The organism is Streptomyces sp. NPDC003036, assembly GCF_040611175.1.
Lineage (GTDB): Bacteria > Actinomycetota > Actinomycetes > Streptomycetales > Streptomycetaceae > Streptomyces.
The window spans coordinates 1-48,703 of sequence record NZ_JBEXNO010000052.1 but is presented as its reverse complement, the minus strand read 5'-3'; the positions used below and the strand labels follow the sequence as shown (position 1 = coordinate 48,703).

Genomic DNA, 48,703 nt, shown 5'->3' with positions numbered 1-48,703 from the left:
GTGCGTACGGCGGGCTCATATCCCTCACCCTGGTCGCTCCCGGAGCCAATCCCTCGGGTGTCGCATCGGTCGGATACGTCCGCCGTCCGCACCGCGCCCGCCGTCCCCGCCTGCCCGCCTGGACCGCGACGCTGACCTGGAAGGCCGCGGTCTTCATCACCGTCATGTGCTGCGCCCTGGCGGCGCTCCTCGGCGCCCTCGTCCACGTCTCCGTGAGCCGCCAGACCGTCGAGTCGGCCCGCGAGAAGGCCCTCGACCGGCTGGAGGAGGTCACGGCCGCCTACGAGGCGGGCGAGCCGCTCCCCCGGTTCGCGGGGGTGGACCCGCCCGGCCTGCCGCCGTCCCTGCGCGACCTCGCCACCGGCGGCCGCCGGGGCACGGTGGTGGCGGACTACGAGGACCGGCCCACCATGTGGGCGGCCGGGCCCGCCGACGGCCGGGCGCTCGCCGTGCGCGTGGACTACTCGCTGAGCGCGCGCACCATCAGCGGCCTGGACCAGGCGATCGTCGGCTCCTCGGTGCTGGCGATCGGCGCGACGCTGCTGGTGGGCTCCTTCGCGGTCACCCGGGTCACGCGGCGCCTGCACCTGACGGCGCAGGTGGCGCGGCGGATCAGCGCGGGCGACCTGGACGCGCGCGTCCACGATCCCCGTACGAAGGACCCGTCGCGCCCCCAGGACGAGGTCGCGACGGTGTCGGTGGCGCTGGACACGATGGCGTCCAGCCTCCAGGACAAGCTGCTGAGCGAGCAGCGCTTCACGGCGGACGTGGCGCACGAGCTGCGGACGCCGCTGACCGGCCTCTCGGCGGCGGCCGAACTGCTGCCGCCGGGCCGCCCGGCGGAGCTCGTACGGGACAGGGTGCGGGCGATGCGCGCACTGACCGAGGACCTGCTGGAGATCTCGCGGCTGGACGCGCGCTCCGAGCAGGTCGACCTCGACGTCCACGACCTGGGCCCGCTCGCCGAGCGCGCGGCCCGCGCGGCCCGCGCGTCGGGGGGCGCGTCCGACGGCGACACGCGCGTCCGCGTCGTCCGCGACGCGCGCGTGGAGACCGACAAGCGCCGCCTGGAGCGCGTGCTGGGCAACCTCGTCGCCAACGCCCACAAGCACGGCCGCCCGCCCGTCACCCTCACCGTGGACGGCCCGGTCGTGACGGTGCGGGACCACGGCCCGGGCTATCCGCCCTACCTCCTGGAGCACGGCCCGCAGCGCTTCCGCACCGAGAGCGGCACCAAGGGCCACGGCCTCGGCCTGACGATCGCGGTGGGCCAGGCGGCCGCCATCGGCGCGGAGCTGGCCTTCGCGAACGCGCCCGACGGCGGCGCCGAGGCCCGCCTGACCCTCCCGGAGTACGTCGACCTCACGGACGACCCGGACCGCGACACCTCCCGAGGGGAAAAAATGTGACATAACGCCAAATTCCGCCCACCTCTTGCTACGTTGCGGACCATGACCGCACCGAGTGCCCCGCCCCCGAGCAAGCGTCGCGGCGTGGAGCTGTCGCTGCTCGTCGCGGCCGCGCTCATCGCCGTGTACGGCTACGCCGCCGTCGGCCTCGCCCGCGACGGCGCCGTGCCCCCGGACACCGCCACCTACGGCGCCGGGCTCGGCCTCCTCGCGCTCCTCGCGCACCTCGCGGTCCGCCTCCGCGCCCCGTACGCCGACCCGCTGCTCCTGCCCATCGCGGTCCTGCTCAACGGCCTCGGCCTGGTCCTGATCTACCGCCTCGACCTGGAGACCCCGGGCGACCACGCCGCCCCCACGCAGCTCGTCTGGTCGACCCTCGGCGTCGGGCTGTTCATCGTCGCCGTCGTCTTCCTGCGCGACCACCGCCTGCTCCAGCGGTACGCGTACGTCTCGGTCGCCGCCGCGCTGGTGCTGCTCTCCGTGCCGATCTTCTTCCCGGCCGTCAACGGCGCCAAGATCTGGATCCGGATCGGCGGCCTGTCCTTCCAGCCGGGCGAGTTCGCCAAGATCCTGCTCGCCGTCTTCTTCGCCGCGTACCTCGCGGTCAACCACCAGGCCCTGGGGCGTGTCCGCGGCCTGCGGCTGCCCGCCGGGCGGGTCCTCGGCCCGATCGTGGCGATCTGGGTGGTGAGCGTCGGCGTGCTGATCCTGGAACGGGACCTCGGCACCTCGCTCCTCTTCTTCGGCCTCTTCGTGATCATGCTGTACGTGGCGACCGGCCGGATCGGCTGGATCGCCGTCGGCCTGCTGCTCGCCGGGATCGGCGCCTTCGTCGTCGGCAGCCTGGAGCCGCACGTCAACGGGCGGGTCGAGGACTGGCTGGACCCCTTCGCGTCCATCGAGGCGGGCCAGGGCCCCGGGCAGCTCGCCCAGTCGCTGTTCGCGTTCGCCGCCGGCGGCGTGCTCGGCACGGGCCTGGGCCTCGGCAAGTCGACCCTCATCGGCTTCGCCGCCAAGTCCGACTTCATCCTCGCCACCGTCGGCGAGGAGCTGGGCCTCGCGGGCCTCACCGCGCTGTTCATGCTGTACGCGCTCCTCGTCGCGCGCGGCTACCGCACCGGCCTCGCCCTGCGCGACCCCTTCGGCCGGCTGCTGGCGACCGGGCTCGCCTCCATCGTGGCGCTCCAGGTCTTCGTCATCGCGGGCGGCGTGATGGGGCTGATCCCGCTCACCGGGATGGCGATGCCGTTCCTCGCCCAGGGCGGCTCGTCGGTCGTCACCAACTGGATCATCGTGGCGCTGCTGATCCGGGTCAGCGACTCGGCGCGCGCCCCCGAACCGGAGCCCGAGCCCGGGCGGGACCACGAGCGACCGAAGACCACCACCGTCAAGGAGGCCGCCCGGTGATCCGCTACATCCGCCGCGCCGCCGCCCTGAGCTTCGTCCTGCTCGTGGCGCTCCTCGTCAACGCCGCGCGCGTCCAGATCGTCGAAGCCCCCTCGCTCGACAAGAACCCCGCCAACCGCCGCCCCACGATCGCCCGGTACGCCCAGCCGCGCGGCGACATCCTCGTCGGCGGCCAGGCCGTCACCGGCTCGCGCGACACCGGCCAGCCGCTGCGCTACGAGCGCACCTACCGCGACGGCCCCCTCTACGCGCCGGTCACCGGCTACGCCTCGCAGACGTACGGCACCACCCTCCTGGAGAACGCCGAGGACGCCGTCCTGTCCGGGACGAGCCCGCTGCTGGCGCCCTTCCCCTTCTGGAACGACCTCAGCCGCACCCGCCGCCCCGGCGGCCAGGTCGTCACCACCGTCGACCCGGTGCTCCAGCGGGCCGCGTACGAGGGGCTGGACGGCAGGCGCGGCGCGGTCGTGGCCCTGGAGCCGTCCAGCGGGCGGGTCCTGGCGCTGGTGACGAGCCCGTCGTACAACCCGGGTCTGCTCTCCGGCACGGGTGAGGCGGTGACCTCCGCGTGGACGCGGCTGAACGCGGCGCCGGGGCGGCCGCTGCTGAACCGGGCGCTGCGGCAGACGTATCCGCCCGGTTCCACCTTCAAGATCGTGACGGCGGCGGCGGCGCTGGACGCCGGGATCGTCACGGACGTCGACGCCCCGACCGGCGCCCCGGACCCGTACCTGCTGCCCAACACCCGTACGGCGCTGCCCAACGAGGCGACCGGCTGCGCCAACGCCTCGCTCTCGTACGCCATCCGCTGGTCGTGCAACACCGTCATGGCGCACCTCGGGGTGAAGGTGGGGCTGGCCGGGATGCTGGACGCGGTGGCGCGCTTCGGCTTCAACGACGACGCGCTGCGCATCCCGTCGCGGGTGGCGCGGTCGAACTTCGACACCGACATGACGGCGGACCAGCTCGCGCTCTCGGCCATCGGCCAGTACGACACGACGGCCACCCCGCTCCAGATGGCCATGGTCGCGGCGGCCGTCGCCAACGGCGGCGACCTCGCCCAGCCCCACCTGGTGGACCGCACCACCACCTCGGGCGGCAGGACCGTCGGCCAGACCGTGCGCCGCTCCTACCGGCAGGCGATGCAGCCGGTGACGGCGATGCGGCTGCGGCAGCTGATGCTGGACGTGGTGGAGCGCGGATCGGGCGGCAACGCGGCGATCAAGGGCGCCCGGGTCGGCGGCAAGACCGGCACCGCCCAGCACGGCGTGGGCAACACGGGCACGCCGTACGCCTGGTTCATCGGCTGGGCGCAGGCGGCGGACGCGGGCCGTCCGGCGGTGGCGGTGGCGGTGGTCGTGGAGGAAGCCTCCGCCAACCGCGAGGACATCAGCGGCGGCGGCAGCGCGGCACCGATCGCGCGGGCGGTGATGGAGGCGGCGCTGGGGCGCACCGAGGGGCGTCTCGCGCATCGATACGACGTGGTGAAGCCGTCACGGCCGTGATTATGGTGCGCCCATGTCGAACGAACGCGCGTACCAGCTCGCCCAGGTGAACATCTCCCGCCTCAAGTTCCCGCTGGACGCGCCGGAGTTGAAGGACTTCGTCGACGCGCTCGACCCGGTGAACGCGGCGGCCGAGGCGGCGGACGGCTTCGTGTGGCGGCTGCAGAGCGAGGGCGGCGACGCGACGGACGTGCCGGTCTTCGGGGACGACTGGCTGATCATCAACCTGACGGTGTGGCGGGACATCGACGCCCTGACCGCCTTCATGTACCAGGGTCGGCACCGGGAGCTGCTCGGCCGCCGCAACGAGTGGTTCGAGCGGGTCAAGGAGGCGATGACCGCGCTGTGGTGGGTGGAGGAGGGCCACCGCCCCACGGTGGAGGAGGCCGAGAAGCGCCTCCTCCACCTCCGGGAGCACGGCCCGACCGCGCATACCTTCACCCTGCGCACCACCTTCCCGCCGGGGACGGACCTGGGCTGACGCCCGAGTCGGTCAGCGCAGCGGCTTGCGGAGCTCCGCGCGCACCTTCGCGGTCGTCTCGGCGAGCGCGCGCAGGTCGACGTCCTCCGGCTGCTGCGCCGCGATCTCCGGGGTGACCAGGGCGACGAACGAGGCGGTGTTGCCGTCGCCCCAGGCGCACATCGGCAGGGTGCTCGTCGTGCCCATGTCCGTGGAGCGCGTCACCTGGCAGCTGATGGTGACGTCCGCGCCGGCCGACTTGAAGTCCTTCGGCCGTACGACGAGCGTGGTGCCCTGGCCGGTCGCGCCGCCCTCAAGGATCTGGCGCCGCGTCAGGTCCGGGGCTCTGAGCTGTCCGTAGAAGCCGGACACCACCAGCGCGCTGCCCGGCTCACCGGTGTAGGTGGCGACGACGGACTTGGTGACGCGCACGCTGGGGTCCTTCGCGTCCTCCGCCTCGACGTCCTTGCCGTCCTTCTCGGAGGTGTCGCTGGTCAGCTTGTACGTGCCGGACAGGACGGTCACGGGGGCCGTCAGCTTGTACTCGGCGGCCGGGTAGGAACCGCCGGCCTGGGAGACGGCGTCGACGGCCTGCGTGCCGACCCAGGCGAGCAGGCCGAGCACGGCGAGCGACCCGGCGACGATCCCGACGACCAGCCCGGTCCGCTTCTTCGGGGGCGCGGGGGGCGGCGGCGCACCGTAGGGGCCCGGCCCGTAGGACGCGCCGGGCTGCGGCGGGTACGGCTGGTGCGGGTACGGCTGTTGCGGGTACGGCTGCGGCGGCCCGTACGGGCCCGGACCGGGCGGCTGCTGGTGCGGCGGAGGCGGAGGCGGCATGCTCATGCCCGCAGGCTACGACACGGGCAACGGCCTCAGGCCGCGCCCTTGCCCTGGCTCTTGCCCTCGTCCGTACCCTCGCCCGCGCCCTGGGCGATCGCGTCGGCCACCTCGGCCACGCGCTCCGCCTCCTCCACCCCGAAGCGCTCGCGGTCGAGCCGTTCCGCGATCTCCTCGTCCTGGGTCATCAGCAGGTCCAGGTTCGAGTCGCCGAGGTCGAAGACGCCCATGTCGAGGTACGCCTTCTGGAGCCGCTCGCCCCACAGGCCGATGTCCTTGACGCAAGGCACGATCCGGCTGAAGAGCAGCTTGCGGAAGAGGCGCAGCGTCCCGGACTCCTCCGAGACGACCGCCGCCTCCTTCTTCGAGATGCCGAAGTTCTCCAGCACCTCCACCCCGCGCAGCCGGTCGCGCATCAGGTAGCACCCCTCGATGACGAACTCCTCGCGCTCGCGCAGTTCGGCGTCCGTCAGCTGCTTGTAGTAGTCGCGCAGCGCCATGCGCCCGAAGGCCACGTGCCGGGCCTCGTCCTGCATCACGTACGCGAGGATCTGCTTGGGCAGCGGCTTGTTCGTCGTGTCGCGGATCATGCCGAAGGCGGCGAGCGCCAGGCCCTCGATGAGCACCTGCATGCCGAGGTAGGGCATGTCCCAGCGGGAGTCGCGCAAGGTGTCGTTCAGCAGGCCCTGCAGATTGTCGTTGATGGGATAGAGCATCCCGATCTTCTCGTGCAGGAAGCGGCCGTATATCTCGGCGTGCCGTGCCTCGTCCATCGTCTGCGTGGCGGAGAAGAACTTCGCGTCCATGTCCGGGACGGACTCCACGATGCGGGCGGCGCAGATCATCGCGCCCTGCTCGCCGTGGAGGAACTGGCTGAACTGCCAGGAGGCGTAGTGCCTGCGCAGCTCGGCCCTGTCCCGCTCCGTCATCTTGGCCCAGTGGCGCGTGTGGTAGAGGGTGAGCGCCTCGTCCGGCGTGCCGAGGGGGTCGTACGGGTCGACCTCCAGGTCCCAGTCGATGCGCAGCGCGCCGTCCCACTGCTTGTCCTTGCCCTTCTGGTAGAGGGCGAGGAGTCGGTCACGACCATCGTCGTATTCCCAGCTGAAGCGCGCGGCACCGGTGGACGGAACCTCCCATATCGGCTCACCCGGGGGCCCGGCGTAGAGGTCGTGCGTGGACACGGACAGCTCCTTTCTGTGCACAAACGGTGGTTGCAGGCTCACACGGTGGTAGACGCGGGGTCAACAAAGTTCACGCACAGGGGATTGACGGCCTTACTGACAGGCAGTCTTATAAGGGATGACCCCCAGTAACCCCAACTGCGCGAGGTGCCGTCCACCATGACCACCGTGACCGAACGCGACATACGACTCCTCCGCGACGCGCTCGGGCCGCTCCGGGACCGCGAGCAGGTCGCCGAGCGCCTGCTCGAATCCTCCGCCAAGCACTCCTTCGACCCCGACAAGGAGCTCGACTGGGACGCCCCGCTCGAAGAGGGCAAGTGGTTCTGGCCGCCGGAGCTGGTCTCCCTCTACGACACCCCGCTGTGGCGGAAGATGTCGGAGGAGCAGCGCATGGACCTGGCCCGCCACGAGGCCGCCTCGCTCGCCTCCCTCGGCATCTGGTTCGAGATCATCCTGATGCAGCTGCTCGTACGGCACATCTACGACAAGTCCGTCACCAGCAACCACGTCCGGTACGCGCTCACCGAGATAGCCGACGAGTGCCGCCACTCCATGATGTTCGCGCGCATGATCCAGAAGGGCGGCGCGCCGACGTACCCGGTGCCCCGGCTCTACCACAACCTCGCGCGCGTCCTGAAGACCGTCTCCACCACCCCCGGTTCGTTCGCGGCGACGCTGCTCGGCGAGGAGATCCTCGACTGGATGCAGCGCCTGACCTTCCCGGACGAGCGCGTCCAGACGCTGGTGCGCGGCGTCACCCGCATCCACGTCGTCGAGGAGGCGCGCCATGTGCGGTACGCGCGCGAGGAGTTGCGCCGCCAGATGGTGACGGCGCCGCGCTGGGAGCAGGAGTTCACCCGGCTCAGCTGCGGTGAGGCGGCCCGCGTCTTCTCCGTCTGCTTCGTCAACCCGCAGGTGTACGAGAACGTCGGCCTGGACCGCCGCGAGGCCGTCGCCCAGGTCCGCGCGAGCGGCCACCGGCGCGAGGTCATGCAGTCCGGCGCCAAGCGGCTGACGGACTTCCTCGACGACATCGGGGTGCTGCGCGGCCCCGGCCGCAGGCTCTGGAAGAGCTCGGGACTCCTCGCCTGACCGGGGGCACAGCGGGCGTACGCGGCTACGCTGCGGGCATGACGAGTGCCGCCACGCCCGCGTACCGACGCCTCAGCGTCGGGGAGCGCCGCAGCCAGCTCCTCGGCGTCGCCCTCTCCCTCTTCGCGCACCGCGCGCCCGAGGACGTCTCGCTGGACGACGTCGCCGAGGCCGCCGGGGTCTCGCGGCCGCTCGTGTACCGCTACTTCCCCGGCGGCAAGCAGGAGCTGTACGAGGCCGCCCTGCGGTCGGCCGCCGACGAGTTGGAGCTGTGCTTCGCCGAACCGGCCGTGGGCCCGCCGACCGAGCGGCTGGCCCGCGTCCTCGACCGGTACCTCGCCTTCGTCGACCAGCACGACACCGGGTTCAGCGCCCTGCTCCAGGGCGGCAGCGTCGCCGAGACGTCCCGTACGACGGCGATCGTGGACGAGGTGCGGCGCGCCGCCGCCCAGCAGGTCCTGCTCCACCTCGGCGTACCGGAGCCCGGGCCCAGGCTGCGGATGATGGTGCGCACCTGGATAGCGGCGGTCGAGGCGGCGTCGCTGATCTGGCTGGACGAGGGCAAGCAGCCGCCCGCCGCCGAGCTGCGCGCCTGGCTGGTCGACCACCTCGTCGCGCTGCTGACGGTGACGGCGACGACGGACCACGGGACGGCGCGCGCGGTGGAGGCGCTGCTGGCCCGGGAGACGGCGGACGGACCGGTGGGCACGCTGGCGCGCCGCGTGGGCCCCGTGGTCGGCGGGGCCGCGCACCTGCTGTGACACTGGGGGTGTGCGAAGCGAGAACACCCCCTTCTACGGCGGCCCGCTGGACGGCCGGGTCCTGCCGGTGCTGACCGGCCTCACCGGCCATCCGCCCAAGTGGTACGTGGTCCCCGTCCCGGCCGAGGACGGCGGCCCGGCGACGGTCCACGCCTACCGCCGCGTACCGTCCGGGTACACCCGGCGGCTGGGGCTCCAGCGGGGGTGGAAGTACGAGTACGCGCCCGGGGGCCGGGAGCGGCGCGAGCTGAAGTGGCCGTGGTCCAAACCCCCGCGCTGACGCGGCTCCGCGCTGCCTGTCGGGTGAACTCGATGCCCCGAAACGCCCAGTAATCAGTTATTCGCACCATTACCGCCGCAGGATGGCCGCGGAGGTGATGACGTGTCAGGACGACTGCTGCGTACCGTCTGTACGGCGGCGATGACGGTGGCGGTGCTGGTCGCCGCCGGCGCCCCGCCGGTCGCCGCGGAGCCCGGGCCGGAACCCGCGTCCGAGCCCGTGTCCGAGCCGGCATCGGACCCCGTCTCCGAGCCGGCCTCCGGCCCCGAGTCCGAGCCCGTGGACGAGCCCCTGCCCGCCGAGCCGACGGTGGCCGAGCTGCTCACCCGCCTGCGCACGCTCTACCAGCGGGCCGAGGAGGCGACCGAGGCGTACAACGCCACCGAGGAGGCGCTCACGGCGCACACCGCCGAGACCCGGCGGCTGACCGGTGATCTGAGCAAGGCCCGCGACGAGCTGGCGCGCGGCCGGGCGGACGCGGGAAGGCTGGCGCGGGCGCAGTACCAGGGGCGTACGGACTTCTCCGCCTCCCTGCGGCTGCTGCTGGCCCGCGATCCGGACCACGCCCTCGACCAGGCGCACGTGATGCGACGCGCGGCGCGAGAGCAGGCCGCGACGGTGGCACGCCTGGAGCGCGGGGAGCGGCGGGCCGACGCGCTGGCGACCGCGTCGCGCCGGGCGCTGGACCGGGAGCGGACCCTCGCGGAGCGGCAGCGCGAGGCCCGCGACGAGGCCCTCGCCCGGCTGAGGGAGGTCGAGAAGCTGCTGGCCTCGCTCACCGAGGAGCAGGTGGCGGAGGTGACGGCCCTGGAGGACGCCCAGACCGCCGACGCCCAGCGGGAGCTGCTCGCGACGGCCGCACCGGACGCCGCCCTGACCCCGTCGGAGGAGGGCGACGAGGCGCTGGAGTTCGCGGCCGGACAGATCGGCAAGCCGTACGAGTGGGGCGCGGAGGGCCCGGACTCCTTCGACTGCTCGGGCCTCACCTCGCGCGCCTGGGCCTCGGCGGGCCGCACGATCCCGCGCACCAGCCAGGAGCAGTGGCGCACCCTCCCGAAGGTCCCGCTGCGCGCGCTGCGCCCCGGCGACCTGGTGATCTACTTCCCGAAGGCCACGCACGTGGCGCTCTACCTCGGCGACGGCAAGGTGATCCAGGCCCCGCGCCCCGGTGCCCGCGTCAAAATCTCCCCGCTCGCCGCGAACCCCCTGCTGGGCGCGGTCCGCCCGGACCCGGACGCCCGCCCCCTGCGCGCGTACACCCCGCCGAGCCTGCCGACGGACGCGTCGACGGGCTCGGACGAGGGCTACGACGCCACTACGCGGTGACCGAGGCGAGGTACGCGGCCGTCTTCTCCGGCTCGTAGAAGAAGTTCTCGAAGTCGGCCGGGTCGTTGAAGCCGTTGGCGAAGCGGTCCGCCACCGGCGGGAGCTGCCCGGCCGCGCCGATCAGGTTCAGCACGTGCTCCGGCGGGACGCCCAGCATGGCGTTGGTCCACTTGGTGACGTGCTGCGCCGTCTCCCAGTAGCGGTCGAACGTCTGCTGCATCCACGCCTCGTCGAACGGCCGGTCGCCGTGCGACACGATCGAGTCGAGGTACGACGCCGCGCACTTGGACGCCGAGTTGGAGCCCTGGCCCGTGATCGGGTCGTTGGCGACGACGACGTCCGCGACGCCGAGCACCAGGCCGCCGCCGGGCAGACGGCCGATCGGCTTGCGGACGGTCGGGGCGTAGCGGCCGGACAGCGTGCCGTTCGCGTCCGTCAGTTCGACCTTCGTCGCCCGCGCGTACTCCCACGGCAGGAACTTCTCCATCAGCTCCAGCGTGAGCGCGAGGTGCTCGCCGGGGTCCTTGACGCCCTGGAAGACGTCCAGCGGCCCGCCCGGGATGCCCTCCCAGAAGAGGATGTCGGCCCGGCCGGTCGTCGTGAGCGTCGGCATGATGAACATCTCGCCGACGCCCGGCACCAGGTTGCACCGCACGGCCTCGAACTCCGGGTGCTCCGGGCGCGGGCCGAGCCCGTGCACGTACGCGACCGCCAGCGCCCGCTGCGGCTCGGCGTACGGGGAGCGCGAGGCGTCGCGCTCGAACATCGACACCAGCTCGCCCTTGCCGGCCGAGACCAGCACCAGGTCGTACGTGCGCGAGAAGTAGTCCAGGTCGGAGACGGCCGCGCCGTGGATGACCAGCTGGCCGCCGCGCTGGACGAAGGTCTCCATCCAGCCGGCCATCTTCACGCGCTGGTCGACGGACTGCGCGTACCCCTCCAGCTTGCCGACCCAGTCGATCACCCTCTGGGACTCCGGCCCCGCGACGGAGACGCCGAGGCCCTCGATCTTCGGGGCCTGCGACTCCCAGAAGTTGATGCCCAGGTCCCGCTCGTGCTGGAGCGCCGTGTGGAACATGCACTGCGTGGACATGACCCGGCCGGCCCGGATCTCGTCCGCCGTGCGGTTGGACATCAGGGTGACCTCGTACCCCTGCGACTGAAGTCCGAGGGCCAGCTGGAGACCGGACTGACCGGCTCCGACGATGAGTATCTTCCGCATCGGGAGGGGTTCCTTCACTCTTGCTCGGGTTACTCGGGGGTGGTTTCGAGCGCGCGGGCGACGAGCGCCAGCAGCGACTCGACGACCGTGTTCCGCTTCCGGGCGTCCATGATCACGATCGGTACGTCGGGCGGCACGGTCAGCGCCTCCCGTACGTCCTCGACCTCGAACAGCTCCGTCCCCTCGAAGTGGTTCACGGCCACGACGTACGGCAGCCCGCAGCTCTCGAAGTAGTCGAGTGCCGGGAAGCAGTCCGTCAGCCGTCGCGTGTCGGCCATCACGACCGCGCCGATGGCGCCGCGCACGAGGTCGTCCCACATGAACCAGAACCGCTGCTGGCCCGGCGTACCGAAGACGTACAGGACGAGGTCGTCGTCGAGCGTGATGCGGCCGAAGTCCATGGCGACGGTCGTCGTGGTCTTGCCGGGCGTGGCGGCGAGGTCGTCCGTCTCCGCGCTGGCCTGGGTCATCAGCGCTTCGGTCTGGAGCGGCGTGATCTCGGAGACCGACCCGACGAAGGTCGTCTTGCCGACGCCGAAGCCGCCCGCCACGACGACCTTGGTGGCGATGGGAGCGCGGGTCCGGTCGAGCTCCCAGGGCTGGAGCTGGTCCTGCGGTTGCTGTGCGGACTGTGCGGACTGTTCAGAGACGACGGAGGCCACCCAGCACCCTTTCGAGCAGTGCGCGGTCGGGCCGGCCGGTGCCGTGGTTGGTCCCGTACACACGTATCTTTCCCTGGTCGGCCAGGTCGCTGAGCAGCACCCGGACGACCCCCAACGGCATCTTCAGCAGCGCGGAGATCTCCGCGACCGTACGCATCCGGCGGCAGAGCTCGACGATGGCCCGCATCTCCGGCATCACCCGGGACCCCGGGCCGCCGCCGTTCGTCAGCTCCCGGCGCTCCTCCGAGGCTTCGAGCGCGGCGACGAAGGTCTCCACGAGCAGGACGTGACCGAAGCGGGTGCGGCCGCCGGTCAGCGAGTACGGGCGGACGCGGGCGGGGCGCCGGCCCTCGCCGCGTATCGGCAGTTTGCCGGCGGCGGACGCGGCAGCGGCGGACATCACTGGGCGGCCTCCATCGACTTGCGCAGCTCACTGCGGACTTCGGGGGTGAGGACATGTCCGGCGCGGCCCACGAAGAGCGCCATGTGGTACGCGACGACGCTCATGTCGCAGTCGGGCGTGGCGTGCACGCCGAGGAGTGAGCCGTCGCTGATCGACATCACGAAGAGGCTGCCTTCCTCCATGGCGATCATCGTCTGCTTCACCCCGCCGCCGTCCATGAGCTTCGCGGCGCCGATGGTGAGGCTGCCGACGCCGGAGACGATGGTGGCGAGGTCCGCGCTGGAGCCCCGGGGGCCGTCGGAACGGCGCGGGGAGGGGGCGGCGGGGGTGTTCCGCTCCGGGTCGGACGAGAGCAGGAGCAGCCCGTCGGACGAGACGACGGCTACGGAACGGACCCCTGGCACCTCCTCGACGAGGTTCCCCAGCAGCCAGTGCAGATTACGGGCCTCGCTGCTCAGCCCGGGTGAGCCGGTCGTCGCAGTCAACTGCGTGCCTCCTCGACTGTGTCCCCCGTCCGTTCGGTCTGTTCGGTGTCTCCTGTGGGTGCTGACGCGTCGGCGATCTCCGCCTCGGCGTCGCGGCGGCCCTCCAGGGCGCCGCGGTGGAACCCGCCGAGCCGTCGGCGCAGGGCCTCGGCGTCGACGCCGCCCTTGCGCTCGGCGCGCGGCTCGGACGTCGTCACGATCTTGGGTGTGCGCTTGGGCAGGCCCTTGTCGGTGAGGCGCTGCGGCTCCTCGGAGTCGTCGTCCGCCTCGTCGTCCGCCTCGCCGTCCTCCTCGTCGGGCAGGTCGGCGACCGTCTCGTCGGCGTCCGGCGGGCGCGGGGCGCGAACCTGGAGGGTGGCCTCGGCGACCGTGAGGTAGTCCGCCTCTTCCGCCTCCTCGGCCTCCTCAGCCCTCTCGGCCTCCGCAGCCTCTTCCGCCTCTTCCGCCTCGCGGATGGCCGACTCCGCCGCCTCCACCAGCGGATCGACGTCCGGAGCCGGGTCCGCGGCCGGTGCGGGCACGTCGCGGACGGCCCGGCCGCCCGGCAGCGCGTTGGAGTTGGCCTCGGCGACGGAGCCGGGCAGGTTCACCGCGGCCGCGGGCGCCGCGATGCGCTCCGGCTCGGTGGGCAGCAGCGCCTTCGGCAGGACGACGACCGCCGTGACGCCACCCTGCTTCTGCTCGCGCAGCTGTACGCGGACGCCGTGGCGCGCCGCCAGCAGCGCGGCCACCCGCAGCCCGAGGCCCTCGCCCTCCTCGGCCTCCGGGTCCCGGCCGCCGGCCGGGTCGGGGTCGGCGAGGCGGGCGTTGAGCTCGGCGAGCCGGCCCTCCGTCATCCCTATGCCCTCGTCCTGGACGGAGAGCATGATCTCGCCGCTCTCCAGCAGCCAGCCTGAGAGCTGGACCTTGGCGTCCGGCGGGGAGAAGGAGGTGGCGTTCTCCAGCAGTTCGGCCAGCAGGTGGCTGAGGTCGTCGGCGGCGAACCCGGCGACGTACGCGTGCGGCGGCAGCGACTGGATCGTGACCCGCTCGTACCGCTCGATCTCGCTGACGGCGGCGCGCAGCACGTCCACCAGCGGCACCGGGCCCTGGTGGGCGTGGTTGTGCTCGTGCCCGGCGAGGACCAGCAGGTTCTCGCTGTGGCGGCGCATGACCGTGGCGAGGTGGTCGAGCTTGAAGAGGGTGGCGAGCCGCTCCGGGTCCTGCTCGCGCTCCTCCAGCTTCTCGATGACGGCGAGCTGCCGCTCGACGAGGCCGAGCGTGCGCAGCGAGAGGTTCACGAAGGTGTGGTGGACGCTGTGCCGCAGCTGCTCCAGCTCCGCGGTGACCTCGGCGGTCCGCTCCCGCAGCTCGGCGCGCTGCCCGGCCAGTTCGGCGGCGAGCGCCTCACGGGCGGCGACGGCGTCCGCGCGCTCGGCGTCCAGCGCCTCGGCGCGCGAGCCGAGGTCGAGGAGCTTGCCGTGCAGGGTGTTGAGGGACCGTACGACCTGGGCGAACTCGTCGTTGCGGCCGGTGAAGCGGACCGGCTCCTCCACCTCGGGCGCGGCGGCGACGCGCGCGGCGCCGATGCGCAGCACGGCGAGCGGCCGGGTGAGCGTGCGGGCGACGGCGGTGGAGACGCCGATCGCGACGAGCAGGCAGCCGCCGAGGAGCGCGATGCGCAGCTCCAGCGCGGTGACGTCGTCGTCGCGCAGCCGCTCCATGCGGGCGACCTCGCCGGTGGCGAGGGCGGACTCAACACCGCGCATCTGCTCGATGCGGGCGGTGAGCGCGGCGGCGACCTTCTCGTCGTCGGTCTTCCGCTCGGCGCCGGACAGCTTGGGCTGGTCGGTGAGGCGGTCGAGGTAGCCCTCGGCGCTCTTGACCTCGGGGCCGGTGACGGTGCCGGCGAGGCGGTCGCGGGCGGCGGGCGAGGCGTCCCGGCCGAAGTCGGCGAGGGCGGCCTGTTCGCGGACGCGGGCCTGCTGGGCGGCGGCGCTGAGCGCGTCGCGCGTGCGGTCGGCCTCGGCGTCGGCGGGGTCGTCCTGCTGGACGAAGCGCCCGGTGGCGGGGTCGTAGACGGTCGTCCCGCCGTTCTTCTCGCCGGGGACGGCGAGGGCGGCGAGGAGCAGGCCGCGGGTGGCGGAGGCCTGTTCGGTGGCGCGGCCGAGCTCGGCGGCGGCGCGGGTGCCGGCGTCGGCGGCGCGGGCGGGGGTCTTGTCGGCCAGCTCGGCGGCGAGGGCCTGGAGCCGGGCGATGACGTCGCTGTAGGCGCGGTAGGCCTCCATGGCGGAGCCCTTGCCGGTGAGCGCGGCGCTCCGCAGGGCGGGCACGGCGTCGAGCTGCCGGCGCAGGTCGGCGGGCGCGTCGCCCTCGGCGGTGAGCTCGTCGATCTGGCGGTCGACGCGGGCCGTGTGCTCGGCGGCGACGGCCTTGTCGCGGTCCTCACCGCGATCCTCACCGGCGTCGCGCCCTGCGTCGCGCCCGGCGGCGATGTACGCGGTGACGTCGTCGCGCTCGTCGGCGAGCGAGTGGGCGAGGGTGACGGCCTGCCGGTTGAGCTGGGCGAGCGTCACCAGCCGCTGGGAGTCGTTGAGGTCCGCCGAGGCGGTGAGGACGGCGGGGGCGCCGGCCCCGATGACGGTGATGCCGACGAGCGCCACGCCGGCCACGAGCCGGCTGCGGACCCGTACGCCGCGGCCGCCCGGTGCCTGCTGAGGGTCGCCGGGAGTGTCACTGCGCTTCTGCACCGGTGCTCACATTCTTGAACTCGTCCACCCATGAAGCAGAGGTGACGGCCGTTCACCCGCGTCGACGGCCCACCCCCGGTACCTCGGGTACCCCTGGTACGGCTTCCGACCATTCCAGCGCTTTTGGGTAGGCAGCACGCATCGGCCACTCCGCCACCCGAACGAGTGAACAACACTCCGGAGTTGGCGAACAACTCGCCCGGAGGCCCGGCGTCCGGCCGTCCGCACACCGGGCTGGATCTTCGGCGCGGGCTTTGGCAGGATGCGCGCCCGCACCTTCTCGGACTCGGGCATTCCGCCCGTACGCGTCCGCCCGCACCGGCGCCGCCCCACCGGTGCGGGCCACTTCGCACCGCTTGTGGGCGCTGTGAAGGAGTCGTGTGCGGTCCGGCAGACTGGGGGCCATGCACACCGAGATCTCCTCCGTCCCGGGTGACCGGGAACGCCCCAACGAGGACTGGGCTTCCGTGGCCGTACCGGCCTCGGGGCAGGGCGGCGTGGCGGTCGCCCTGGACGGGGTGACGCCCCTGGAGGGCGACGTGGGTTGTGTGCATCCGGTCCCGTGGTTCACGGCCCGCCTCGGTGGCGCGCTGACCGAACTGTCCGCTTCGCGACCGGACATGACCCTGACCGCGATCCTGTCGGAGGCAATCCGGCGCACCGCGGACGCCCACCGCGGCACGTGTGACCTTTCTCACGTCCGTACGCCTCAGGCGACGGTGGTCGTGGCGCGCTGGGACGGGGAGGCCGTGGAGTATCTGGTGCTCTCCGACTCGGTCCTGCTGCTGGAGGGCTGGGACGGGTCGGTGCGGGCGGTGGTCGACGACCGGCTGGCCCTGCTGCCGCCGGGTTCCCTCGCCTCGAACGCGATCGCCGACGCGACCGTGCGCAACCGGGAGGGCGGCTTCTTCACCGCGGCCGCCGATCCGTCGGTGGCGGCCCGGGCGGTGACGGGCCGTACGCCGCGGAGCGAGGTGCGGGCGCTGGCGGCCCTGACGGACGGGGCGACGCGCTGGACGGAGGTGTTCGGCGCGGGCGACTGGGCGGCCTGCTTCGAGGTGCTCCGCAAGGAGGGCCCGCGCGGCCTGATCGCCCGGGTGCGGGAGCTGGAGCGGGCGCAGCCGCCGGGGCGCGGGAAACGGCACGACGACGCGACGGCGGTGTACGTGGAGCTGTGAGAAGCACCCGCCCCTGGGACGGCAAGGGCGGCGGCACCTCACGGATGAGCCCACGGATGGGTCAGGGGCGGCAGAACTCCGAGGCGGCGACGTAACCGCCCTCGTTCTCGTCGTCCGTGGCGACGACCCCCTCGCGGGAGTGCGGCAGGCACGCCAGGGCCTCGATCTTGTGGCCGGGGAAGGTGGCGAGCCGGTGCGGGGAGCGGTGGACGGCCAGGCGGACCCGGTCGTCGCCGCCCGGCGAGGCGGTCACGCGGCCCGCGTCGAAGAGGGCGGAGTCGTACGGGCCGTCGTCGCCCGGGTCGGACGCGGACGAGACCGTGATCCGTCCGGTGGCCGAGACCTTGACGTCCGATATGTGCCGTACGTCGTGCGCCGGGTACGGGACCCGGAACGCGACGGAGGTGGGCGTGCCGAAGGCGTTCCCGGCCGGGTTCCACCGGGCCGCGGAGAGGGTCGCGGGACGCTCGTCCTGCCCCCGGTCGGCCCAGACGGCGATGATCGTCCCGTTCCGGGCAGCGGTGAGGGCGAAGCCCTCGTAGTTGTCGTCCGGGGAGACTCCGGGCACCGGGAACGCCGCCACCACCCGGGCGGAGCCCCCCTCCCAGTGGATGCGGTACGCGGTGCCGCCGCTGGCGAGCGCGACGTACTCGTGCGGACGGCCCGGAACGCCGTCGATGGCCTCCAGGTCCACGGCGGGCTCGCCGCTCCAGTCCACGGCCCGCTGCCGGGGCTCGGCGCCCGGGCGGTAGCTCAGGGCCACGAGCCGGTTCTCGCCCGGCTTCTTGTTGTCGCGCACGGCGAGCAGCTCCGCCGTACCGTCACGGCGAGTGGTGTCGACGGCGATGCCGCTGATGCCCGAGGTGATGTCGTGACCCACGCGCTGCCAGCCGGTGGCGTGGGAGGTGGCGTGAGCGGTGGGGGTGAGGAGCGCGGCGCCCGCGAGGGCCGTGCTCAGTACTTTCTTGATCATCGGTCGATGATGAAGGGGAGGGCCCGCTTCCGGCCACCGTCGGCCGGTTATGGAGTTCGCAAAAAGTCCCGGACCTTCAACAGGCCTTGCGCGCCCGGTCCTCGAACGCCTCTCTCGTCATGGTGCCGTCAAGGGTCAGCACCTCTCCGGGCGGCACCGCTTCGAGTTGTCCGGCGTCGAAGGTCACCGAGGCGCTGTAGGCGTAGGAGTCATCGGGATCGGCGAACGCGAGCTCGTACGCGTAGCCCGGGCGCAGGGTCTGCGGGCCCCGGATCTCGGCCGCCCAGGGGGCGGGCGGCGCGAACAGCGGGAAGTCCGCGGCCTCGTGCAGCCCGGGGGCGTCCCAGCCGACCCACGGCTCCTCCCCCTCGGCACCGGCGCCGGTGCCGCGCAGCCCGGGGCCGCGCACGCGATCGGCGTCGTCGCACGACCGCAGCAGCGCGTAGGCGGTGCCCTGCTGGTCCACGTACACCGCCGCCAGGGGCCGCAGTTCCGGCGAGCACCCCGCCCCGGCCAGCATGATCGCGCCGCTCAGCGCCGCGGCAAGGCCGGCTCGCACCGTCCTGCTCGTCCGGCCCCTCACCACTGCGTGCCTCCCCTCAGCCTCCCCGCGCGTAGTCTCGCACCGGGCAGCGGCCCTTGGCAGGGCGTCGAGCGAGGGCGTCCAGCGGGGCGTCCGGCGGACCTTCGGCCGGCTCACGCATCGAAGCGCGGGGCCGTGCGGCTCAGCAGCGCCGTCCTCGGCGTCGTGTTCCACAGCGCCGTCAGCTCGGCTGCGAGCGTGTCGGCGAGCCGTCGTACGTCCTCGGCGCCCGTCCCGTGCACCGCCTCCGCGATGATCAGGACGCTGCTGGTCTCCTCCCGCACGGCGGAGGCGCCGCTCTGCCGGTTGGTCCAGCGCCGGGAGTGCGCCTGCCCCTCCCGGTCGGCGTAGATCACTTCGCCGGGCGCCGGGTTCTCCTTCTCGCCGCCGAACGTCACGTACGTCTCGTCGCCGTGCGCGTACCGCACCTCCAGCGACGGCGGCGCGAGCGCGGAGACGTCGAAGACGCCGACGGGGATGGCGTACGCGACGGACACGGCGTTGCAGAGGTCGATGAGGGGGTGGATCCGGGGCAGGGATCCCTCCCTGCGCAGGCGCCGCAGCAGCGACTCGGAGGCGCAGCGGTACTGGGTCGGCTTGAGCCCCATGCGGGAGAAGGCGCGCCGCCAGGCCTGGATCTCGGGGAGCTGTCCCTCGGAGCCGGCGGCGGCGAGCCGGTCCGTCGCCCGCGCGGTGTACGCGGCGATCCGGCGGTCCGCCGGGACGTCGGGGGTGATGCCCTCGGCGTGGAGGACGGCGGGTGCGAGCTCGGGGAAGTCCCGCCAGAGCGCGCCGGCGTGCTGGACGTACATGCAGGGCTCCGTTTTTCGGGCCTCAGAGGAAGGTCTCAGAGGGAGGTGTCAGAGGGACGCTCAGAGGAAGGCGAGGCGGGCACCGAGGGCCGCGAACGCGCCCGCGAAGACCCGGCGCAGCCAGGTCAGGACGCGGGGCCGGGTCAGGACGCGGCTGCGCATGGCGGCGGCGAACCGCCCGTACAGGAGGAAGACGACGAAGGTGAGCGCCATGAACACGGCGCTGAGCTGCACCATGCGGGGCAGGGCGCCGGGCTCCCCCGGGGTCGTGAACTGAGGCAGGAAGGCGAAGAAGAAGAGGGTGAGCTTGGGGTTGAGCAGATTGACCAGCACCCCGGAGGCGATGACCCGCGCGGCGGACGGGGGCGCGGCCGCCCGGTCCCGGTCGTCGACCGTGAACGCGTCCTTGTCGCGGAGGGTGCTCCACGCCATGGAGAGGAGGTAGGCGACGCCGAGATAGGTGAGGATCCGGAAGCCCAGGGCGCTGGTGTGCAGCAGCGCGGCGAGGCCGGTGAGCGCGGCGGCCAGGTGCGGCAGGGTCCCCAGCGTGCAGCCCACCGCCGCGACGGCGGCGGCGCGGGTGCCGCGGGAGAGGCCGGCCGCGACCGTGTAGAGGACGCCCGTGCCGGGGGTGGCGACGACGACCAGCGACGTCAGCAGGAACTCGGTGTTCATGGCTCAACCCTCGCGCCACAATGGCCGGGTGCACAGGTCCAATGGTGACGCTTCCGGCCGGTCCATAACCGCCGCCGGTGCGGACTTCCTGCAACTGAACCTCGCCGAGGCCCCGGTGGGCGGGATGTCCGCCTGGCTGGCCGACCGGCTGCGCCGCGCGATAGCGGACGGCAGCCTGCCGGTCGGCAGCCGGCTGCCCGCCACGCGGGTGCTCGCGGCGGAACTGCGGGTATCGCGGGGCGTGGTGACGGAGGCGTACCAGCGGCTGACGGAGGACGGCCATGTGGCGGGCCGCCGGCGGGGCGGCACGATCGTGGTGGCGTCCCCGGTGCTGCCGCTGGACCGGGCGCAGGGGGCCGGCGCCCGGCCCGGGGTCCTCGGCCGCGTACGGGCCGCCGACCGGGCACCGGCACCCGCACCCGCACCCGCACCCGACCGGCTACCGGCCCCCGCCCAGGGGGTGTTCACCACCACCCCCTCCCCCGACGTCTTCGACGCGCTCCGGGCCGCCCCCGCGCGGATCAACCTGGCACCCGGCGTACCGGACCTCGCGGCGTTCCCGCGGGCGGCGTGGCTGCGCGCCGAGCGGGCCGTACTGCACGAGCTGTCCGCGTACGACCTCGGGTACGGCGACCCCCGCGGCGCGCCGGAGCTGCGGCGGGCCGTGGCCGACTGGCTCGCGCGCAACCGGGGGTTCCGGGCGCGTCCGGACGAGGTGGTCATCACCTCCGGCACCGCGCAGGCGTTCGGCCTGATCGCCGAGGTGCTCCGCGAGCGGGACGGCGTCACGGCCATGGCGGTGGAGGACCCGGGGGCGCTCGGCGCCCGCCAGCACCTGGCGGACCGGCGGCTTCGGACGCCGGCCGTGCCGGTCGACGCCGAGGGCGTGCGCGTGGACGCGCTGCGCGCGACCGGCGCCCCCGCGGTCCTGCTGACCCCGGCGCACCAGTTCCCGACGGGCGTGGTGCTCAGCGGGGCGAGGCGCCGGGAGCTGATGGCGTGGGCGACCGGCACGGGAGGCCTGATCGTCGAGGACGACTACGACGCGGAGCACCGCTACGACCGGCCGCCCGTCCCGGCGCTGCGGTCGGTACTGCCGGACCACGTCTGCTACGCCGGCAGCGTCTCCAAGCTCCTCGCCCCCGCGCTGCGGACCGGCTGGATGGTGCCGCCGCCGGCGTACCGGGAGGCGCTCGTGGACGCCAAGCGCTTCGCCGACCTGGGCAACGCCGTGCTGCCCCAGCTGGTGCTGGCGCGCCTGATGGAGTCGGGCGCGATGGAGCGGCACCTGCGCCTGCTGCGCCGCCGGCACCGGCAGCGCCGGGACGCGATGATCGGCGCGATCGGGGCGCACCTGCCGGGTGCGGTGGTCCACGGCGCGGCGGCGGGCCTGCACCTGACAGTCACGTTCGACGGCCGGTTCCCGGACACGGAGCTGGCCGCGGCGGCGCTGGCGCGCGGCGTGAAGACGCAGCCGCTGTCCTGGCACCGCCAGTCGCCCGGGCCGCCGGGCCTGGTCCTCGGGTACGCCGCCGGTGCGCCCACCGCGATCGGCGAGGGCGTGGCGCTCATCGGCGCGGCCCTGCGCGAGGTGGCCTGACGCCCTACGACGCCTCTTCCCCGCCCGCGTTCAGCTGGTGCAGCAGCCGCGCGAGCTCGGCGACCTCGGCGCGGTCCCAGCCGGCGAGCTTGCGGCGGTAGCGCGCGCGGCGGGCGTCGCGTACGTGGCGGAAGCGGGCGCGGCCCTCGTCGGTGAGGCGTACGAGCGAGGCGCGGCCGTCGTCGGGGTCGGGGGCGCGGGCGACGAGCCCGAGGTCCTCCAGGGCGCGCAGCTGACGGCTCATGGTCGCCTTGCCGACGCCGAAGTACGCGGCGAGGTCGGTGGCGCGCTGGCTGCCGGTGGCGTCGAGGCGTACGAGCAGCCCGTACGCGGCGGGCTCCAGCTCGGGGTGGACCTCGCGGGCCATCTCGCCGGACTGGGCGCGGGCGCGGCGCAGGAGGACGGACAACTCCCGTTCGAGGGCCAGGAATTCCTGGTCCGCTGCCGTTCCCGCTTCGCTTCCCGCACCGCTTCTGTGCACGTCACACCCCTCGCACGCTTCCTTTTGAGTCTGAAAGTTTCTCCCGGCGGCAGGGCGTCGCCGCAGCGTGCACAGTATTTCGCAGGAGTAGACCAACGGCGGTCTCCGACCCCTCTTCCGGCCTGTCTTCTACGTGCGTAGCGTGAGAGGCCCCTGACATGTCCACACCATGTCAGCGATCCCCACTTTCGGAGGCACGCCATGTCCGTGCGCAGATCCGGAACCACCAGACCCAGACCCCCCGCCAGAGCCGCCGTCCTCCTCCTCTCCGTACTGGCCCTCCTGCTCACCCTCCCGGGCACGGCGGCCGCCGCCGACCGGCCCGCCCGGGGCACCGCGTACATGGGTATGGGCGTTCCCGCCCACGACGGCGTGGGCGGCCTGCCACCGGCCGGGCGCGCCGTCCAGACGGAGGGCGTGGACGTCTCCAGCCACCAGGGCAACGTGAACTGGCCGGCCCTGTGGACCAGCGGCGTGAAGTGGGCCTATGTGAAGGCCACCGAGGGCACGTACTACGAGAACCCCTACTTCGCGCAGCAGTACAACGGCTCCTACAACGTCGGCATGATCCGGGGCGCGTACCACTTCGCCACCCCCGACACCACGTCCGGCGCCGCCCAGGCCGACTTCTTCGTGAACAACGGCGGCGGCTGGTCCCGCGACGGCAGGACCCTGCCGGGTGTCCTGGACATCGAGTGGAACCCGTACGGCAGCACCTGCTACGGCAAGACCCAGTCGGCGATGGTCACCTGGATCCGCGACTTCCTGAACCGCTACAAGTACCGCACGGGCCGCGACGCGGTGATCTACACCGCCACCACCTGGTGGAAGCAGTGCACCGGCAACTACGGCGGCTTCGGCGCCTCCAACCCCCTGTGGGTGGCGCGCTACAACACGACGGTCGGCGAACTCCCGGCCGGCTGGGCCTACTACACGATGTGGCAGTACACCTCCACGGGCCCGATCGTCGGCGACCACAACAAGTTCAACGGCGCCTACGACCGCCTCCAGGCCCTCGCCTACGGCTGAGCCCACCCCGGCGGTGGAGGTGGGGCTCACGGTGAGGCCCACCTCCACAGATCGCCCTCACCGCAGGGAAGTTGACCGGAACCACGCCGAGTGAACCCAGCCCATCAGCCGCGGCCCAATGGCACACTTGTGCCCTCGGAGTGGTCGAGTTCCCCTGGAGGAGATCGCCTTGGACCCCGCCGTCGCGGCCGTCGCCGCCACCGCCGCGACCACGCTCGTCACAGCGATGACGACGGACGCCTGGGACCACACGAAGCGGGGTTTCGTCCGGCTGCTCGGGCGCGGCCAGGCCGACGAAGCCGCCGCTGCCGAGGCGGAGTTGGAGCAGGCCCGTGAGACCGTCCTCACCGCCTGTGAGGGGGGCGACGAGTCGGCCCTGGGCGCCGCGCACGACGACTGGGCGGCCCGGCTCGGGGCGGCCCTGGAGAGGAACGCCGACCGCTCGGCCGAGAGCGAGGAGCTGCTGCGCGAACTGCTCGCCGGGCAGCCCGGCGCCGACGGCGAGATCCGCGCCCTGGGGGCGGCGCTGCGCGGAACAGGAGCCGGTGGCGTCTACAGCCAGGTGGTCCACAACGGGGGTGCGGGCGCACAGGGCCCGGGGGCCGCCGTCACCATCAACCACCACCATTACGCACCCGGCGGTTCGCCGGCCCAGGCGCCCATCGGTGAGTCTTGACCGAGCCGCGCTACGAACAGCATCTCGCCGCCGGCGCGGTGGCGGCACAGGGCCCGCACGCCACCGCGACCGTCAACCACTACTACGGTACGCGGCTGCCCACGATCGAGGCGTTACCCGCCCCGGCCGCCCCGGACACGGCGTGGCTGATGGCGCAGCCCAGCCGTCTCCTCGACGCGCGCAGCCACGTCGTCCCCTTCGTCGGCCGGAAGGCGGAGCTGGAGCGGCTGCGGCAGTGGCGGGACGCGCCGGACGCACGGCTTTCGGTACTGCTGCTGCACGCTCCCGGCGGGGAGGGCAAGACCCGGCTCGCCCTGGAGTTCGCCGAACAGTCCCGGAGCCCCGGCTTGCCGGCGGCCGAGCGCTGGCAGGTCCTCCAGGGGGGCTTCCGGGGCGGAGGCTCGCCCACGGGTGACGTGGCACCCTCCCCCGCGGAAGGGGCCGGAGTGCTGCTCGTCGTCGACTACGCCGACCGCTGGGCGCACAGTGAGCTGGAACGCCTGCTGTCCGACCCCGTCCTGCACCGGCAGCGGCCCACGCGCGTCCTGCTGATCGGCCGCACGGTCCGCTGGTTCGCGGCCCTCCGCGGGGAGCTCGCCGACCGTCGCGCCGCCACGGGCGACCTGCTTCTCCCCTCCCTGGACGCGGACCGGCCGCGGATGTTCACCGCCGCTCGGGACCGCTTCGCCGCGAGTGACCTGTACGACCTGCCGGACCTCGCAGGCATCGAACCGCCCGCTTCCCTGCACCACCGCGACTTCGGCCTGACGCTGAACCTGCACATGGCCGCCCTGGTCTCCGTCGACGCCCACGCGCGCGGTGAGCGGCCGTCCCTGGCGGAACCGCACGAGCTGTCGGCCTACCTCCTGGACCGCGAGTACCGGGCATGGCAGCGGCTGTTCGACGCGGGCGGACACGGGCAGGACTACCGGACCCGGCCCTCGGTCATGGCCAAGACGGTGTTCACCGCCACCCTCACCGGTGCGGTGAGCCACGACGCCGGGACGCGGGCGCTGCGCGCCCTCGACCTGCCGGGCCACCCGCAGGATCTCCTCCTCGACCACCGGTTCTGCTACCCGCCCTCCGACCGTGAGCTGGTCCTGGAGCCGCTCTACCCCGACCGGCTCGCCGAGGACTTCCTCGGCCTGCTCACCCCCGGGCACGACATCAGCGCGTACGACCCGGACCCGTGGGCGAGCGGGGTCCCGGCCGCCCTGCTGGACGGTGAGCTGAGGCCCACCGTGGCCCCGCGGGCCGTGACGTTCCTCGCGTCCGCCACAGACCGCTGGGCCCACCTCGGCGAACGGGTGCTCTACCCCTTGCTGCGCGCCGAACCCGGCCTCGCGATCGCGGCCGGCAGCCCCGCCCTGACCGCGCTCGCCGCCCTCGCCGACGCGGGCGAGGCGCGCGTCGAGCCCTCTTTGCTCGCGGTCCTGGAGGCCGTCGAAGCGCAGCTGCCCTCGGGGCGCCACGCGGACCTGGACAGCGGAATACTGTCCGTTGCCGAGACCCTGATCGCGCACCGTCTGGCCACGACCACGGACCTCGGCCAACGCGCCTGGCTGTACGGCACGCTGGCGTGGCGCCGGGCCAACGCCGGCCGCCGGGAGCAGGCGGTCGGCCCCGCCGAGAAGGCCGTGCGCCTGCACCGTGAGCTCGCCGGGAGCGACCCCGGCCATCTTCCTCATCTGGCGAACTCCCTCAGTGTCCTCGGCGACCGGCTGTCCGCCGCCGGCCGCTGGGAGGAGGCGCTGTTCGTCGCCGAGGAATCCGTGGCGATCAGCCGCCGCCTGGCCGACGCCGACCCCGACGCTCACCAGGACCGCCTGGCGGACTCGCTGGCGGGGCTCGGCAACCGGCTGTCCCGGCACGGCCGGCCCGAGGAAGCCCTGGCCGCCACGCAGGAGGCGGCCGAGCTCTACCGGCGCCTGGCCCACGCCGACCCCGGGTACCGGCCCGACCTGGCCGGGCTGCTCGACAACCTGGGCCTGCGCCTGATCGACGCGGGCCGCACCGAGGAAGGTCTGGCCGCCGGTGAAGAGGCGGTCGAGCTGTACCGGCGCCTCGCCGACGCCGACCCCGACGCCGAGCGGCATCACTTCGCCATGGCGCTCGCCAACCTCGGGGCCGCCCTGCGCGCCGCGGGCCGCACCGAGGAGGGCCTCGAGCTCACGGAGGTGGCCACCGACCTGTACCGGCAGCTGGCGGACGCCAACCCCGACGCCCACCGACCCGACCTGACGACCGCACTGATCAGCCTCGGGGACTTCCTGGCGGACGTGGGCCGCGGGGAGGAGGCCCTCGCTCCGGCCGAGGAGGCCGTCGTCATCCAGCGTCAGCTGGCCGACACCGACTTCGCCGCCCACTGCCTCGGTCTGGCCAAGGTCCTGAACAACCTCGGCACCCGGCTGCTCGCCCTGGGCCACGAGGAGCGGGCCCTGGCCGTCACACGAGAGGCCGACGACCTCTTCCGGCAGCTGGCGCTCGCCCACCCCACGGTCGACCTCCCCGAGCACGCCGACGTACGCAGCCGGCTGGCCCGCACCCCGAGCAAGGTCCGGGAGGAGGCTCTGGCCGCCACGCGGGAGGCGGCGGAGCTGTACCGGCAGCTGGACGAGACGTTCGCCGGTGTGGAACGCGCCGACCTCGCCGTGTCGTTGGGGAAGGCCGGCCAGAACCTGGCTCGCCTGGGGCGTTACGAGGAGGCCGTCACCGCCGTGGAGCGGGCCGCCGCCGTCCACATCGAAAGGGGTGACCGCCGTCGCGCGGCCGAGCTGCTCCTCGAATCGGGCCACGCCTTGATGGGCATGCGACGCTCCAAGGACGCGGCCGCCCTCTTCGACGGCGCCGCCGGTCATTTCCGCCGGACCGGTGCCCGCGTCCTGGAAGCCACCGCACTGACCAACCTCGGCACCGCCCTGGCCGACGACGGCCGCCCGGACGAGGCCGTCGCCGCCTGCGAACGGGCCGCGGCCGCCTTCCGGGGCGCCAGACCGCGGATCTTCGAGGTCGCGGCGCTCACCAACCTGAGCAATGCGCTGACGGCCGCGAAGCGGCACGCCGAGGCGGCCGAGGTCAGCCGGCGTGCCGCCGCTCTCTCCGACGAGACCGACGAGACCGGCGTCACCGGTGACACCGGCGGCGGCCGCCGTGAGGGCCTGCCGTTCCACAACCTCGGCAACGCCCTCGTCAATCAGGGGCGGTACGAGGAGTCACTCGCCCCCACGCGGCAGGCCGCGGCCATCTACCGCGAGAACGGCGACCGCCCCCGCGAGGCGGACTCCCTCAGCAATCTGGCCGACGCCCTGTACGAGACGGACCGGCTCGACGAGGCGATCACCGCCTACCGGCGTTCGGCCGCGCTCTTCCACGAGACCGGCGCCCGCGGCAAGGAGGCCCGGGTGCTCAGCCGGCTCGGCACCACCCTGCTGCGCACGCGGCGCTACGACGAGGCCGTGACCGCCACGCAGCAGGCCGCGGCGGTCTTCCGCGAGCTCGGCGACCGCACCGGTGAGGCGTCGGCGCTCATCAACCTCGGCAACGCCTGCACGGAGACGAGCCGTTACGCGGAGGCCGCCACCGCCTGCGGGAAGGCCGCCGCCCTCCTGCGCGAGACCGGTGACCACGAGCGCGAGGCCCATGCGCTGGCCAACCGCAGCGAGGCCCTGGCCAGAACGGAGCGGTTCGAGGAGGCCATCACCGCCTGCGAAGAGGCCGCCACCGGTTACCGCAAGGCGGGCAACCGCGAACGCGAGCGCGTGATGCTGCACACCCTCGCCATCCATCTCGTTCAGGTGCACCGGTGCGCCGAGGCGATCACCGCGTACCGGCAGGCGCTGGACATCTGCCGGGAGCTCGGCGACCGCGACGGCGAGCTGGCGGTGTTGCTCAGCCTGTCCCACGTCCTCGCGTACGAGGGCCGGTACGAGGAGGCCGTGCCCGTCTGCGAGCAGGCCGCGTCCGGTTACCGCGAGGCCGGCGACCCGGCGCACGAGGGCGAAGTGCTCGACCGGCTCGGATCCGCGCTGATGGCGCTGGGGCGCGTCGAGGAGTCCGTCACCGCCCGGGAGCGGGCCGTCACCGCGTTCCGCGCCGCGGGTGACGCACGCGGCGAAGGAGCGGCGTACGGCGCACTCGGCGAAGCCCTGCTGAGGTGGGGACGGCACGCGGAGGCCGTCGCCGCCGGCCGGCACGCCGCCGCGACGCACCGGCGGTCCGGTGACCGCGCCCCGGAGGCCCACGCGCTCACCGTCGTCGGGCGGGGCCTGAACGGGCAGGGAAAGCCGAGGAAGGCCATCACCGTCTGTACGGAGGCCGTCGAGCTCCTCCGCGGGACCGGCAACGGCCGCGGCGAGGCCGAAGCGCTGCTCCACCTCGGCGACGCCCTCTCCTCGGCGGGCCGGCAGGCGGAGTCCATGGCCGTCGTACGACAGGCCGTCGGCCGTTACCGGGAGTCGGGCGACCCACGTGGCGAGGGCCTCGCTCTCTACCGCCTGGGCGAGGGACTCATGGCCGAGGCCCGGTACGGCGAGGCCGTCCCCACGTACGAGCGCGCTGCCGCTCTCTTCCGGGAGATCGACCTCGCCGGCATGGAGGGATCCGCGCTCCTCAACCTGTGCCGCGCCCTGCGGGCGCTGGACCGGGACGAGGAAGCCGTCACCGCCTACCGGCGGGCCGCCGCCGTCTACCCCCGGACGGGCGACCGCGAACGGGAGTCCCAGGTCCACTTCCACCTCGCCCACCTGCTGGAGGGGATGGGCCGGTCCGCGGAAGCCGCCCCGGCCTACCGGCGCGCCGCGGAGCTGTTCCGGGCCGGAGAGGACCTCGCCAACGAAGGCCAGGCGCGGTTCCGGCTCGGCATCGTCACCGTGGGGCTCCGGCAGTACGAGGAGTCCGTCCCCGCGTTCGAGCGGTACCTGGAGATCTGCCGGGAGACCGCCGACGGCCAGGGAGAGGGCATGGCGCTGCTCCTCCTCGGCGGCCTGCTGGTGGACGTGGGACGGTACGAGGAGGCTGTCACCGTCAACCAGCAGGCGGCCGACCACTTCCGCCGGTCCGGCAACCCGGACTCGGTGAACCTGGCTCTGAGCCATCGGGGCAAGGCGCTGCGCGCGCTGGGACGCGGTAACGGATAGGGCCTGCGGGCGTGCGCACGACGGCCCGCTCGCCGGCGTACGGGCGAGCGGGCCGTCGGTGTGCCGTGGGGCCAGGCCGGTCAGGCCGCCGTCTGGACCGGGAGCTCCGAGGTCGCCGGGGAGAGGGCGAGCTCCAGCACCTGGCGGACGTCCGTCACCGGGTGGACCTCCAGCTTGTCGAGGATCTCGGCCGGGACGTCGTCCAGGTCCGCTTCGTTCCGCTTGGGGATGATCACGGTCGTGATCCCGGCCCGGTGGGCGGCCAGCAGCTTCTGCTTCACGCCGCCGATGGGCAGGACGCGCCCGGTCAGCGAGACCTCGCCCGTCATGGCGACGTCCGTGCGGACCAGGCGGCCGCTCAGCAGGGAGGCGAGCGCCGTCGTCATGGTGATGCCCGCGCTCGGGCCGTCCTTCGGGACCGCGCCCGCCGGGAAGTGGATGTGCACGCCCCGGTCCTTCAGGCCCGTGACCGGCAGTTCGAGTTCGGCGCCGTGCGAGCGCAGGAAGCTCAGCGCGATCTGCGCGGACTCCTTCATCACCTCGCCGAGCTGGCCGGTCAGGGTCAGGCCCGCCGCGCCCGTCTCCGGGTCGGCCAGGGACGCCTCGACGAAGAGCACGTCGCCGCCCGCTCCGGTGACCGCGAGACCGGTCGCCACGCCCGGCACGGCGGTACGGCGCTCGGCCGGGTCCTGGGCGGACTCGGGCACGTGGTGCGGGCGCCCGATGAGCCCGCGCAGATCGTCCTCGCCGACCGTGAAGGGCAGTTCCCGCTCGCCGAGCTCGTGCTGGGCGGCGACCTTGCGCAGCAACCGGGCGATCGACCGCTCCAGGTTCCGCACGCCCGCCTCGCGCGTGTACTCGCCGGCCAGCTTGCGCAGCGCCGGCTCGTCGATGGCGACCTCGCCCGCCTCGATGCCGGCCCGCTCCAGCTGGCGCGGGAGCAGGTGGTCCCGGGCGATGACGATCTTCTCGTCCTCGGTGTAGCCGTCGAGGCGCACGATCTCCATGCGGTCGGCCAGCGCCTCCGGGATGGCCTCCAGGACGTTGGCCGTGGCCAGGAAGACGACGTCGCTCAGGTCGAGTTCGACCTCCAGGTAGTGGTCGCGGAACGTGTGGTTCTGGGCCGGGTCCAGCACCTCCAGCAGCGCCGCCGCCGGGTCGCCTCGGAAGTCGGAGCCCACCTTGTCGATCTCGTCGAGCAGGACCACCGGGTTCATGGACCCGGCCTCCTTGACGGCCCGTACGATCCGGCCGGGCAGCGCGCCCACGTACGTACGCCGGTGACCGCGGATCTCCGCCTCGTCGCGTACGCCGCCGAGGGCGACGCGCACGAACTTCCGGCCCATCGCGTGGGCGACGGACTCGCCGAGCGAGGTCTTGCCGACACCCGGAGGCCCGACCAGTGCCAGGACGGCTCCCCCGCGCCGCCCGCCCACGACACCCATGCCGCGGTCGGCGCGCCGCTTGCGCACCGCGAGGTACTCGGTGATCCGCTCCTTGACGTCCTCCAGGCCCGCGTGCTCGGCGTCGAGGGTCTCCTTGGCGCCCTTGATGTCGTACTGGTCCTCGGTGCGTTCGTTCCACGGCATCTCGAGGACCGTGTCCAGCCAGGTGCGGATCCAGGAGCCCTCGGGCGACTGGTCCGAGGACCGCTCCAGCTTGGCGACCTCCTTCAGCGCCGCCTCGCGCACCTTCTCGGGCAGGTCGGCGGCCTCGACGCGGGTCCGGTAGTCGTCGGCCTCGTCGCCGTCGCCGGATTCGCCGTTGAGCTCGCGCAGCTCCTTGCGTACGGCTTCGAGCTGACGGCGCAGCAGGAACTCGCGCTGCTGCTTGTCGACGCCCTCCTGGACGTCCTTGGCGATGGACTCGGCGACGTCCTGCTCGGCGAGGTGGTCGCGCAGCTGCTCGGTGGCGAGCCTCAGCCGGGCGACCGGGTCCTCGGTCTCCAGCAGCTCCACCTTCTGAGCGGTGGTCAGGAAGGGCGAGTAGCCGGAGTTGTCGGCGAGGGCGGAGACCCCGTCGATCTGCTGGACGCGGTCCACGACCTGCCAGGCGCCGCGCTTCTTCAGCCAGCTGGTGGCGAGGGCCTTGTACTCCTTGACGAGCTCGGCGACCGCGCCGGGCAGCGGGTCCGGGACCTTCTCCTCGACCTGCGCGCCCTCGACCCACAGGGCGGCGCCCGGCCCGGTCGTCCCGGCGCCGATCTTGACCCGGTGCCGGCCGCGGATGAGCGCGCCGGGGTCGCCGTCGGAGAGCCGGCCCACCTGCTCGACCGTGCCCAGGACACCGATACCGGCGTACGTGCCGTCGATGCGGGGCACCAGCAGCACCTTCGGCTTGCCCTTCGCGTCCCCATCGGTCCGGGCCGCCGCCTGAGCGGCCTCGACGGCGGCGCGCACCTCACTGTCAGTGAGGTCCAGGGGCACCACCATCCCCGGCAGGACGACCTCGTCATCGAGCGGCAGCACGGGCAAGGTGAGCGGTGTGGACGACGAAGCCATGATCTCCCCTTCGGCAGTCAAGTTGAGCTGTACCCACTCAATGCTTGCGAGCCGTCAGGTGTTCCCCGGTGCGCGTTCGCTGTCAGCGATCGCGCGGGGCGGCGTTGTCAGAGGCGCCTGTCACCATGCCGGGACACCACCACACGCGGGAGAGGCACATGGGCACCTGGGACACCGGCCCCTTCGACAACGACACCGCCGCCGACTTCGCCGGCGACCTCGACGAGGCGGCGGAGGACGAGCGCGCGGGCCTGCTCCGCGACGCCCTCGCCCGCGCCGCCGGCACCACCGGCTACCTGGAGGCGGACGTCGCCGACACGGCCGTCGCCGCGGCCGCCCTGGTCGCCGCGCAGTGCCGCGGCGGAGAGCCCACCGATCCGGTCTACGGCCCGGAGGAACCCCTCCCCGACCTCACGCCGCTGCGCGGTCTCGCCCTCGACGCCCTGGACCGGGTCGTGTCGGAGCCGTCCGAGCTGCTGGAGCTCTGGGCCGGGGCGGAGGGCGCCCCCTGGCGCACGGGCGTCGAGCGCATACGGCTGAGCCTTGTCAGTGGTGCCGCCTAGCCTCCACCCATGAGCATGATCGGAGATGGAGGGCGCCGGGAGCGGCGGCCACGGCGTCAGTCACACCGCAGGCCAATCTGGGCGGTTTAGCCCATCTGCGCACTCAGAAACGAGCCCCCGGTCACCCCTGCCCCCGCCGCGCCGCCCGCCGCACCAGCGGCCAGCCGCCGACGCCGACCAACAGGGCCAGTGGATGACCCCAGTTGCTGAGGGGATCCTCCAGCGCCAGCAGGTCCTGGAGCAGCATCACGGACACCCAGGCGAGCACGGCGGCCCGCGCCATCGCGTTCAGCAGCCCGGCCAGCGCGCCGACGCTCGCCATCAGGCCGAAGCTGATGCCGTAGTCGAGGCGGTGCAGGGACGTGTGCGGCAGATGGCCCGCCAGGACGGACAGGGCCACCGGGATCTCGGTCGCCAGCGTCGCCACCACGTGCCCCACGAGGAACACCGCGGCGGCCCGCCAGGCCCCGATGCGGCGCTCCAGCGCGGTGAGGACGAAGACGAAGCCGATGGCGTACGGCGAGAAGAGACCGCCCGCGACCCACAGCGCGCTCGCGACCAGGACGAGCAGAGGGGTCCGGGAGAGGTGGGCGACGTCGGTGCTGGAGCCGTGCAGCAGCGCGGAGACGGTGGCGGGGTCGCCGTATTCGGCGAAGAGTGAGGTGGCGACGAGAACGAGGGCGTAGCAGAAGGTGAACGGCGTACCGGTGGGTGTGGGCAGCAGCCGGCCGGCGCCGCGCCACGACCACCGCTCCCCACAGGGGCCGGGCAAGGGCATATCCCGGTGCGAGGCCGCTCGCTGACGGGGAATGCCCTGGAGCAGCTCGCCCCGCGCGAACCCGCCGCCGGGAAGCCCTCCGCTCGGAGCCCCGCGACCGGAAGAACCGCCACCCGGACACCCGGCGCCCGAAACGTCCGCGCTCGCGAGCTCCACGCCGCCGTCGTCCGTCTCGCGCGCCGCCTTGAGCCGGTGCACCGCGGGCCGCCTTTCGCCTCTCCTCGACACCCCCCTGACAACCCCCGCTCACACCTTGCCCCATCAGCCGACGCGATCATCAACCGGCCGCCCATGACGTGAATCACACCGGCGCGCGCCGCCCGCACCAAGTCCCCGCCCGACGGCGGCACTTCCCCGGCCGTTCCTCCGACTCACTAACCTGGAACCCATGGCTGTCACGACCCTCGACCGACGCGAAGGCCCGTACGGCGAAGTGGTGCTGCGCCGACGCGGCGACGACCACTTCGAAATCATCGCCAACGGCACCTTCCTGATGGACACCTCCGACGGCCGCTCGGAGCGGCTGCTCGTCGACGCGGCGCTCGCCGCCCTCGAGGCGCACGGCGCACGCCCGGGTGCCTCCGTCCTCATCGGCGGCCTCGGCGTCGGCTTCTCCCTCGCCCACGCCGCCGCGAACCCCGCCTGGGGCCGCATCGCGGTCGTCGAGCGCGAGCAGGCGATCATCGACTGGCACCGCGAGGGCCCGCTCGCCGCCATCTCGGGGGCCGCGCTCGCCGACCCCCGCACGGTCCTGCTCCACACCGACCTGGTCGAGTACGTCCGCACCTCGCCCGACACGTACGACGCGCTGTGCCTGGACATCGACAACGGGCCGGACTGGACCGTCACCGAGGACAACGACAGCCTGTACGCGCCGGCCGGTCTGGCGGCCTGCGCGGCCCGCCTCAACCCCGGCGGAATCCTGGCCGTCTGGTCCGCGCAGCCGTCCGCCGATTTCGAAGAGTCATTGCGGAATGCCGGATTCAGCGGGGTAAGAACCGAAGAAATCCCGGTTGCCCGGGGCGTACCGGACGTGGTCCACCTCGCCGTTCGCCCTGCGTAGCCGGGAGCCGGTCCGTGCCTTTAGGCTGCTGGCCTGACACACGGATCTACACGCGGTTCGCGACGCATGCGAGGCGTACGCGAACAGGGGCGGGGCGATGGAGCAGACACACACCAGCAACACCGGTACGGCGGTCACGCCGGGTGCCCAGCGCCGAGTGCTGGTCGTCGAGGACGACACCACCATCGTCGAGGCCATCTCCGCGCGGCTGCGGGCCGAGGGCTTCCTGGTGCAGACGGCGACGGACGGCCCGGCGGCCGTGGACGCCGCCGAGGCCTGGCAACCGGACCTGATGGTCCTCGACGTCATGCTGCCGGGCTTCGACGGCCTGGAGGTGTGCCGCCGGGTGCAGGCCCAGCGGCCGGTACCGGTACTGATGCTCACCGCCCGCGACGACGAGACCGACATGCTGGTCGGGCTCGGGGTCGGGGCGGACGACTACATGACCAAGCCGTTCTCGATGCGGGAGCTGGCGGCCCGGGTGCACGTGCTGCTGCGCCGGGTGGAGCGGGCGGCGCTCGCCGCGGTGACGCCGCGCAGCGGCATCCTCCGCCTCGGCGAGCTGGAGATCGACCACGCGCAGCGCCGGGTCCGGGTGAAGGGTGACGACGTGCACCTGACCCCGACCGAGTTCGACCTGCTGGTCTGCCTGGCCAACACGCCGAGGGCGGTGCTCTCGCGCGAGCAGCTGCTCGCCGAGGTGTGGGACTGGGCGGACGCCTCCGGCACCCGGACCGTGGACAGCCACATCAAGGCGCTGCGCCGCAAGATCGGCGCGGAGCGGATCCGTACGGTCCACGGCGTCGGGTACGCGCTGGAGACCCCGGCGCCATGAGCCGGCGGCCAGCGCGGCCCGGCTCGCGGCCCCGGCTCCGCTCGCGGCTCCGCTCGCGGCTGCGGCTCCGGCCGGTCACGATCTCGATCAAGACCAAGCTGGGCACGCTCGTCGTCGTCTCGGTCTTCATCACGACCGGGCTGCTGATGGTGGCCCTGCGCACCGAGACCGAGCTGCGCTTCATCACCGTCTTCTCGGTGATAGCCACACTGCTGATCACCCAGTTCGTGGCGCACGGCCTGACGGCGCCGCTGGACGAGATGAACACGGTCGCGAAGTCGATCTCGCACGGCGACTACACCCGCCGGGTGCGCGGCGCCGACCGCCGGGACGAGCTGGGCGACCTGGCCTCCACGATCAACCGCATGGCGGACGACCTGGAGGCGGTGGACCGGCACCGCAAGGAGCTGGTCGCCAACGTCTCGCACGAGCTGCGCACGCCGATCGCGGCGCTGCGCGCGGTGCTGGAGAACGTCGTGGACGGGGTGTCGGCGGCCGATCCGGAGACCATGCGGACGGCGCTGAAGCAGACGGAGCGGCTGGGCCGGCTGGTCGAGACGCTGCTGGATCTGTCACGGCTCGACAACGGTGTCGTACCGCTCCGGTCGCGGCGCTTCGAGGTGTGGCCGTACCTCTCGGGCGTGCTGAAGGAGGCCAATCTGGCCGCCGCCCAGCGCGCCCTCAGCTCCGGCTCCGGCAACCACACCCGCAAGGACGTGCACCTCCACCTGGACGTCTCGCCGCCGGAGCTGACCGCGCACGCGGACGCGGAGCGGCTGCACCAGGTCGTCGCGAACCTCATCGACAACGCCGTGAAGCACTCCCCGCCGCACGGGCGCGTGACGGTACGGGCCCGGCGCGGTCCGCAGCCGGAGTCGCTCAACCTCGAGGTGCTGGACGAGGGCCCGGGCATCCCGGAGTCGGAGCGGCACAAGGTCTTCGAGCGGTTCAACCGCGGCAGCGCCGCCTCCCCGCACGGTCCGGGCGGCGACGGCGGCACGGGGCTGGGGCTGGCGATCGCCCGCTGGGCGGTCGATCTGCACGGCGGCCGCATCGGAGTGGCCGAATCCGCACGTGGATGCCGGATTCAGGTCACTCTTCCGGGGATCCCCCAGCCACGTAATTGACGTAGGGTTCGAACCGGAAGCACGGGTTCTGCGTGGACGTGTACGGGACCTGTCCGAGGATGCGCGCCACTGCGGGGCGCAGCCGCGATGGCGCCTACCCGCATCCAGCGGAACCACGCTTGTTTCCCGCCATTTCGTGCCCTGAAACACGACGATCAATGTGATGTACGCGACGATGGCATGCCCGGCCTGCACCTCCAGGCCAGGGAGGCGTAGCCTTTATTTCCGCTGTCCATCACCTTGTGAAGCGGAAGAGGGCGGTTGCCGCCGTGTCGTCTCAGTCCCCCAGTAACCCGAGCATCTCGACCGACCAAGACGGCCAGGGGCCTCAGAACCCCGCCGCCGCCTTCGGTGCCAATGAGTGGCTCGTCGACGAGATCTACCAGCAGTACCTCCAGGACCCGAATTCGGTCGACCGCGCCTGGTGGGACTTCTTCGCCGACTACAAGCCGGGTGCCGCCGGCGCGGCGGACAAGCCCGCGGGCGAGGCCGTAGGTACGGAATCCGCAGCAGGTACGGAATCCGCAGCCCCGACCGCCCAGGCCCCGGCCCAGGCCCCGGCCCCCACTCCGGCCCCGGCTCAGGCCCCGGCCACTCCGGCGAAGCCGGCAGCAGCGGCACCCGCACAGGCCGCTGCTCCCGCCCCCGCCGCGAAGGCCCCGGCCCAGGCTCAGGCCCAGGCCGCCGCGCCCGCGAAGCCCGCCGCCAAGGCGGAGGCTCCGAAGGCCGAGGCCCCCAAGGCCCAGGCCCCGAAGGCGGAGACCGCCGGCCCCGAGTACGTGCCGCTGCGCGGCCCGTCCGCCGCCGTCGCGAAGAACATGAACGCCTCGCTGGAGCTGCCGACGGCCACGTCCGTCCGCGCGGTCCCGGTGAAGCTGCTCTTCGACAACCGCATCGTCATCAACAACCACCTGAAGCGCGCCCGCGGCGGGAAGATCTCCTTCACGCACCTCATCGGGTACGCGATGGTCCAGGCCATCAAGGCCATGCCGTCGATGAACCACTCCTTCGGGGAGAAGGACGGCAAGCCGGTCCTGGTGAAGCCGCCGCACATCAACCTCGGCCTCGCCATCGACCTGGTGAAGCCGAACGGCGAGCGCCAGCTGGTCGTCGCGGCCATCAAGAAGGCGGAGACGCTCGGCTTCTTCGAGTTCTGGCAGGCGTACGAGGACATCGTCCGACGCGCCCGGGCCAACAAGCTGACGATGGACGACTTCACGGGCGTCACCGTCTCCCTCACCAACCCCGGCGGCCTCGGCACCGTCCACTCCGTGCCGCGTCTGATGCCCGGTCAGTCGGTCATCATGGGCGTCGGCTCGATGGACTACCCGGCCGAGTTCCAGGGCACCTCGCAGGACACCCTGAACAAGCTGGGCATCTCCAAGGTGATGACCCTCACCTCGACGTACGACCACCGCGTCATCCAGGGTGCCGCCTCCGGTGAGTTCCTGCGGATCGTCGCCAACCTCCTCCTCGGCGAGGACGGCTTCTACGACGACGTCTTCGAGTCGCTGCGCATCCCCTACGAGCCGGTCCGCTGGCTCAAGGACATCGACGCGTCGCACGACGACGACGTCACCAAGGCCGCGCGCGTCTTCGAGCTGATCCACTCCTACCGGGTCCGCGGCCACGTCATGGCCGACACCGACCCGCTGGAGTACCGCCAGCGCAAGCACCCCGACCTGGACATCACCGAGCACGGCCTGACGCTCTGGGACCTGGAGCGGGAGTTCGCGGTCGGCGGCTTCGGCGGCAAGTCCATGATGAAGCTGCGCGACATCCTCGGTGTGCTGCGCGACTCGTACTGCCGCACCACCGGCATCGAGTTCATGCACATCCAGGACCCGAAGCAGCGCAAGTGGATCCAGGACCGCGTCGAGCGCCCGCACTCCAAGCCGGAGCGCGAGGAGCAGCTGCGCATCCTGCGCCGGCTGAACGCCGCGGAGGCGTTCGAGACGTTCCTCCAGACCAAGTACGTCGGCCAGAAGCGGTTCTCGCTGGAGGGCGGCGAGTCCGTCATCCCGCTGCTGGACGCGGTCATCGACTCGGCGGCCGAGTCCCGGCTGGACGAGGTCGTCATCGGCATGGCCCACCGCGGCCGCCTGAACGTCCTGGCGAACATCGTCGGCAAGTCGTACGCGCAGATCTTCCGCGAGTTCGAGGGCAACCTCGACCCGAAGTCGATGCACGGCTCCGGCGACGTGAAGTACCACCTGGGCGCCGAGGGGACCTTCACCGGCCTGGACGGCGAGCAGATCAAGGTCTCGCTGGTCGCCAACCCCTCCCACCTGGAGGCGGTCGACCCGGTCCTGGAGGGTGTCGTCCGCGCCAAGCAGGACGTCATCAACAAGGGCGGCACGGACTTCACCGTCCTGCCGGTCGCCCTCCACGGTGACGCGGCCTTCGCCGGCCAGGGTGTCGTCGCCGAGACGCTGAACATGTCGCAGCTGCGGGGCTACCGCACCGGCGGCACGGTCCACATCGTCATCAACAACCAGGTCGGCTTCACCGCCGCCCCGGAGTCGTCGCGCTCGTCGATGTACGCGACCGACGTGGCCCGCATGATCGAGGCGCCGATCTTCCACGTGAACGGCGACGACCCGGAGGCGTGCGTCCGCGTGGCGCGGCTCGCCTTCGAGTTCCGCCAGGCGTTCAACAAGGACGTCGTGATCGACCTCATCTGCTACCGCCGCCGCGGTCACAACGAGGGCGACAACCCGCAGTTCACCAACCCGCAGATGGTGTCCCTGATCGACAAGAAGCGCTCGGTGCGCAAGCTCTACACCGAGTCGCTGATCGGCCGCGGCGACATCACCCTGGAAGAGGCGGAGCAGGCGCTCCAGGACTTCCAGGGCCAGCTGGAGAAGGTGTTCACCGAGGTCCGCGAGGCCACCGCGCAGCCGGCCCCGGCGCCGGTGCCGGACGCCCAGGCCGAGTTCCCGGTCGCCGTCACCACCGCGGTCTCCCAGGAGATCGTGAAGCGGATCGCCGAGTCTCAGGTCAACATCCCGGACCGGATCACCGTGCACCCGCGTCTGATGCCGCAGCTCCAGCGCCGCGCGGCCTCCGTCGACGACGGCACGATCGACTGGGGCATGGGCGAGACCCTCGCCATCGGCTCGCTGTTGATGGAGGGCGTCCCGGTCCGCCTGGCCGGCCAGGACACCCGCCGCGGCACCTTCGGCCAGCGCCACGCGGTGCTGGTGGACCAGGTGACCGGCGAGGACTACACGCCGCTGCAGTACCTCTCCGAGGACCAGGCCCGCTTCAACGTCTACGACTCGCTGCTCAGCGAGTACGCGGCGATGGGCTTCGAGTACGGCTACTCGCTGGCGCGGCCCGAGTCGCTGGTCATGTGGGAGGCGCAGTTCGGTGACTTCGTCAACGGCGCGCAGACCGTCGTGGACGAGTTCATCTCCTCGGCCGAGCAGAAGTGGGGCCAGACCTCCGGCGTCACCCTGCTGCTGCCGCACGGTTACGAGGGCCAGGGCCCGGACCACTCCTCGGCCCGCCCCGAGCGCTTCCTCCAGATGTGCGCGCAGCACAACATGACGGTCGCCATGCCGACCCTGCCGTCGAACTACTTCCACCTCCTGCGGTGGCAGGTGCACAACCCGCACCACAAGCCGCTGGTCGTCTTCACCCCGAAGTCGATGCTGCGTCTGAAGGCGGCGGCGTCGAAGGCGGAGGAGTTCACCACGGGCGGCTTCCGCCCGGTGATCGGCGACACGTCGGTCGACGCGAACGCGGTCCGCAAGGTCGTCTTCTGCTCCGGCAAGGTCTACTACGACCTGGACGCGGAGCGGAAGAAGCGCGGGGTGACGGACACCGCGATCCTCCGCGTCGAGCGCCTGTACCCGCTGCCGGGTGCCGAACTCCAGGCGGAGATCGCCAAGTACCCGAACGCCGAGAAGTACCTGTGGGCCCAGGAGGAGCCGGCGAACCAGGGTGCCTGGCCGTTCATCGCGCTCAACCTGATCGACCACCTCGACCTGGCGGTCGGCGCCGACCTGCCCCCGGCCGAGCGCCTGCGCCGCATCTCGCGGCCGCACAGCTCGTCCCCGGCGGTCGGCTCGGCCAAGCGCCACCAGGCCGAGCAGGTGCAGCTGGTCAACGAGGTCTTCGAGGCCTGAGCCGTTCTCGTACGAACCGGAGGGCCCGGCCCCGCGAGGTGATCGCGGTGCCGGGCCCTCCGGCGTACTGACTTAACCTGATGGCATGTACTTCACCGACCGTGGCATCGAGGAACTGGAGAAGCGGCGCGGCGAGGAGGAGGTCACCTTCGAGTGGCTCGCCGAGCAGCTGCGGACGTTCGTCGATCTCAACCCTGACTTCGAGGTTCCCGTGGAGCGCCTGGCGACGTGGCTGGCGCGGCTGGACGACGACGAGGACGACGACCTGTAGGCAGCCCATTCGCCAGGCCGAGCAGCGCGCCGTCGGCGATGAGCAGGGCGCCCGCCGCGGCCCAGCCGGGGCTGCGGCGTGACAGGGCCCAGGCGAGCAGGGGCACACCGGCCGCAAGCTGGACGGCGGCGATGAACCTCGCTACCGAGGAACCGCCGCCGGTGCCCGCTACCGCGTCCCCGACGGCGCTGCCGAGGGTGTGCGCCTCGTCCCGTACCGCCTCGCGCAGGCCCGGCCACTCCACCGGGTCGGCGCCCTGCTCCTCGGCGGCGGTACGGAGGCGGGCGGCCGGTTCGCCGGGGGCGAGGCCGGGCGGCAGCGCGAGGTCCAGCCGGGCCAGGACGGCGAGCAGGCCGAGGAGCCGGGCGCGGGCGTCGGCGGCCCGGTCGGGGCGCGTGAGCGGTTCGAGGTCCTGGACGTCCAGGACCGGGTCGAGGCCCAGGCGGGCGGCGAAGGTGTGCATCGCCTCGTCCTCGCCGGCCGGGGTGCCGTCGGCCAGCCAGGTGTACCCGACGGGACGGCGGAAGCCGGACGCCAGGGTGTAGCCGGCCCGGTCCGGGTCCCACCAGAGCGCGAGCACCGGCCAGGGTGCCGCGACCCCCAGCGCCGATGCCCAGCCCGCGGCGACCCGCTCGACCGGTTCACCTTCGTCCAGCCAGGGCCTGCCCTCGGGGACGAGCACGCTCCAGCCCTGCCCGGCGGCGGTGAGGAGCAGGCGTTCGCGCAGGAGCTGCGCCGGTGCCCGTACGACCGCCGGCTCGGCCCGGCAGAGCAGCAGGGCGCCCGTCGATGTCGCGTCCATGCCCCATACGCTAGGCCAATTCGTCCGGGTTCGTACCGATCGACCGGCCGCTTGACTTACCACCACCGCGATATATCGTGTCTTTCAACTGTAGACGCGATATGTTGCGTCATGGCCCCAGGGAGGCCCATGCCCGAGTGGTCCGTCACCGAGCCGCGCACCTTCGCCCTCGACGACCCCGTGACCTCGCTGAAGGTGCGTGTCGTCCACGGGACGGTCAACGTCGTGGGCGTCGACGAGGGTCCGGCGCGGCTGGAGATCTCCGAGGTCGTGGGCCCGCCCCTGATCGTCACCCAGCGCGGCTCCACGCTCACCGTGTCGTACGAGGACCTGCCCTGGAAGGGCTTCCTCAAGTGGTTCGACCGCAAGGGCCGCGACCGCAGCGCCGTCGTCTCGCTCGCCGTACCGGCGGGCGCCTCCGTGGAGGTCGGCGTCGTGGGCGCCGAGGCGGTGGTCTCCGGCATCCGGGGACGTACGGAGGTACGCGGCGTCACCGGCGACACCACGCTGGTCGGGCTTTCGGGCCCGGTCCGCGCCGAGACCGTCTCCGGGAACGTGGAGGCGCAGTCGGTCGCCGGCGAACTGCGGTACAGCTCGGTCTCCGGCGACCTGACGGTCGTCGACGGCACGGGCACGTCCGTACGCGCCGACTCGGTCACCGGCGACATGGTCATCGACCTCGACCCCGCCGACCGGGGCACCGACATCCGGCTCACCACCGTCTCCGGTGAGATCGCGATCCGCCTGCCGCACCCCACGGACGCACGGGTGGAGGCGAACACCACGAGCGGCGCGGTCTCCAGCGCCTTCGACGACCTGCGGGTGGACGGCCAGTGGGGCTCCAAGAGCATCAAGGGCACGCTCGGCGCGGGCACGGGCACCCTCAAGGCGACCACGGTCTCCGGCTCCATCGCCCTGCTGCGCCGCCCCGAGTCGGAGCCCGAGTCCGCGTCCGAGCCCGCGTCCGGAAAGGTGCTGTGACATGCCGCCCGTCTTCGCCCACGGCCGCCTGCGGCTCTACCTGCTGAAGCTCCTCGACGAGTCGCCCCGCCACGGCTACGAGGTGATCCGGCTGCTGGAGGAGCGCTTCCACGGCCTGTACGCCCCGTCGGCCGGCACGGTCTACCCCCGGCTCGCCAAGCTGGAGGCCGAGGGCCTGGTCACGCACACCACCGAGGGCGGCCGCAAGGTGTACTCCCTCACCGACGCCGGCCGCGCGGAGCTGGCCGGCCGCAGCGGCGAACTGGCCGACCTGGAACAGGAGATCCGCGCGTCCGTCTCCGAACTGGCCGCCGAGATCCGCGACGACGTGCGCGGCGCGGCGGGCAAGCTGCGCAGCGAGATGCGCGCGGCGGCCAGCGAGACGCGCAAGGACTCGTGGCAGGAGCAGGCCCGCCGGGCGAAGGAGGAGTCCCGCCGGGCCCGCGAGGAGGCGAAGTGGGCGCACCTCCAGGCGAAGGAGGCCCAGGACAAGGCCCGCCGGGAGATGCAGCGCCTCGCGAAGCAGGTCCAGGACCACATGGCGAAGGGCGAGTGGCCCTCGGCCCTCTCCGACCTGACGGGCAGCCTGAGCGGCCTGGGCGGCCTCTTCGGCGGTACGGCGACTACGGCCCAGGAGGGGGCCGAGGCCCCCGCCTGGCAGGACGTGACGACCACGGGCGACCCCGCCCGCGACTTGGAGCGCCTGCTGGACCGCTTCCGCGACGACATCCGCGACGCGGCCCGCGACCACGGCGTCACCCCGGCCCAGCTGGCCGCGTCCCGCCGCCACCTCTCGACGGCGGCCGCCCACATCGTGGCCCTGCTACGCGGCGCTCCGCGCGACTGACGCGCGGGGGGGGCGGCGCCCTGGATGCCCTCGGTGCCGTCAGCCCGCCTTCGCCGCGCCCCCGCCACCGCCCAGCGCCCGCTCCACCCCCGCGTACGTCACTCCGTGATCCGCCAGCACATCCGCCACCACGCCCGGACGGGCCGTCAGGGCCAGCAGCAGGTGCTCGTCCCCGATGTACCGGTCGCGGCGGCCCAGCGCGACGCGGAGGGACCGCTCCAGCACGTCCTTCGCGGGACGGCTGAAGGACGGGCGGGAGCCCGACCACCACCGCTTCGAGCCGTGGTCGCCCGCCAGGACGCCCTCGCCGTGCACCGCCTCGACCCGCGAGACGATCGCGGTCACGTCGACGCCGATGCCCGCCAGCGCCTCCGCGTCCGCCTTGGTCAGGCCGCCGCGCCGCCGGGCCTCCGCCAGGCCGGCCTCGACGGAGGCGCGCCGCCCGGTGGCGCCGAGGGCGGCGAAGGCGGCGGCGGACGGCGTGCCTTCCAGGTCCAGCAGGGCCAGCAGGAGGTGCTCCTCCGTCACGGAGTCCGCGCCGGCCCCCTCCGCGAGGGCGACGGCGCCGGTGACCACGGACCGGGCGCTCTTCGTGAACCGCTCGAACATCAATGCCTCCCGTACTTCTTGTGTACGGCCTGCCGACTGACGCCCAGCTCGGCCGCGATCTCCTGCCACGACCAGCCCCGGGCCCGGGCGCTGCGGACCTGTACGGCTTCCAGTTGCTCCAGCAGCCGCCGCAGCGCGGCGACCGCGCGCAGCCCGACCCTGGGGTCGCTGTCGCCCGCGCGGGCGGCGAGATCGGTTGCTTCCGTCATGGCGTCAACTTACGTTGACATCCGGCATGCGTCAACCTTGATTGACAGACACCGTGACCGTCGCCCCCGGCACCGCCCGCACCACCACCCGCCCCGCCTCACCCGGCGCCACCACCGCCGTACGCGGCCACGCCCGCCCGGCGACCTCCACGCGCCAGCCGCGCGCGCCCGGCGGGAGCGACAGTTCCGTCGCGCCGCCGCGCCCCGCCACGTACACCAGGCGCTCGGGGGACGCGGAGAGGACGCGGCCCGCGACCGCCTCGGCGTACGGCGCCGCCGTCTGCTCCTTGTTCACCCGCCAGGCACCCGAGGAGTCGACGGCGCAGTAGCCGCCGCCGTAACACCACACATAGCCCGCCCACCCCGAGCTGTAGCGGTTGAGGGAGGTGAGCGCCTCGCGGTAGAAGCGGCCCATGTTGGGGAGGGAGTTGTTCAGCGGGCCCCACTCCCCCACCACCACCGGCACCCGGTGCTCCTTCGGGTACGCCGTCACCGCCGCCTCGTACGCCTCGATCCAGCCGGCCGCCGGGTCGTAGTCGGCGCCCGCCTCCATCGCGGTGTTGTAGAAGTGCGGCGCGTACACCACCTTCGAGTCCTTGACCTTCCCCAGGCCCGTGGGCACGCCCTCCCCCACGATCGGGGTCGGCTCGACGAAGACCCAGGTGTCGTCGTCGACGGCCCGGACCGCGTCGGCGAGGCGGTTGTACATCGGGGTGATCTGCTCACGCTCGATGCGGCGCGCCGCGGTCGCGAGGTCCTCGCCCTCGCGCAGCTCGCCCATGGGCTCGTTGATGAGGTCGTAGCCGAGGACCGCCGGGTGGTGCTCGAAGCGGTCGGCGAGCACCCGCCACATGTCCGCCTGGGCGCGCCGCAGGTCCTCGTCCTCGTACAGGTGCGTGAAGGCCCGCTGGACGGCGGGCTCGAAGTACTCGGCGAACCAGTCGTCCGGGTGCGGGGTGAAGGGCAGCCCGTCGGTGCGCGTGGCCCACTCGGGGATGCCGCGGTGGCCGAAGGCCGGACCGAAGACGTCCTGGTGGGCGTCGATGACGACGTGGATGTCGTACGTGTGCGCCCAGTCGAGGATCCGCTCGATCTTGCGCAGGTACGCCTCGCTGTACCGGCCGGGCCGGGGCTCCAGGTCGTCCCAGAACACCAGTAGGCGGGCGAAGTTGAAGCCCCGCGCGCGCAGGTCGCGGAAGTGCTTCTCGGTGATGGCGGACAGGGCGGCGTCGCCGCGGTGCGTCTTGTCCTCGACGTTCCAGCCGCGCAGGGTCAGGACGCGGCCCCGGTCGTCGGTGAGCCGGGGTATGTCACCGGTTTCCGCCCGCGCGGCCGGGGCGACCGGGGGCACGACGGCGAGCAGGGCGGCGGCGGAGAGGGCGAGGGCGAGAGCGCGCATGAGGGACCTCCGGCATCGGGTGCCGGAGATCCCATCAGCGCGGCTGACGCTCCATCAAGAGGTGGTGAGGACAATCTTTCCAAACAGGTCCCCGGCGGCCATCTTCTCGAAGCCCTCCCGCGCCCGGTCCAGCGGCAGCACCTCGTCGATGACCGGCCGTACGCCCGTCGCCGCGCAGAAGGAGAGCAGGTCCTCCAGCTCGTCCTTGGTGCCCATGGTCGAGCCCACGACCTTCAGCTCCAGGAAGAAGATGCGGGTCAGCTCGGCGTGCGAGGGCCGGTCGCCGCTCGTCGCGCCCGAGATCACCAGCGTGCCGCCGGGCCGCAGCGACTTCACCGAGTGCGACCAGGTCGCCGCGCCGACGGTCTCGATGACGGCGTCCACCCGCCGCGGCAGCCGCGCGCCGGGCTCGTACGCCTCGACCGCGCCCAGCTCCAGCGCCCGCTTGCGCTTGGCCTCGTCGCGGCTGGTGGCGAAGACCCGCAGGCCGGCCGCCTTGCCGAGCACGATCGCGGCCGTGGCGACGCCGCCGCCCGCGCCCTGCACGAGGACCGAGTCGCCGGGCCGCACACCGGCGTTGGTGAACAGCATCCGGTACGCCGTCAGCCACGCGGTCGGCAGGCAGGCGGCCTCCTCGAACGACAGCTCCTTCGGCTTCGGCAGGACGTTCCACGCGGGGACGGTGACGCGCTCGGCGAAGGTGCCCTGGTAGCGCTCGGTCAGGATGGAGCGGGGCTCGTCCGGTCCGACGCCGTGCCCGCTCTGGCCGATGACGGAGTGGAGGACCACCTCCCGGCCCTGCTCGTCGATTCCTGCGGCGTCGCAGCCGAGGATCATCGGCAGCTTGTCCTCGGCGAGCCCCACCCCGCGCAGCGACCACAGGTCGTGGTGGTTGAGGGAGGCGGCCTTGACGGTGACGGTGGTCCAGCCGGGGCGGACCTCGGGCTCCGGGCGTTCGCCCAGCTCAAGGCCGTTCAGGGGCTGGTCGCGGTCGATTCGGGCGGCGTAGGCAGCGAACATGACCCGAGGTTAGGGCGGCACCGGTGCGCGGCGGAACCGCGCACCGGTGTGATGTCAGTCCCTGCGGTACTGGGCCGGGCTGTTCTTCGTCGCCGGGTCCTCGTACGAGCCGGTGCGGCCCCGGTCCACGTGGAAGGTGGTGAGCGTGGTGACCGGCGAGACGGGGTCGCGACGGTCGGCGATCACCCGCATATGGACGGAGAAACGTTCCGGCGTGACCTCGTACACGTCATAGCCGTACCGGTTGCCCTCGAAGTACTTCAGGTGCGGGTTGGCCTTGCCCATCAGGGGGCCGTTGGTCGCGTTCCAGTCGGCGGAGTACGCGCCCGATGTCACGGAGTGGGCGGTGAACTCCGTGCCGACGAGCGGCGAGCCGGTGTCGTCGAAGTCGGTGCGGATGTCGTCGACGAACGCCGAGTGCCAGTCGCCGGTGATGACGACGAGGTCTTCGAGGCCGCTGGTGTGGACGTGGTTCAGGACCTCCTTCCGCTCCGCCAGGAAGCCGTCCCACTGGTCCGTGAACATGTACGAGCCGCCCGGCCGGCCCCGCAGCTGGCTGAGCATGATGGAGTTCGCCCACACGTGCCACGCGTCGGGCGCGCGGTCGATGTTCCCCTTGAGCCACGCCTTCTGGGCGCCGCCCAGGATGGTGCCGTCGGGGAGGTTCTGCGCCGAGCGGTACGAGCGGAGGTCCAGGACCGTCAGCTCCAGCAGGTCGCCCCAGCGACGGTTGCGGTGGATCACCGGGTCCGGCAGCGCGGACTCCCCGCCGTCCCGGTGCGGCATGTTCTCGTACCAGGCCTGGTACGCCGCCGCCCGCCGCTGGAGGAAGGGCGCGCCCCCGCCCGTACCGCTGTAGTCGTTGGCGACCTCGTGGTCGTCCCAGGTGAGGAACCACGGGTGGGCGGCGTGCGCCTCGCGCAGGGACGCGTCCCCCTTGTAGAGGGCGTGGCGGCGCCGGTAGTCGGCGAGCGTGAACACCGCGGGGCCCTCGTGATCCCGTACGTGGTCGCCGCCCACCGGCCCGTGCTCGTAGATGTAGTCGCCGAGGTGGACGACGAAGTCGACGTTCTCGCGGGCGATGCCCCGGTGAGCGGCGTAGAACCCGTCGTGGAACGCCTGGCAGTTGGCGGCGGCGAACCGTACGCGCGCGACGGCGCCGACCGGCGCGGTCTTCGTCCGGCCGACGCGGCTCGTCACGCCCAGCGCCTTGAAGGCGTACCAGTAGTGGCGGCCCGCGCTCAGCCCCTGCACCGGTACGTGGACGCTGTGGCCGAGCGTCGCCGAGGCGGGCGCGGTGCCGCGGGCCACGACCCGGCTCATGGCCTGGTCCTCCGCCACCGCCCACTCGACCTCGACGATCTCGGGCAGCAGCTGCTCGGCCGCGAGCGGCTCCGGCGCGAGGCGCGTCCACAGCACGACGCTCGACGGCTGCGGGTCGCCGGAGGCCACGCCGAGGGTGAAGGGCGCCGGGTCGTAGTCCGCGCCGAGCGCCTCGGCGGCCTCGCGGGCCTGCGCGGGCGAGAGGCCGGCGCTGAGCGGCCAGACCACGTTGAGCGCGCCGGCGGCGCCGGCGGCCTTGAGCAGCGTGCGTCGGTCGAGCGTCACTTCTGTACCCCCGTGAGCGTGAGCGTGATCCCGTCGGCGTAACCGTCGTTGGAGGTCCCGCCCCCGGTACGGGTCAGGACGAGCAGCACCCGCGCGGTCCTGGCACCGGGCGGCACGGCCGCGGCCGCCCTGCGCTCCACGAGCCCGGTCCGCCCCTTGCGCTCGGCGGCCGTCACCGGCCCGAGCACGCTGAGCGCGACGGGCGTCCCCTTGGCGTCCCGGAACTCCACGGACAGCCGCGCGCCGTCCTCCTGCGACGCGTACCCGCCGAGCCAGGCGCCGACGGCGTACCGCACCTGCCCCGCGTCGACGGCCGCGTGGCCGGTCGCGCCGGTCGCGGGCAGCGGGATGTCCTGCACCAGTGCGGTGCGGGGCGCGTTGCCGCCGGAGAAGAACCGGCTCCCGCGCTGCGCGGGGCCCGGGTCCGAGGCGGTGGGGTAGCCGCTGCCGTAGCTGTACGCGACGAGGGCGGGCGCGCCCTGCAGGACCCGCCAGCCGGTCACGGCCCCGACGGGTTCGGCGGTCCCTCCGGGCCCGCTCTCGGCGTCACCGTTGACGACCAGGTTCACTCGCGCCTCCTGTGGGGTGATGTGGGCATGGCGGGCGCATCACAGCAGCCGCACATGAACCGACGGAAGCCCGCGGACGAACTTCGCGAGCCCGGTCCAAGGACGGCACCGGAAAGTCCAAGACCGGTGCCGTGCGGGCGCCCGCGTGGTACGGCTGCCACCGGTGGGTGGCGGTGCGGGGGCCCCTCCGGGCTCGACTCCTCGGCATTGGCGGCCTGGGCACCCACGTACGCAGAACGGTCTCGGCGCCTCCCCCGTAGCCCTTCGGGCACGGGAGGTACCCCCATCCGCTGCGGGGACGACCCTGCACGGCCCCACCCCGAGGCCGTCCCCCGACTGCGGGGCGGTGCCCACCGGGGATGCGCGCACCGGCGGCGGGGACGACCACTCACGTGAGGGGGACGGGGGTGGAGCGTGGGGGGTGGTCGGACGTAAAACGACTGAACTCGCGCGAAGCGCGGTGAACGAGAGTCCAGATCGGAAG

At 73.0% G+C, this 48,703-nt stretch carries 42 protein-coding genes; 21 read left to right on the top strand and 21 right to left on the bottom strand.

The window, feature by feature from the left end; genetic code table 11:
• Window positions 1–110: 110 nt before the first annotated feature.
• The 4 genes from ABZX67_RS29565 to ABZX67_RS29550 are packed head-to-tail and all read left to right on the top strand — an operon-like array spanning window position 111 to window position 4,802.
• The gene (locus tag ABZX67_RS29565; RefSeq protein WP_355366504.1) at window positions 111–1,409 is read left to right on the top strand and encodes a HAMP domain-containing sensor histidine kinase; all 1,299 of its coding nucleotides are present in this window, start codon (window positions 111–113) and stop codon (window positions 1,407–1,409) included.
• A gap of 42 nt (window positions 1,410–1,451) precedes the next feature.
• Entirely contained in the window at window positions 1,452–2,816 is a 1,365-nt protein-coding gene (locus ABZX67_RS29560) for an FtsW/RodA/SpoVE family cell cycle protein (RefSeq protein ID WP_355366501.1), read from the top strand.
• Complete coding sequence (locus tag ABZX67_RS29555) at window positions 2,813–4,321, top strand: penicillin-binding transpeptidase domain-containing protein (protein WP_355366498.1); 1,509 nt, start codon at window positions 2,813–2,815, stop codon at window positions 4,319–4,321. The genes ABZX67_RS29560 and ABZX67_RS29555 overlap by 4 nt, the downstream gene beginning before the upstream one ends.
• 13 nt (window positions 4,322–4,334) lie before the next feature.
• A complete protein-coding gene (locus ABZX67_RS29550; protein ID WP_355366495.1) occupies window positions 4,335–4,802 on the top strand; it encodes a DUF3291 domain-containing protein in 468 nt (155 codons plus the stop codon).
• 12 nt (window positions 4,803–4,814) lie between these two features.
• On the opposite strand, the gene ABZX67_RS29545 is transcribed toward ABZX67_RS29550, so the two are convergent.
• Entirely contained in the window at window positions 4,815–5,624 is an 810-nt protein-coding gene (locus tag ABZX67_RS29545; protein ID WP_355366492.1) for a hypothetical protein, read from the bottom strand.
• 29 nt (window positions 5,625–5,653) lie between these two features.
• A complete protein-coding gene (locus tag ABZX67_RS29540) occupies window positions 5,654–6,799 on the bottom strand; it encodes a ferritin-like domain-containing protein (protein WP_355366489.1) in 1,146 nt (381 codons plus the stop codon).
• Between the two features lie 159 nt (window positions 6,800–6,958).
• Here ABZX67_RS29540 and ABZX67_RS29535 point away from each other — a divergent pair, with 159 nt between their 5' ends.
• The 4 genes from ABZX67_RS29535 to ABZX67_RS29520 all read left to right on the top strand — a co-directional run bounded on the left by ABZX67_RS29535 (window position 6,959) and on the right by ABZX67_RS29520 (window position 10,261).
• Window positions 6,959–7,894: a diiron oxygenase gene (locus ABZX67_RS29535; RefSeq protein ID WP_355366486.1), complete on the top strand. Its 936-nt coding sequence runs from the start codon at window positions 6,959–6,961 to the stop codon at window positions 7,892–7,894.
• Window positions 7,895–7,932: 38 nt separating this feature from the next.
• Entirely contained in the window at window positions 7,933–8,655 is a 723-nt protein-coding gene (locus tag ABZX67_RS29530; RefSeq protein ID WP_355366483.1) for a TetR/AcrR family transcriptional regulator, read from the top strand.
• Window positions 8,656–8,665: 10 nt separating this feature from the next.
• Entirely contained in the window at window positions 8,666–8,935 is a 270-nt protein-coding gene (locus tag ABZX67_RS29525) for a hypothetical protein (protein ID WP_355366480.1), read from the top strand.
• 102 nt (window positions 8,936–9,037) lie between these two features.
• On the top strand, window positions 9,038–10,261 hold the full coding sequence (locus ABZX67_RS29520; protein WP_355366477.1) for an NlpC/P60 family protein: 1,224 nt from the start codon (window positions 9,038–9,040) through the stop codon (window positions 10,259–10,261).
• Here the strand turns inward: ABZX67_RS29520 and ABZX67_RS29515 are convergent.
• Genes ABZX67_RS29515 through ABZX67_RS29495 form a run of 5 tightly spaced genes read right to left on the bottom strand, consistent with a single transcriptional unit; the run spans window position 10,251 to window position 15,762 of the window.
• Window positions 10,251–11,483 (bottom strand): styrene monooxygenase/indole monooxygenase family protein, encoded by a 1,233-nt coding sequence (locus ABZX67_RS29515; RefSeq protein WP_355366474.1) that lies wholly within the window; start codon window positions 11,481–11,483, stop codon window positions 10,251–10,253. The two genes, ABZX67_RS29520 and ABZX67_RS29515, sit on opposite strands and share 11 nt — an antisense overlap.
• A gap of 29 nt (window positions 11,484–11,512) precedes the next feature.
• Window positions 11,513–12,145 carry an ATP/GTP-binding protein gene (locus ABZX67_RS29510; protein WP_355366471.1) on the bottom strand — a complete coding sequence of 211 codons (633 nt, stop codon included), beginning with the start codon at window positions 12,143–12,145 and terminating at the stop codon, window positions 11,513–11,515.
• The gene (locus ABZX67_RS29505) at window positions 12,126–12,545 is read right to left on the bottom strand and encodes a DUF742 domain-containing protein (protein ID WP_355366468.1); all 420 of its coding nucleotides are present in this window, start codon (window positions 12,543–12,545) and stop codon (window positions 12,126–12,128) included. Before ABZX67_RS29505 ends, ABZX67_RS29510 begins: the two co-directional genes overlap by 20 nt.
• Window positions 12,545–13,033 carry a roadblock/LC7 domain-containing protein gene (locus ABZX67_RS29500; RefSeq protein WP_355366465.1) on the bottom strand — a complete coding sequence of 163 codons (489 nt, stop codon included), beginning with the start codon at window positions 13,031–13,033 and terminating at the stop codon, window positions 12,545–12,547. Before ABZX67_RS29500 ends, ABZX67_RS29505 begins: the two co-directional genes overlap by 1 nt.
• The gene (locus tag ABZX67_RS29495) at window positions 13,030–15,762 is read right to left on the bottom strand and encodes a nitrate- and nitrite sensing domain-containing protein (RefSeq protein ID WP_355366462.1); all 2,733 of its coding nucleotides are present in this window, start codon (window positions 15,760–15,762) and stop codon (window positions 13,030–13,032) included. Before ABZX67_RS29495 ends, ABZX67_RS29500 begins: the two co-directional genes overlap by 4 nt.
• A 404-nt stretch (window positions 15,763–16,166) precedes the next feature.
• On the opposite strand from ABZX67_RS29495, the gene ABZX67_RS29490 reads away from it, so the two are divergent.
• The gene (locus tag ABZX67_RS29490; RefSeq protein WP_355366459.1) at window positions 16,167–16,940 is read left to right on the top strand and encodes a hypothetical protein; all 774 of its coding nucleotides are present in this window, start codon (window positions 16,167–16,169) and stop codon (window positions 16,938–16,940) included.
• A gap of 61 nt (window positions 16,941–17,001) precedes the next feature.
• Here ABZX67_RS29490 and ABZX67_RS29485 read toward each other — a convergent pair whose 3' ends face one another.
• From ABZX67_RS29485 to ABZX67_RS29470, 4 genes are all read right to left on the bottom strand, one after another.
• The gene (locus ABZX67_RS29485; protein WP_355366456.1) at window positions 17,002–17,913 is read right to left on the bottom strand and encodes a hypothetical protein; all 912 of its coding nucleotides are present in this window, start codon (window positions 17,911–17,913) and stop codon (window positions 17,002–17,004) included.
• A 76-nt stretch (window positions 17,914–17,989) separates the two neighbouring features.
• Complete coding sequence (locus ABZX67_RS29480; RefSeq protein ID WP_355366453.1) at window positions 17,990–18,472, bottom strand: hypothetical protein; 483 nt, start codon at window positions 18,470–18,472, stop codon at window positions 17,990–17,992.
• 137 nt (window positions 18,473–18,609) lie between these two features.
• Entirely contained in the window at window positions 18,610–19,308 is a 699-nt protein-coding gene (locus ABZX67_RS29475; protein WP_355366450.1) for a phenylalanine--tRNA ligase beta subunit-related protein, read from the bottom strand.
• A 60-nt stretch (window positions 19,309–19,368) separates the two neighbouring features.
• The gene (locus ABZX67_RS29470) at window positions 19,369–19,983 is read right to left on the bottom strand and encodes a LysE family translocator (protein ID WP_355366447.1); all 615 of its coding nucleotides are present in this window, start codon (window positions 19,981–19,983) and stop codon (window positions 19,369–19,371) included.
• Window positions 19,984–20,011: 28 nt separating this feature from the next.
• Here ABZX67_RS29470 and ABZX67_RS29465 point away from each other — a divergent pair, with 28 nt between their 5' ends.
• Window positions 20,012–21,583: a PLP-dependent aminotransferase family protein gene (locus ABZX67_RS29465; protein ID WP_355366444.1), complete on the top strand. Its 1,572-nt coding sequence runs from the start codon at window positions 20,012–20,014 to the stop codon at window positions 21,581–21,583.
• 4 nt (window positions 21,584–21,587) lie between these two features.
• Here ABZX67_RS29465 and ABZX67_RS29460 read toward each other — a convergent pair whose 3' ends face one another.
• Window positions 21,588–22,064: a MarR family transcriptional regulator gene (locus ABZX67_RS29460; protein WP_355366441.1), complete on the bottom strand. Its 477-nt coding sequence runs from the start codon at window positions 22,062–22,064 to the stop codon at window positions 21,588–21,590.
• Window positions 22,065–22,265: 201 nt separating this feature from the next.
• Between ABZX67_RS29460 and ABZX67_RS29455 the strand changes: the two genes are divergently transcribed.
• The 3 genes from ABZX67_RS29455 to ABZX67_RS29445 all read left to right on the top strand — a co-directional run bounded on the left by ABZX67_RS29455 (window position 22,266) and on the right by ABZX67_RS29445 (window position 28,904).
• Window positions 22,266–23,093, top strand: a complete 828-nt coding sequence (locus tag ABZX67_RS29455) for a lysozyme (protein ID WP_355366438.1) — start codon at window positions 22,266–22,268, stop codon at window positions 23,091–23,093.
• Window positions 23,094–23,262: 169 nt separating this feature from the next.
• Window positions 23,263–23,769: a hypothetical protein gene (locus ABZX67_RS29450; protein WP_355366435.1), complete on the top strand. Its 507-nt coding sequence runs from the start codon at window positions 23,263–23,265 to the stop codon at window positions 23,767–23,769.
• Window positions 23,766–28,904, top strand: coding sequence for a tetratricopeptide repeat protein (locus tag ABZX67_RS29445; protein WP_355366432.1), 5,139 nt, complete (start codon window positions 23,766–23,768; stop codon window positions 28,902–28,904). The genes ABZX67_RS29450 and ABZX67_RS29445 overlap by 4 nt, the downstream gene beginning before the upstream one ends.
• A gap of 80 nt (window positions 28,905–28,984) precedes the next feature.
• Here ABZX67_RS29445 and lon read toward each other — a convergent pair whose 3' ends face one another.
• On the bottom strand, window positions 28,985–31,405 hold the full coding sequence (lon, locus tag ABZX67_RS29440) for an endopeptidase La (RefSeq protein WP_355366429.1): 2,421 nt from the start codon (window positions 31,403–31,405) through the stop codon (window positions 28,985–28,987).
• Between the two features lie 158 nt (window positions 31,406–31,563).
• On the opposite strand from lon, the gene ABZX67_RS29435 reads away from it, so the two are divergent.
• On the top strand, window positions 31,564–31,968 hold the full coding sequence (locus ABZX67_RS29435; RefSeq protein ID WP_355366426.1) for a DUF4259 domain-containing protein: 405 nt from the start codon (window positions 31,564–31,566) through the stop codon (window positions 31,966–31,968).
• A gap of 121 nt (window positions 31,969–32,089) precedes the next feature.
• Here ABZX67_RS29435 and ABZX67_RS29430 read toward each other — a convergent pair whose 3' ends face one another.
• Window positions 32,090–32,746 (bottom strand): rhomboid-like protein, encoded by a 657-nt coding sequence (locus ABZX67_RS29430; RefSeq protein ID WP_355366423.1) that lies wholly within the window; start codon window positions 32,744–32,746, stop codon window positions 32,090–32,092.
• A gap of 388 nt (window positions 32,747–33,134) precedes the next feature.
• On the opposite strand from ABZX67_RS29430, the gene ABZX67_RS29425 reads away from it, so the two are divergent.
• The 5 genes from ABZX67_RS29425 (at window position 33,135) to ABZX67_RS29405 (ending at window position 40,175) form a co-directional block, all read left to right on the top strand.
• Window positions 33,135–33,809: a spermidine synthase gene (locus ABZX67_RS29425; RefSeq protein WP_355366420.1), complete on the top strand. Its 675-nt coding sequence runs from the start codon at window positions 33,135–33,137 to the stop codon at window positions 33,807–33,809.
• Between the two features lie 97 nt (window positions 33,810–33,906).
• Complete coding sequence (locus ABZX67_RS29420) at window positions 33,907–34,644, top strand: response regulator transcription factor (RefSeq protein WP_355366417.1); 738 nt, start codon at window positions 33,907–33,909, stop codon at window positions 34,642–34,644.
• Window positions 34,641–35,771 (top strand): ATP-binding protein, encoded by a 1,131-nt coding sequence (locus ABZX67_RS29415; RefSeq protein ID WP_355366414.1) that lies wholly within the window; start codon window positions 34,641–34,643, stop codon window positions 35,769–35,771. The genes ABZX67_RS29420 and ABZX67_RS29415 overlap by 4 nt, the downstream gene beginning before the upstream one ends.
• A 269-nt stretch (window positions 35,772–36,040) precedes the next feature.
• The gene (locus tag ABZX67_RS29410; protein WP_355366411.1) at window positions 36,041–39,904 is read left to right on the top strand and encodes a multifunctional oxoglutarate decarboxylase/oxoglutarate dehydrogenase thiamine pyrophosphate-binding subunit/dihydrolipoyllysine-residue succinyltransferase subunit; all 3,864 of its coding nucleotides are present in this window, start codon (window positions 36,041–36,043) and stop codon (window positions 39,902–39,904) included.
• 85 nt (window positions 39,905–39,989) lie between these two features.
• On the top strand, window positions 39,990–40,175 hold the full coding sequence (locus tag ABZX67_RS29405; protein WP_031076920.1) for a DUF6104 family protein: 186 nt from the start codon (window positions 39,990–39,992) through the stop codon (window positions 40,173–40,175).
• On the opposite strand, the gene ABZX67_RS29400 is transcribed toward ABZX67_RS29405, so the two are convergent.
• Window positions 40,093–40,977: a hypothetical protein gene (locus ABZX67_RS29400; RefSeq protein ID WP_355366408.1), complete on the bottom strand. Its 885-nt coding sequence runs from the start codon at window positions 40,975–40,977 to the stop codon at window positions 40,093–40,095. The genes ABZX67_RS29405 and ABZX67_RS29400 overlap by 83 nt on opposite strands.
• Before the next feature lie 129 nt (window positions 40,978–41,106).
• Between ABZX67_RS29400 and ABZX67_RS29395 the strand changes: the two genes are divergently transcribed.
• On the top strand, window positions 41,107–41,958 hold the full coding sequence (locus ABZX67_RS29395; RefSeq protein WP_355366405.1) for a DUF4097 family beta strand repeat-containing protein: 852 nt from the start codon (window positions 41,107–41,109) through the stop codon (window positions 41,956–41,958).
• Window position 41,959: 1 nt separating this feature from the next.
• Window positions 41,960–42,805, top strand: a complete 846-nt coding sequence (locus ABZX67_RS29390; RefSeq protein WP_355366402.1) for a helix-turn-helix transcriptional regulator — start codon at window positions 41,960–41,962, stop codon at window positions 42,803–42,805.
• A gap of 39 nt (window positions 42,806–42,844) precedes the next feature.
• On the opposite strand, the gene ABZX67_RS29385 is transcribed toward ABZX67_RS29390, so the two are convergent.
• The 6 genes from ABZX67_RS29385 to ABZX67_RS29360 are packed head-to-tail and all read right to left on the bottom strand — an operon-like array spanning window position 42,845 to window position 48,219.
• The gene (locus tag ABZX67_RS29385) at window positions 42,845–43,414 is read right to left on the bottom strand and encodes a Clp protease N-terminal domain-containing protein (RefSeq protein WP_355366399.1); all 570 of its coding nucleotides are present in this window, start codon (window positions 43,412–43,414) and stop codon (window positions 42,845–42,847) included.
• The gene (locus ABZX67_RS29380) at window positions 43,414–43,623 is read right to left on the bottom strand and encodes a helix-turn-helix domain-containing protein (protein WP_355366396.1); all 210 of its coding nucleotides are present in this window, start codon (window positions 43,621–43,623) and stop codon (window positions 43,414–43,416) included. The genes ABZX67_RS29385 and ABZX67_RS29380 overlap by 1 nt, the downstream gene beginning before the upstream one ends.
• Window positions 43,624–43,654: 31 nt before the next feature.
• On the bottom strand, window positions 43,655–45,022 hold the full coding sequence (locus ABZX67_RS29375; RefSeq protein WP_355366393.1) for a cellulase family glycosylhydrolase: 1,368 nt from the start codon (window positions 45,020–45,022) through the stop codon (window positions 43,655–43,657).
• Between the two features lie 54 nt (window positions 45,023–45,076).
• On the bottom strand, window positions 45,077–46,042 hold the full coding sequence (locus tag ABZX67_RS29370; RefSeq protein ID WP_355366390.1) for a zinc-binding dehydrogenase: 966 nt from the start codon (window positions 46,040–46,042) through the stop codon (window positions 45,077–45,079).
• 54 nt (window positions 46,043–46,096) lie between these two features.
• Window positions 46,097–47,650, bottom strand: coding sequence for an alkaline phosphatase D family protein (locus ABZX67_RS29365; RefSeq protein ID WP_355366387.1), 1,554 nt, complete (start codon window positions 47,648–47,650; stop codon window positions 46,097–46,099).
• Entirely contained in the window at window positions 47,647–48,219 is a 573-nt protein-coding gene (locus ABZX67_RS29360) for a phosphoesterase (RefSeq protein WP_355366384.1), read from the bottom strand. Before ABZX67_RS29360 ends, ABZX67_RS29365 begins: the two co-directional genes overlap by 4 nt.
• Window positions 48,220–48,703 lie beyond the last annotated feature (484 nt).

Excerpts from the sequence above, each read along its gene's own strand:
- ABZX67_RS29395 (WP_355366405.1), top strand. The coding sequence starts at position 41,107 with ATGCCCGAGTGGTCCGTCACCGAGCCGCGCACCTTCGCCCTCGACGAC.
- ABZX67_RS29435 (WP_355366426.1), top strand. The coding sequence starts at position 31,564 with ATGGGCACCTGGGACACCGGCCCCTTCGACAACGACACCGCCGCCGAC.
- ABZX67_RS29535 (WP_355366486.1), top strand. The coding sequence starts at position 6,959 with ATGACCACCGTGACCGAACGCGACATACGACTCCTCCGCGACGCGCTC.
- ABZX67_RS29375 (WP_355366393.1), bottom strand. The coding sequence starts at position 45,022 with ATGCGCGCTCTCGCCCTCGCCCTCTCCGCCGCCGCCCTGCTCGCCGTC.
- ABZX67_RS29405 (WP_031076920.1), top strand. The coding sequence starts at position 39,990 with ATGTACTTCACCGACCGTGGCATCGAGGAACTGGAGAAGCGGCGCGGC.
- ABZX67_RS29505 (WP_355366468.1), bottom strand. The coding sequence starts at position 12,545 with ATGTCCGCCGCTGCCGCGTCCGCCGCCGGCAAACTGCCGATACGCGGC.
- ABZX67_RS29400 (WP_355366408.1), bottom strand. The coding sequence starts at position 40,977 with ATGGACGCGACATCGACGGGCGCCCTGCTGCTCTGCCGGGCCGAGCCG.
- ABZX67_RS29560 (WP_355366501.1), top strand. The coding sequence starts at position 1,452 with ATGACCGCACCGAGTGCCCCGCCCCCGAGCAAGCGTCGCGGCGTGGAG.
- ABZX67_RS29515 (WP_355366474.1), bottom strand. The coding sequence starts at position 11,483 with ATGCGGAAGATACTCATCGTCGGAGCCGGTCAGTCCGGTCTCCAGCTG.
- ABZX67_RS29545 (WP_355366492.1), bottom strand. The coding sequence starts at position 5,624 with ATGAGCATGCCGCCTCCGCCTCCGCCGCACCAGCAGCCGCCCGGTCCG.
- ABZX67_RS29485 (WP_355366456.1), bottom strand. The coding sequence starts at position 17,913 with ATGATCAAGAAAGTACTGAGCACGGCCCTCGCGGGCGCCGCGCTCCTC.
- ABZX67_RS29475 (WP_355366450.1), bottom strand. The coding sequence starts at position 19,308 with ATGTACGTCCAGCACGCCGGCGCGCTCTGGCGGGACTTCCCCGAGCTC.
- ABZX67_RS29490 (WP_355366459.1), top strand. The coding sequence starts at position 16,167 with ATGCACACCGAGATCTCCTCCGTCCCGGGTGACCGGGAACGCCCCAAC.
- ABZX67_RS29380 (WP_355366396.1), bottom strand. The coding sequence starts at position 43,623 with ATGACGGAAGCAACCGATCTCGCCGCCCGCGCGGGCGACAGCGACCCC.
- ABZX67_RS29370 (WP_355366390.1), bottom strand. The coding sequence starts at position 46,042 with ATGTTCGCTGCCTACGCCGCCCGAATCGACCGCGACCAGCCCCTGAAC.
- ABZX67_RS29530 (WP_355366483.1), top strand. The coding sequence starts at position 7,933 with ATGACGAGTGCCGCCACGCCCGCGTACCGACGCCTCAGCGTCGGGGAG.
- ABZX67_RS29420 (WP_355366417.1), top strand. The coding sequence starts at position 33,907 with ATGGAGCAGACACACACCAGCAACACCGGTACGGCGGTCACGCCGGGT.
- ABZX67_RS29455 (WP_355366438.1), top strand. The coding sequence starts at position 22,266 with ATGTCCGTGCGCAGATCCGGAACCACCAGACCCAGACCCCCCGCCAGA.
- ABZX67_RS29385 (WP_355366399.1), bottom strand. The coding sequence starts at position 43,414 with ATGTTCGAGCGGTTCACGAAGAGCGCCCGGTCCGTGGTCACCGGCGCC.
- ABZX67_RS29390 (WP_355366402.1), top strand. The coding sequence starts at position 41,960 with ATGCCGCCCGTCTTCGCCCACGGCCGCCTGCGGCTCTACCTGCTGAAG.
- ABZX67_RS29470 (WP_355366447.1), bottom strand. The coding sequence starts at position 19,983 with ATGAACACCGAGTTCCTGCTGACGTCGCTGGTCGTCGTCGCCACCCCC.
- ABZX67_RS29415 (WP_355366414.1), top strand. The coding sequence starts at position 34,641 with ATGAGCCGGCGGCCAGCGCGGCCCGGCTCGCGGCCCCGGCTCCGCTCG.
- ABZX67_RS29430 (WP_355366423.1), bottom strand. The coding sequence starts at position 32,746 with ATGCCCTTGCCCGGCCCCTGTGGGGAGCGGTGGTCGTGGCGCGGCGCC.
- ABZX67_RS29425 (WP_355366420.1), top strand. The coding sequence starts at position 33,135 with ATGGCTGTCACGACCCTCGACCGACGCGAAGGCCCGTACGGCGAAGTG.
- lon (WP_355366429.1), bottom strand. The coding sequence starts at position 31,405 with ATGGCTTCGTCGTCCACACCGCTCACCTTGCCCGTGCTGCCGCTCGAT.
- ABZX67_RS29550 (WP_355366495.1), top strand. The coding sequence starts at position 4,335 with ATGTCGAACGAACGCGCGTACCAGCTCGCCCAGGTGAACATCTCCCGC.